The sequence below is a fragment of the Xenorhabdus budapestensis genome (genome assembly GCF_002632465.1).
Taxonomy (GTDB): domain Bacteria; phylum Pseudomonadota; class Gammaproteobacteria; order Enterobacterales; family Enterobacteriaceae; genus Xenorhabdus; species Xenorhabdus budapestensis.
Window position 1 is genome coordinate 1 of record NZ_NIBS01000005.1, and the last position, 57,671, is coordinate 57,671.

General features: G+C 46.8%; 37 protein-coding genes and 2 pseudogenes (1 of these 39 running past the window's edge). 21 read left to right on the top strand and 18 right to left on the bottom strand.

Annotated elements, in window-relative coordinates; translation table 11 throughout:
- From Xbud_RS06650 to Xbud_RS06695, 10 genes are all read right to left on the bottom strand, one after another.
- A partial coding sequence (locus Xbud_RS06650; protein WP_244589872.1) for an RHS repeat-associated core domain-containing protein occupies positions 1 to 4,286 on the bottom strand: 4,286 nt, incomplete at its 3' end.
- 10 nt (positions 4,287 to 4,296) lie between these two features.
- Positions 4,297 to 4,653, bottom strand: a complete 357-nt coding sequence (locus Xbud_RS06655; RefSeq protein WP_099135335.1) for a DUF4150 domain-containing protein — start codon at positions 4,651 to 4,653, stop codon at positions 4,297 to 4,299.
- Positions 4,646 to 5,863 (bottom strand): DUF2169 family type VI secretion system accessory protein, encoded by a 1,218-nt coding sequence (locus Xbud_RS06660; RefSeq protein WP_099135336.1) that lies wholly within the window; start codon positions 5,861 to 5,863, stop codon positions 4,646 to 4,648. The genes Xbud_RS06655 and Xbud_RS06660 overlap by 8 nt, the downstream gene beginning before the upstream one ends.
- A gap of 15 nt (positions 5,864 to 5,878) precedes the next feature.
- Positions 5,879 to 7,744 carry a type VI secretion system Vgr family protein gene (locus Xbud_RS06665; protein WP_099135337.1) on the bottom strand — a complete coding sequence of 622 codons (1,866 nt, stop codon included), beginning with the start codon at positions 7,742 to 7,744 and terminating at the stop codon, positions 5,879 to 5,881.
- Between the two features lie 12 nt (positions 7,745 to 7,756).
- Positions 7,757 to 9,493 (bottom strand): type VI secretion system baseplate subunit TssF, encoded by a 1,737-nt coding sequence (locus tag Xbud_RS06670; protein WP_169923031.1) that lies wholly within the window; start codon positions 9,491 to 9,493, stop codon positions 7,757 to 7,759.
- A gap of 276 nt (positions 9,494 to 9,769) precedes the next feature.
- Complete coding sequence (locus Xbud_RS06675; RefSeq protein ID WP_099135339.1) at positions 9,770 to 9,976, bottom strand: 2-hydroxymuconate tautomerase family protein; 207 nt, start codon at positions 9,974 to 9,976, stop codon at positions 9,770 to 9,772.
- 57 nt (positions 9,977 to 10,033) lie between these two features.
- Entirely contained in the window at positions 10,034 to 11,005 is a 972-nt protein-coding gene (gene yhjD, locus Xbud_RS06680) for an inner membrane protein YhjD (RefSeq protein WP_099135340.1), read from the bottom strand.
- A gap of 221 nt (positions 11,006 to 11,226) precedes the next feature.
- The gene (locus Xbud_RS06685) at positions 11,227 to 15,654 is read right to left on the bottom strand and encodes a hemagglutinin repeat-containing protein (RefSeq protein WP_099135341.1); all 4,428 of its coding nucleotides are present in this window, start codon (positions 15,652 to 15,654) and stop codon (positions 11,227 to 11,229) included.
- Between the two features lie 99 nt (positions 15,655 to 15,753).
- Entirely contained in the window at positions 15,754 to 17,439 is a 1,686-nt protein-coding gene (locus tag Xbud_RS06690) for a ShlB/FhaC/HecB family hemolysin secretion/activation protein (protein ID WP_099135342.1), read from the bottom strand.
- 558 nt (positions 17,440 to 17,997) lie between these two features.
- Positions 17,998 to 18,516: an Hcp family type VI secretion system effector gene (locus Xbud_RS06695; protein WP_099135343.1), complete on the bottom strand. Its 519-nt coding sequence runs from the start codon at positions 18,514 to 18,516 to the stop codon at positions 17,998 to 18,000.
- 926 nt (positions 18,517 to 19,442) lie between these two features.
- Here Xbud_RS06695 and tssB point away from each other — a divergent pair.
- The 16 genes and pseudogenes from tssB to Xbud_RS06775 all read left to right on the top strand — a co-directional run.
- Positions 19,443 to 19,940 carry a type VI secretion system contractile sheath small subunit gene (tssB, locus tag Xbud_RS06700; RefSeq protein WP_038269549.1) on the top strand — a complete coding sequence of 166 codons (498 nt, stop codon included), beginning with the start codon at positions 19,443 to 19,445 and terminating at the stop codon, positions 19,938 to 19,940.
- Between the two features lie 19 nt (positions 19,941 to 19,959).
- Positions 19,960 to 21,438, top strand: coding sequence for a type VI secretion system contractile sheath large subunit (gene tssC / locus Xbud_RS06705; RefSeq protein WP_099135344.1), 1,479 nt, complete (start codon positions 19,960 to 19,962; stop codon positions 21,436 to 21,438).
- Between the two features lie 2 nt (positions 21,439 to 21,440).
- A complete protein-coding gene (gene tssE / locus Xbud_RS06710; RefSeq protein ID WP_099135345.1) occupies positions 21,441 to 21,881 on the top strand; it encodes a type VI secretion system baseplate subunit TssE in 441 nt (146 codons plus the stop codon).
- On the top strand, positions 21,882 to 23,729 hold the full coding sequence (tssF, locus tag Xbud_RS06715; protein ID WP_099135346.1) for a type VI secretion system baseplate subunit TssF: 1,848 nt from the start codon (positions 21,882 to 21,884) through the stop codon (positions 23,727 to 23,729). It begins immediately after the preceding gene.
- Complete coding sequence (tssG, locus tag Xbud_RS06720) at positions 23,693 to 24,745, top strand: type VI secretion system baseplate subunit TssG (protein WP_099135347.1); 1,053 nt, start codon at positions 23,693 to 23,695, stop codon at positions 24,743 to 24,745. Before tssF ends, tssG begins: the two co-directional genes overlap by 37 nt.
- A gap of 5 nt (positions 24,746 to 24,750) precedes the next feature.
- A complete protein-coding gene (gene tagH, locus Xbud_RS06725; RefSeq protein ID WP_099135348.1) occupies positions 24,751 to 26,046 on the top strand; it encodes a type VI secretion system-associated FHA domain protein TagH in 1,296 nt (431 codons plus the stop codon).
- Positions 26,027 to 26,587, top strand: a complete 561-nt coding sequence (tssJ, locus tag Xbud_RS06730) for a type VI secretion system lipoprotein TssJ (RefSeq protein ID WP_416777117.1) — start codon at positions 26,027 to 26,029, stop codon at positions 26,585 to 26,587. Before tagH ends, tssJ begins: the two co-directional genes overlap by 20 nt.
- 2 nt (positions 26,588 to 26,589) lie before the next feature.
- Positions 26,590 to 27,942: a type VI secretion system baseplate subunit TssK gene (tssK, locus tag Xbud_RS06735; RefSeq protein ID WP_099135349.1), complete on the top strand. Its 1,353-nt coding sequence runs from the start codon at positions 26,590 to 26,592 to the stop codon at positions 27,940 to 27,942.
- A 2-nt stretch (positions 27,943 to 27,944) separates the two neighbouring features.
- Positions 27,945 to 28,724, top strand: coding sequence for a type IVB secretion system protein IcmH/DotU (icmH, locus tag Xbud_RS06740; protein WP_099135350.1), 780 nt, complete (start codon positions 27,945 to 27,947; stop codon positions 28,722 to 28,724).
- 9 nt (positions 28,725 to 28,733) lie between these two features.
- Positions 28,734 to 31,382, top strand: coding sequence for a type VI secretion system ATPase TssH (gene tssH / locus Xbud_RS06745; RefSeq protein ID WP_099135351.1), 2,649 nt, complete (start codon positions 28,734 to 28,736; stop codon positions 31,380 to 31,382).
- A gap of 155 nt (positions 31,383 to 31,537) precedes the next feature.
- The gene (locus Xbud_RS06750) at positions 31,538 to 32,206 is read left to right on the top strand and encodes a Fis family transcriptional regulator (RefSeq protein ID WP_422645768.1); all 669 of its coding nucleotides are present in this window, start codon (positions 31,538 to 31,540) and stop codon (positions 32,204 to 32,206) included.
- On the top strand, positions 32,203 to 32,907 hold the full coding sequence (gene vasI / locus Xbud_RS06755) for a type VI secretion system-associated protein VasI (RefSeq protein WP_099135353.1): 705 nt from the start codon (positions 32,203 to 32,205) through the stop codon (positions 32,905 to 32,907). Before Xbud_RS06750 ends, vasI begins: the two co-directional genes overlap by 4 nt.
- Positions 32,908 to 32,912: 5 nt before the next feature.
- Positions 32,913 to 34,373 carry a type VI secretion system protein TssA gene (tssA, locus tag Xbud_RS06760; protein ID WP_099135354.1) on the top strand — a complete coding sequence of 487 codons (1,461 nt, stop codon included), beginning with the start codon at positions 32,913 to 32,915 and terminating at the stop codon, positions 34,371 to 34,373.
- A complete protein-coding gene (tssM, locus tag Xbud_RS06765; protein WP_099135355.1) occupies positions 34,370 to 37,987 on the top strand; it encodes a type VI secretion system membrane subunit TssM in 3,618 nt (1,205 codons plus the stop codon). Before tssA ends, tssM begins: the two co-directional genes overlap by 4 nt.
- Positions 37,988 to 38,057: 70 nt before the next feature.
- Positions 38,058 to 39,416, top strand: a complete 1,359-nt coding sequence (locus Xbud_RS06770; RefSeq protein ID WP_099135356.1) for a VasL domain-containing protein — start codon at positions 38,058 to 38,060, stop codon at positions 39,414 to 39,416.
- 2 nt (positions 39,417 to 39,418) lie between these two features.
- A pseudogene (locus Xbud_RS06775) lies at positions 39,419 to 39,619 on the top strand (contractile injection system protein, VgrG/Pvc8 family); the annotation flags it as partial.
- Between the two features lie 267 nt (positions 39,620 to 39,886).
- Here the strand turns inward: Xbud_RS06775 and glnG are convergent.
- The 3 genes from glnG to glnA form a co-directional block, all read right to left on the bottom strand.
- On the bottom strand, positions 39,887 to 41,317 hold the full coding sequence (glnG, locus tag Xbud_RS06780; protein ID WP_099135357.1) for a nitrogen regulation protein NR(I): 1,431 nt from the start codon (positions 41,315 to 41,317) through the stop codon (positions 39,887 to 39,889).
- A gap of 8 nt (positions 41,318 to 41,325) precedes the next feature.
- The gene (gene glnL / locus Xbud_RS06785; RefSeq protein WP_099135358.1) at positions 41,326 to 42,369 is read right to left on the bottom strand and encodes a nitrogen regulation protein NR(II); all 1,044 of its coding nucleotides are present in this window, start codon (positions 42,367 to 42,369) and stop codon (positions 41,326 to 41,328) included.
- Between the two features lie 176 nt (positions 42,370 to 42,545).
- A complete protein-coding gene (glnA, locus tag Xbud_RS06790; protein ID WP_099135359.1) occupies positions 42,546 to 43,955 on the bottom strand; it encodes a glutamate--ammonia ligase in 1,410 nt (469 codons plus the stop codon).
- 504 nt (positions 43,956 to 44,459) lie between these two features.
- On the opposite strand from glnA, the gene typA reads away from it, so the two are divergent.
- From typA to fabY, 4 genes are all read left to right on the top strand, one after another.
- Entirely contained in the window at positions 44,460 to 46,283 is a 1,824-nt protein-coding gene (gene typA, locus Xbud_RS06795; protein WP_099135360.1) for a ribosome-dependent GTPase TypA, read from the top strand.
- 242 nt (positions 46,284 to 46,525) lie between these two features.
- Positions 46,526 to 47,143: a glucose-1-phosphatase gene (yihX, locus tag Xbud_RS06800; protein WP_099135361.1), complete on the top strand. Its 618-nt coding sequence runs from the start codon at positions 46,526 to 46,528 to the stop codon at positions 47,141 to 47,143.
- A gap of 133 nt (positions 47,144 to 47,276) precedes the next feature.
- Positions 47,277 to 47,714 (top strand): D-aminoacyl-tRNA deacylase, encoded by a 438-nt coding sequence (dtd, locus tag Xbud_RS06805; RefSeq protein WP_099135362.1) that lies wholly within the window; start codon positions 47,277 to 47,279, stop codon positions 47,712 to 47,714.
- Between the two features lie 171 nt (positions 47,715 to 47,885).
- A complete protein-coding gene (fabY, locus tag Xbud_RS06810; protein ID WP_099135363.1) occupies positions 47,886 to 48,803 on the top strand; it encodes a fatty acid biosynthesis protein FabY in 918 nt (305 codons plus the stop codon).
- Between the two features lie 85 nt (positions 48,804 to 48,888).
- On the opposite strand, the gene Xbud_RS06815 is transcribed toward fabY, so the two are convergent.
- Together Xbud_RS06815 and Xbud_RS06820 are read right to left on the bottom strand one after the other, a co-directional pair.
- The gene (locus Xbud_RS06815) at positions 48,889 to 50,637 is read right to left on the bottom strand and encodes an AsmA family protein (protein ID WP_099135364.1); all 1,749 of its coding nucleotides are present in this window, start codon (positions 50,635 to 50,637) and stop codon (positions 48,889 to 48,891) included.
- A 205-nt stretch (positions 50,638 to 50,842) separates the two neighbouring features.
- Positions 50,843 to 52,228, bottom strand: a complete 1,386-nt coding sequence (locus Xbud_RS06820; protein ID WP_099135365.1) for a nucleobase:cation symporter-2 family protein — start codon at positions 52,226 to 52,228, stop codon at positions 50,843 to 50,845.
- A 241-nt stretch (positions 52,229 to 52,469) separates the two neighbouring features.
- On the opposite strand from Xbud_RS06820, the gene gltS reads away from it, so the two are divergent.
- Positions 52,470 to 53,681, top strand: coding sequence for a sodium/glutamate symporter (gene gltS / locus Xbud_RS06825; RefSeq protein ID WP_099135366.1), 1,212 nt, complete (start codon positions 52,470 to 52,472; stop codon positions 53,679 to 53,681).
- 102 nt (positions 53,682 to 53,783) lie between these two features.
- Here the strand turns inward: gltS and recG are convergent, their stop codons facing one another.
- From recG to spoT, 3 genes and pseudogenes are all read right to left on the bottom strand, one after another.
- Positions 53,784 to 55,865 (bottom strand): ATP-dependent DNA helicase RecG, encoded by a 2,082-nt coding sequence (gene recG, locus Xbud_RS06830; RefSeq protein ID WP_099135367.1) that lies wholly within the window; start codon positions 55,863 to 55,865, stop codon positions 53,784 to 53,786.
- 141 nt (positions 55,866 to 56,006) lie between these two features.
- Positions 56,007 to 56,189, bottom strand: a pseudogene (locus Xbud_RS06835) (tRNA (guanosine(18)-2'-O)-methyltransferase TrmH); the annotation flags it as partial.
- Between the two features lie 5 nt (positions 56,190 to 56,194).
- Positions 56,195 to 57,671, bottom strand: partial view of a bifunctional GTP diphosphokinase/guanosine-3',5'-bis pyrophosphate 3'-pyrophosphohydrolase gene (gene spoT / locus Xbud_RS06840; RefSeq protein WP_099135368.1) — the 3' portion only. 635 nt of this gene lie beyond the right edge of the window; only the last 1,477 of its 2,112 coding nucleotides appear in the window; the start codon falls outside the window, past its right edge — the gene reads right to left on this strand; its stop codon occupies positions 56,195 to 56,197.

A 57,671-nucleotide genomic window follows, 5' to 3' on the forward strand; every position in this document is an offset into this window, starting at 1 on the left:
GTTGCATCAGTACCATTTAACCCCCAAGGGTCAACCCAACCTACGGGATTATGTACATAGCCATACGGATTCAGCCCGCCTGCCAGCCCTAGCGGGTCTGGTGATATATACTGCCCCGTCTCCGGCGAATAATACCGAAACCTATTATAGAATAAACCCGACTCTTCGTCTTCAAATTGCCCCATAAACCGCAGGTTGCAGCTAACATGATAATCCGGGTTATTGGAGGCAATCACCTGAAAACGTTCCGCTTTGCCCCACGTGGTCAGCCGCTGTGCCCAGACCAGTACCCCTTGCTCGTCTAACATCTCGCGCGGGGTGCCCTGATGGTCACTGACAACATAGTGCAGCTTGCCTTGCTCAAAGCGGGCCGACGGCGTGAGTGAACCGGGTTCGTAGAGCCAGCGGATACGCTGCTCTGCCGCAGGCCGGCCATCTGCATACAGTGGCGTTTCTTCGATAAGCTGGTCACCGCTCCACAGGTAATCCTGCCCGGCGATGGCATCCGCTCTTGGTGTCAAATCCGGTTTGCCATCCAGCCAGCGCCGGAGGTTGGTGGCGGCCAGTTTACCATCGTGCACTTTGAGCTTGCGGATACGCCGCCCGAACGCATCGTAGCGATAGTGCCAGCGCGAACCGTCCGGCGTTTCGCAGTGGGTGAGCTGGTTTTGCGTATCCCAGCGATAGCGCCAGATTTGCGGACGGAAGCCATCACGTTGTTCGGTTTTTTCTACCAAACGACCATTGTCATCATAGCGATAACGGATATTCCCTTGCTGTACGACGCGCCCAGCTTGCTGGCGTTGGCTGATTTGTGCCATTGCCCCCCGTGAATCGGTCGGCAGATGTTGGTTCAAGTTGCCATTAGCATCATAACTGAATTGCTCTTCATGCGGACGCGCACCCTCAAACAAGGTATGCAAGATTTGGTCGTTCGTATTATAACGATAACGGGTCTGTCCCCAGCGGCTGTCATCAATGACTCGGACATTATGGGCTCGATCATACTGCCAGCTGCGATTGACGGCAGTCGCTTGTGGTGGGAAGTGCGGATCATTTTGTGCCAGCGTTTCCCGAAACCATTTAGTTGCCTGTCCCGCAGACTGATGCGCCAGCAAGCCAGTTGCGGTATAGCGACTGGCAAGGATAAAGCCGTTAGCACTTTCGCGTACTGTTTCTCGTCCCAATGCATCATGCTGGAAGGCCAGCGGCGTATGCTGGTTAAACTGAAAGTGATTCAGAGCACCCGGCAGGTTATAGCCAAAGTGAAGGGTATTGCCATCGACATTTTCGCTGAGTGGGCGTCCTGTCAGGCTATCCCATTCACGGGTAATTTCTCGTCCGTTGATACGTTCGCAGGTGGGCAGACCAGTGGTTTTGTCATACTCATATTCTACTACCGCATCGTCATTGATAGCCTTAATTAGCTGGTGACGGGTGTTGTATTCGTAAGTGGTGGTTGTCTTAAGAACCAGCAAGTTATCTTCTGGCTGCCAGCTTTCTTGTTTGACCAGTAATCCCGCGGCGGAGTAGTGCCAGCGTAACTGCTGATCATCCGGATATTGCGCCTGAATACGTCGCCCCAGTTTATCGTACTGATAATTGATGGTACGACCGGTAAAGTCAGTTTCCCGGATAATCTGACCAGCCGCATCCCGCTCATAGCGGTAGGTTTCACCGGTAGAAGCAGTAACAGTATTCAACCGGGTCAAACGGTCATAACCAAATTGCAGGATGGTGCCATCGGGCCGGGTGACTTGATTAAGCAGGTCAAAAGCCCCGTACTGATAACGGGTAGTGCGGCCTTCGCCATCGGTGACCGCGACCACACGCCGCTCGCTGTCATAGGTTAACTGTTGGGTGGCACCATCTGGCAGTTCGACTTCGGTCAGGCTGCCATTGAGGCTGGCATGAGCGTCACTGTAGCGGTAACGGGTTTGTTGTTTGAGGGCATCGGTGATTTGGCGCAAACGGCCCAGCTCATCCAGTTGCAGACCGGTGGTCTGACCGTCTGGAGTCATAATGGCAGCCAGCCGTTGTTGTTCGTCATAGGCATAGTGCCACTGACGACCATCCGGTAACAGGCGCTGGCGTAATTCGCCATGGGTGCCGTATTGGTACTCTTCTTTGTGTCCCAGCGGGTTAGTCAGGGCAGTCAGGTTGCCTTGATCATCATAGTGAAATTGCCATCGTTCTCCGGTAGGGAGCACACTTTCTGTTAGCTGCCCGTGTTCATCATAGCCGTAAGAGAAGGTTTCTCCGGTCGGCAGTACCATTTCAGTCAGGGCACCATCAGGGTTGTAATCGAATGAGGTTATTCCCCCCTCTGCATCAGCTTCCCAGACAATTTGGCTATGGTGCCATTGGCGGCGGGTAATACGTCCTAATGGATCGACTTCACGCAGAACCAGCCCGTTGTTATCGTAATGGTATTGGGTTTCACCGCCTTCACCGTCTTGATAGGTGGTGATACGGGCGTTATCGTCATAGTGGAAGCGATCACACCAGTAACCACTGGAAGAGGTTGTGCTGAGTACTCGTCCTTGTTCATCATAAGTCAGGGTTAAATCGGTTTGGTCGGTATCGTGCCAGCGGATCATCCGCCCCTGAGCATCATATTCATGCCACAGGTGATTGTGCTGGAACTCTGCGCATTCATGCAGGTAGCCCTGTGGATCATAGTGACAGGTGACCAGCCGCTGTTGCTTTTTCTTTTCCAGATAATCCAGTGTCTGGAGCTGTTGCCCCTGATAACTTAAGATCAACCGGAAGCCATCTGTGCGCGTGACTTCAATCAGTTGCGATTGTTTATCGTAGACAAACTGGATCGTGTTTTGACGGCGATCGGTGATCGCGGATAATTTACGGATAGATCCGATGGCATGATTGAAGTGGTAGGTAAGCTGGGACTGGCGATCGGTCAGTTGTAGTTCACCCGTTAATTCCCCGGTTAATATGTAATGAGGAATATGCTGATTACGGGCGAGTACTTGATTATCAGGCGTGGTGAAATCGTAGATGACTCCGTCTGCGTCGGTAAAATTGACTGTTCCGTCAGTCAGTACCAACTGGCGTGACCAGTCATCTGCCCATTTAGGGCCAAATAGGCCGTTTAAGTTAGCAGTGGAGCGATAGGTACGGGTCAGGGTAATCGGCAATAATCCGGGAATAGCAATAACTGGCCAGACTTGCAGGAAGTCACCGGTGGCCATATCGACAGGTTCACCGTTTACGCTACAGGTGCCGTTACAACTGCCTTCTTTGTTAGTGGACTTGTTGTCAACGGGATCTTGTTCGGTATTTTTGGGTTTCACTTCCGGGGCATTTTGGGATTGGGCTTTTATTTTACCGCCAGCGGGAGGTTTGGCATTTTTAACCACTGCTTTCGCACCTTGTTTGGCTATCCCTCCCAACCCTGTTGCCCAACTGGCACCTTCAACGAACAATGCCCCACCTTGTTCTGCCTTATCCGTGATGTCGAACCGGATGGCATCCACATGGCTCAATTCGACAGCCTTATCAGCAGCTTTGTTTAATGTATCGGCAGCGGCAAGGACGGTATCACCTATGGTATCAGCACCTACGAATTTCAATACGGTGCCGGTACTAGACATTAGTGAAGAAGGCATAATCGTCCCCGCTCTGATGGCTAATTCAGCTATATCAGGTACGGTATTCCAAGCCCCTTTTGCTGCACCTATGGCGGCCTTTCCCGGATTATCCCAGGCGGCATTCAACTTTTCTTTGGCTTCCTCTCCCCACTTTTGCACATCTTCCTTGGTCTCATCCCACCATTCTCCCGCCTTGTCCAAAAATCCTTTTTCTTGTTCAGTTTCCGGTGTGACGGCCGCATTTGCTTCATATGGCGGATTTGCCCCCTGTGGTGCCTGTCCGACGATTTGACCTATCGTATTGCCCTCACCGGTTGGACTGTCATCTCGTGGTTTTTGAGGCAACGCTGTATTGGGCTTGGGATGACCGTCTTCTTCTTTCTCCTCTTCCCATTCTTTCTTTGGAAATTCACCACTTTTGAATTTTTCAACGGTATCTTGAGCCGTTTTCTTAAAAGCCTTAGCTTCGAAGTCAGCGTCTAACTGATTATAGCTAACGTCTAATTCCGGGTCGTCTCCGTAATCGCCGTAAAAGCGAGAGCTTTGCCGATATAACGTATCAGCATTGCTTAGTGCTTTCTCCGCCTCAGCCTGTGTGCGAATGTTAAATTCTTTACAATATTCTTCGGCTCTAACATCGTCGCTCTTCGGTGTGACGAGCATCTTATCTGACATGGTTCCCTCCTTATGACCCATTCATCCAAAACTTATCCCCGTGGCGCAGCACCAGCTTATTGCCGGCCCGCACGGTGCGGGTGTGATCTTTCGGGTGGCATTTGCCGCCTACCGTGCCACTTTTGACGCCATTCGCCACTCCCGGCTGGTCACCGAGGGTAGTGGGGACAAAACTGCGGGCAAACACCACTACGGGTTTGCCATTGGCGCGCACGGATTTCACTGGCGAGGAGCTGTCCGCCAGTTTTGCTACCACCGGATAGGGGATGGGCGGTGTAGAAGGACCCATCGGGGTTTTGCACACGTCCGGCAGCATGCCGATAATCATCCAAGTACCAGCAGTTCGGGCGATGTAGTTATCAGCCATCCGTTTTCTCCTCTTCCAGTGGAGCCAGTTTGAGCAAAGGGGCATCCGGGTTGATTTCAAACCGAGCTTCGGCTACCCGTATGGGCAGTGATGCTTTGAAGCTCAGACGGCAGGTCATATGCAGCGTCCTTGCTTCACTGTCGATAATAAAAGTGTCAGGACGCATCGGAACGGGTAGCAGCATGCCGTTGTGCATCCGCAGCAGGATAAACGGGCGGTGCCCCGGCAGGCTGATGTGCAGATTGCCGTTGGGTGTCAGGCCGCTTAGGGTGATGGAAATATCAGTTTTAGGCCAGTCAATTTGTTGGTCAGCCGGTGCTCCGTTCCAATAACCGAAGTCAAAATCTTTCGGCAGATAGGGATGGCGATGCTCCAGCCATTCAGCATCGTAAGTGCCGGCAAGCTGACGGCGGGGCAACCACGGACGACCGATAAAACCCATGCCCTGCGGCTGGCAGGCTGGAGTATCAGGCAGGAACGTTCCATCCAGTTGAGCCGTAAAATGCTGAGCGGTGAACGGGGCATCCGGCTGGGTAATGCGCGGTGCCGGGTAGTGGGTAAGTTGTTTGGCGTTGGCGTACCACGATGTGATAAACCCTGTTCCCAGCGGATTGGTTTCACAAACGGCATGAGCAACAGGCGCATTTTCCCCGTCTGGATGCTGCTGACGCAGTTCCGGTGTCAGCCGATCATTTTCCTTGAGGTGTTCGCTCGCTTTATCATCTGCCTGAATTTTGCACTCGCCACCAAAGGCGTAGAGATAATCCAACGGCAGTGTCGTAAAGGGTTTCGGTGCAGTCAGTTGCCAGTTGCCGCTGCTGTCACGGATAAACTCCCGTTCGCCAGTCACGGTCAGTGTTTTGTCGAGCAGGGTCTGACCCTGCTTGCTTTGTACACGCAACCGCACAGGAAATTCGGTACAGGGTCGGTTATCCGGCGCATAAGCCGTGCCGTTGACAATCACGTCACAGCGTGGTTTAAACGGGGCAAGATCACTCTCCTGCAACACCTGTGAGGCATTCATCTGTCCACGGTATTCATCCTGTAAACACAGGAGCGGCGCGGGCAGTAATTCAGCACTGTATTCCCCCTGTCCGACAGGCAATAGCTGGTAGCCGATTTTCATGACCGCCACGTGGTGCTCCACATCCTCAACATCCAGCATTGAATAGTTCATCACCGCAAAGGGGGTCAGGTTACGAAATTCCATCTTAGTCTGTCCTTCTTAGTTCAGGTCGATGTCTTTACCTGTGATTTGCACTGGGCCACTGGCTTCAAACTTGAGCTCACTGCCCTGAAGGGTGATACGTCCGGCACTGTCCATACGCAGAACGCTTTTACCGCATTTCAGCTCAATCACATCGCCGGCCTGGACGGACAGTGTATTGCCGACAATAACGGATTTGTGAAGCCCCACCTGTTCAGTCTGGCTGGCGGTGACTGTGGTATTCATGCTGGAGCCGACAGTCAGTGTGTAGATCATCCCGATCGTTTCGGTACTGGTGAGTTTCACCATCTCGTTTTTGTGGGCATTGACTTTGATTGTCTGATCTTTCTCCACGGTTTCCGTATGATTTGCCAACACATAGGTATCACGATTATTGAGTACTTTGGTGTTCATGTCCTTCTGGGCATGGATAAACACCTCTTCACTGCCTTTGGCATCCTCAAAACGCAATTCGTTGAATCCTTCTCCCTTATGGGTATGAGTTTTGAAGGTGGTGCGGGTTTTTTCAGCCGGTAAATCCAACGGCGGACGATTGCGGCCGTTGTAGTTACAGCCTGTCACGATGGGGCGGTCAATATCGCCGTTCAGGTAGGAAACAATTACTTCCTGTCCGATGCGGGGGATCGCCATAAAACCGAAGTTGTTGCCATTCCAGCCCTGTGCTACCCGCACCCAGCAGGAAGAGCCATCCCCCGGCTCGTCATAGCGGTTCCAGTGGAAGTGCACCTTAATTGCGCCGTGTTCATTGACAAAAATCTCTTCGCCTTCAGGGCCGACAACGGTCGCCAGTTCATCACCGTCTGCCATTGGTTTGTAGCGGTATGGTGGCCGCCAGTTATCCCGGCCAGGAATAAAGGTCATATTGCTGATGAGTGTCGTACCTTCACCGCCGGTATTGTCTGCCTGCGGCTGACTGCCATGGTGAGAGATGTTCACTACCTGCCAGCGGTCATTCATCACAGCGATGGGGTGAGCCTTTAGGGTGAAGATTTTGCCGGGGCGTAACTGGATACAGTTACTGCTGGCAGAGCCAAGTTTGCTTTCGCTGTTGAGCTGGTTCAAGCGGGTGTCTCCCAGTGGTTGGCCTTCTTTACTCCACGGAAAACGGCCATAGCTTTCAAAGACGGAATGCCCGGCACCGTTGGGCAACGTGGATTTGGGCTGCAAGGGTTGGGAAGGGCGCAGGTAGTTGTAATCTTTGTGGATATATTCATCCGGGCAGAGAAATTCGCCGTACTGCCATTGCCAGACGGAGGTATCGTTGTCATCGGTATTGGGCTGCGCATTGTAGATCAGGTTCAGGCCAGCGGTCATCCCAAGATGGGAGTCACTGTAAAACAGCTGATCTTCCTCAAACCAGAAAGTAATTCCTTCCTCCGCAGCCAGCCGGCACCAGAAATCATAGGCTGATTCACGCTTTTGGGTGGTGTATTCGCGTACCGGATGGTGGTCAGCATCGTCATATAATTTATGGCCGGATTTTACGCGATGCTCTTTCAGTAATTTCTTGAGAATGTCCGGCACAGACATCCGCTGAAACAGTCGGCTGTCCTGATTAAGCGTCATGCGCCACATTTCTGGACGGATGACAAAGTTGTAGTAAGTCCGATGTCCGTCGGTATTACCCTGTGACGCGCCGGCGATAATACCCTTCACAGTACGCTCAATTTTACCGTTGCGCAGTATGGTCAGGGCGGCATAGGCGCCAAGTAAGTTGCCGAGTATTACGTTGTTCGCTGGACTGACTACGTTCAGAGTCAGGTGATAAAGCTGCGACAGGCCTTCCTGTAAACTGAAATTCACTACCTGAAACGTGGTTTGCGGGAGTGAGCCTATCTGGCAGGTAAATACTAATCCATCCATTATTGCATTTCCTTACATGATGGGACGATAGCCCTGTAGTGGGCTGGGGGACAAACACCAGATGGTGCCGGATGGTATACCGGTGACAGTCATCCGTAGGCGCATGTCCTGTGAAAGACAAAACGGTAAAAACTGGTATAGCGCGTTGGCAAACCGGAACTGCTCACCGGCACTTTCAAAGGCGGTTTCATCCAGTGTCAGTTCGATATGCAGGCAGCGGTAGGGCTGACCACGGAATATCCGGTCACCGGGAGTAGATTGGATCGCCAGCATAGCCGCAGTCATCCGCTGAATATCACGGTGGGCGGGACGATTCAGGTCAGGGTAAAAATCGTAATCCTGTAACAGCTGTTGCAGTGCTTCCACTGAATGCAGCCAGAACGGGCTGGCGGAATAATGGGACAGCAATGCCCAGTGGCGACGGCTGTCCGTCACTGGCGGATAACCGGAGGCAATGGAAGTGAGGTTTTTGACCTGCAAGCCATCAGGAATACGCTCATCAGCATGGCAGATTGCTCCTGTAGGCTGCGTAGACAGGGCGACATCAAAGGCGACAAAATGACAGGTAAATTCCCGTTCCGGTGGTGAGGTCATCAACCGGGCGTGGCTGTCATAGAATACCAGAGCATATTCCAGCCTGCCCAACGCATCACGGGTCACATCCAGTGCATAGAACCAGTTCTCTTTCCCTGTATCACGGGCAAAGTGGTTGAGCTGGCTGATGGGTAAAAAAGAGCAATGCTGGCCCCGTTCTGTTTCCGGTTCATCTTTCAGAGCCAAATCGGTGACGTGCAATATCGCTTGTCCGACAGGCAATGGTAGCGGATAACGGGCGGTATCCGGAATAAACGGTAATGTCACCTGAGCTTTGCGTTCCAGATTCACTATTGGCACACAATGAAGCTGAAAGGCTGTCGCTAGCTGGTTTTCAGACAGTGGTAATACATCATCAAAGATCAGCGTAATACTGAATTCTTTACTCTCGGTCATGGACAAACGGCTGCACATCACCGTCGGCAAAGCTAAGGTCAGAAAATGGTGCACGTGTGGCAGGTAAAGAGATTCCATCAGCATCTGGGGTGCCCAGTTACCTGCGACGGCAATCGGCGGAGACAGTACCAGTCGTTCAGTACCGGATTGAGGTGCAAATCTCATCGGCTCTGCTGGCCAGATCTGCCCGTTATGATGTAGTTCGGCGATGCGGAAATTGTGGCACAGGGCGAGCATCAGAGTATCAGCCACTTCAGTATCGGGGCTGAGAAACAGGCTTAAGGGGCGGATAGGCCAATAGTCTTCTTTGCCTGTGTACTGGAATTTAAGGATCAGGTGGGTGGTTTCGACCTGATGGGTAAGCTGTCGGGATACCAGTACCAACGGCTCAATAGCACAGTTCCGGCTGGTGAGAAATGGCACTCCACTGTCGGTGGTCACTTCGGTGCCACGTGGCAGGGTACAGGCAAAATCAAACTCTGTACCGCCGTCGAACTGTACTACGCTGGTGGCCGGAATGCCTTTTACACTTTGCGCCTGTAACCGCTGCAACAGGGGCAAGGTAATTTCAGGGAACGCATCATCAATTTTTTGGCGCGTCCGGGCATTCAGGACAGAAAAGCCTTCATTCAGCCGTTCAATATCGGGATCATGGTTACTGAGGCTATCAGCCAGATGCGGTTTATCTCTTGCAGTGAGTTGTTCAAGCTGGTGCAGGTAATCCCGTTCCTGCTGAAAATAAGATTCAAATAAATTCAAAACCACCTCTTATAAAGATTAATTTGTTAATTAATAGAATGATATCTTGTATGTTTTATTTTCTATCATTCGAAAAAAGGCTATTTGCTAGATTAATATCCATGTTATTTCGCGATAGTATTTTATTTTAAATAATTTATTTTGTTTATTTATCATTAATGTTCTTATTATATTTTATAAAATAATAACCATTATTATTAGTTTTTTGTTAATTTTTAAAAAAATAAAAGGGCGCTATATTCGCCCTAATCGTTTATTTCATTTTTTAAATATATGTCACTTCTTCGCAGCAGCCCGTACTTCCGTCACGCTCTTGCCACCAATTCCCCAGTTATCCGTTTCCACTTCATCAATAATGACAAATGTTGTTGCCGGATTCTTGCCAAGTACATCCACCAGCAACTGGGTTGCACCTTCAATCAGTTGCTTCTTCTGTTCAGCGGTTGCCCCTTCGCGGGTGATTTTGATGTTCACAAATGGCATAAATGGTTCCTTTTTTGATTTGTTATGAAATGCTTCTGATGAAGCGGTCTCGTTTTGTTACTCTTTTTTCTCTGTTGTGGCGATCCAGGCAGCGCAAAATAGGGTCAGTCGGGCAAAGAAATAGAAAAATGCCATCAGGCCAATTACTGAGCCAAAGGCTGCGCCAGAAGGTGAACTGGCAAGGCGTGGCAGCATCATGGTCATAATCGATTTAATGATCTCAAATCCAATGGCGGCCATTAATGTTCCCTGAAACAGGGCTTTTCGCTCAGGCCGATGACGAGGTAAGATCCACAATATCCATAGAAATAACAAATAATTGGCGGAAATGGAAATCGTCATGCCAATGGATGTCCATACGGGGCGCAGCCATTCGATACCTTCTAAGCCAAGGGCATGGACGATAGTTGCCTGAGCAGAACCAGCGATGGAGTTCAGGGAAAGTGTTATCACTAATGCGAATAGCAGGCCAAATAGAGAGAAAACATCCCGGATATATTGAGAGTAGATTTTTTCTTTGTCTTCGTGAGTACGCTCCCAGACATTACGGGATTGGGCGAGGATCGCTTCCCGCAGGTTGCCGACCCAGTTCACGCCTGAGTAGAGCGCGATCGCCAAACCTGTCAATCCAACTGTTGTTCTCTGCTTTATGGCAGTATCAACACTGTTTTTCAATGTATTTGCCAGAGTTGGATCACTGATGCTATTGGCGATACCGTTGATGAGTTTTGCCAGCAAATCAGGATTGGAAGCCAGCACAAAACCTGCGATAGCAAAAGAGAGCATCAGTATTGGGATCAGTGACAGAAAGGAGAAATAGGTAATAGCTGCACCAAACTGACTGCCCATTCGATCATTGAAACGTTGAGCTGCCCGGATCAGATGGGCAATAAATGGTATATGGCGGATATAATTGCCGATGCGGATCGGCACCGAAAACGCTTTCTTGCTGCCATCTAATCCTTTCTGTAATGGTGTGTTGGTTGTTCCTTTGCTGGAATGTTTCCTTTTTTCAAAATCATTTGGCATTACGTCCCCTTGGCTTTGCCTGATATGACTATAATGTAGCCCATTATAGCCGTCGTCTTCCAAGTTGCAGCTTTGATCAGTTTACTTATCCCAATCCTACTGCCAGATAGGGTGGGAGTGAGGATAAATGGTTGGCCGAATATGGGAAAAGTACGGTAGCTATGTTACCGGCTACCGTATTATGTATTATGTGCGATGTAAGTGAATTAAAGAGAGGTCAATTAATCCAACGGGTGACCCTTGATCCAACTATGTGTAACGGGTATTTCTGTATTGTGACTCTCATTTTTCACGAAAGGAATTTTGCCGGAGAAGATATTTTTCTGAGCTTCGTTAGCAAGACCTGTGATGGAATCCGGCAGGTTAACTCCCATATTTTTACCTCTATCGTAGCCTGTTACAGATTGATGCCCGATTTGTTGGGTATTGACGGATACCGGCCCCTGTGTGCTGTCAATCCGGCTGCCGATTAAGTGGGTTTTACCAGCGACATCCAGATTAACTCCGTTAGTACCGTTGATGGTTGATTGCTCACCAATGGTTTCCTGATCGAGAGTATCGTAATTACTCTTGAGCTTCCCACTATACCCTTTGAAGGCCTCGGTCAGGCGATCAGTCAGACTTGGGGGTTCCTTATTGGCTTTTTCATCGTTGGTTACCGCTGTTTCAGGTGAGCTTTCGGGTGAGTTGCTGTCAACAACCGGTAGGGTCGTTTTATGGGAATTATCTCCTTTGACGGTTTTGCTATACCCTAATCCTGCATCCAGACCGATATTCAGGCTATCAGTTCTATTTTTTAGGCTTTCAACATTAAGGTTGCCACCGATATTTCCCGTCACTTGATCTGCGGCGATATTAGTTCCCTTGAGGGATGTATCCCGGGCACTGGTCAATACAACATTATCCCCAGAAACCTGACTGTTTTGGTGAGTGACTTTGTTCAGGTGATCGACACCGAATTTAACTTCACCACTAATATTGTATTTGTTGTCGATGATGCTGTTATTTGTTTCTCCATTATCTCCGGTATTATCACTGCCTTCATTATTACGAGCTTTACTGGATACACCACCTTTACCTTTAACGTCAAAGTTCCAGCCATTATTGTTAGTTGTATCCTGAGCAGCAGCCAGTTCAATTCCACCACGTTGTGCAGTCAAATCTACTTGTTTACCAGAGACATTCGCACCTTGTAGTGTCAGATTATTGCCCGCATTCAGATTGATACCTTGCCCACCGGTGATAGTACTAGTCTGGGCTGTGGTACTGTTCTGTTGGCTGGTGTTATAGCCTACCCCTGCACTGCCACTGAAGTTTTTACCATCTGGATTAGTGCCCCCAGTTAGGGAAAGTTCTCCACTATAGCCGTAATTGTTCTGTTCTCTGCGATTGGTAGCCTGATTGAACTGAATATTTCCGCCAGAACTAACGTTTGTCCCGCCATTGCCCGCATTCATGGATGTTCCCTGATAACGTGCATCTCTGGTCACCTGAACATGAATACCATTTTGGGCATTGATATTGCTGGTAACGGCATTGTTATTGCTGGTGGATTCTGCCTGATAGCTGCCGTTACCTTTGCCATTGACAGAAAGGTCACTGCCTGTGCTGGTGTAAATGCGCAGACGGGCATCGCCAACAGTATTAGAAGAATTGCTGTTCTGACGATTGTAGGCTGCTTCACTGGTATGGCTGCCAGCAGTCAGTGACACGCCGCCTTTGTTCGCCTGATACTGGGTGCCTTGATCGTAAACATCTCCATTGGTAGTTACTTTGATATCATCGGCTTTAACAGTAGTCACTACAGCATTTGATTGATAAGTATTGGTGTTATTACTTTTGCCGTTCATGGCAAGCTCAAGACCCGCATTTGGCAATCCGGTTTTTGAGATCGCGGTATCCAATTTCCCGTCGGTTGCGGCTTTGGCCGTTTTTTCCACCGGACGGGACGTTGCACTGTAATCGGCTGAACCACTGATTTCACCACCTACCTGTAATTGGCTTGTGGAATTTGATTCTGTATTGGCAGTCGCAACATTTTTAATACTGCCCGCATTAGCCTGATAAGTTCCTTGTACCTGATATTGAGTGCCTTGTTGTTTCAGTTCTCCCATTGCGTTCAGTTCAAGGTTGCCATTGATCTGAGTATTTGACACTACCGCAGTGGTACGGTTCTGGGAATGAACATTATTGGAATAACCACCCTCGGCTCCACCTCCGATCCTATCCATGCCACCAGTAGCGAATACACCGCCACGGACTTTGGCCTGTGAATTCTCGGTTGTTGTATGATCTTCCGCTGCCAGCAGAGCGATGTTATCACCCGTAATTTTGGCGTCACCCTGTGTTGTTACCAGTTTTGCGCCTGTAAGGGTGACATTTTTTCCTGAGTTTATGGAAAGGTGGCTACCGTGCAACTCCGCCTGATGCTGTGCGGTGGAGTGGGTTTTCTGACTATCGACGGTATGTTCAAAACCGACACCAGCACGGTATTGCTTATCTTTCGTCTCATTAGTGTAATAGTGCCAGTCAAGATTGGTTTTTTCCTGCTGATACTTATTTTGTGCATCAACGGCAAGTACATTGATTTTGCCTGATGTATTCAGATTCAGCTCTCCTGCGCTTTTCGCCAGACTGCCAATGACATTGATATCTTTGTTACTGAGTAATTTCAGGTCAGCATCAGAAATTAACTGGCTACCGGAGCTAGTTTGCTGGTTTGTTTGTTCCTGATTGGAATTTTTGGTGATATTAAAGATTGTGCCCTTTCTCTCATCAACTTTTTTATAGGCATGACTAACAGCATTATCGATGACTAACTGCCCATCATTAGCTTCAACATACGCTCCTTGTTGCGCTTTTACCTTACTGCCGGTAATGGTGACACCATTTATTCCAGTCAGCAGTAAATGCCCATCTGCCTTGATGTCAGAGGCATGGTGTGTTTCCACTTTATCCTGGTTGTCTTTATTGCTGCCACCTGCAATGCCACCCCAATAGTGTTTATTTTTCTCAATGAGGTGATCATTGACGAGGGATTGCGTAGAGACTTTTACCTGTTGCCCTGCTGAAACAATCAGGTTTTTGCCTGAATGTACCTGAGAGCCGATAATTTCAGCATTAGCTCCTGCGTTGATCCCGAGATCTCCCCCTGCGTTCAACTCACTGTTGACACTGCGCTGAGCAGTATTGGCCTTTGTCCAGTTACCAGTTTGCAGTGCCAGGGAATGATTCTTTTTATAGCCTGTTTCAATGGTCATTTCTGATTCCACTAAACCAGCCAGTTTTACATCTTGTTTAGCGGATATGGAAAGCTGGTTTCCGGCGGTAATTTTACTGCCAAGTATTTCGGCATGGCCTTCACTAGCGGTCAGATGAACATTTTCCCGCGCTTTGAGGGAATTTCCTTCATATTGGTACTTTTCACTCTCAATAGTGACATCATTCTGCCAGGATAATCGCCATTTATTGTTGATATTACGGTCAAGCTGGTGAAGTTGCTGACCATCCAGCTTCAGATTGGCGCCGGTTAGTTTGATATTATCCCCTGCAATATCGGTTGCCATCACCTGATTATTCTGGTGGGCGATTAGTGTGATGTTCTTACCGGTAAGTTGAGTGCGGGCAATGGATTCGTTAATTTGCTTTTGCGAGGTATGGACGCCGCTAAAACGGCTTTCATAATTATCATCGCCTGTTTCATGTGATGAAGTCCGGTTAAGGCGACCTTGAAACCGCAGATTTTTGCCCTGTAATGTAATATCTCCGCCTTGCAGGTTAGCGGCCTCCAATTTCACATCACCGTGGGAGGTAAGGTAAATACCATCATCGGCAGTCATCTTACCTTGCAGATTGACTCCGCTTCCTTCTGCAGTATTCAACAGACGAATACGTCCCGCTTGCATACTACCGAGGTAGTAACTATCAAGTGCGCCCATGTCTGATTGCTGTGATGCCAGGATCTGACCATCCGCTGTAATCTGATTATTTCCCATTGTGATATTGAGCGTTTTTGGGATGATGACTTTGCCGTTGATATCAACTCTGGGGGCGATAAGGTTCAGAACATCATTGTGGGACAAGCCATTGTTTCTGATATTTAAGGCATTTTGGTTATCGAAGTTCTTGAATCCTTGCAGGATACCATTTTCAACTAACGGGTTACCGACAACCAGAGATGCCTGATTCGTGTTGATAAAGCCACAGCCGTTGCAGGTGATGCCGTTGGGGTTTGCCAGCACATAATCGGCGGCCATGCCGAAGATCTCTTGTTTACCGAGTAAGAATGAAGGGTTGCGACTGACTACTTCATTCAGAATGATACTGGCTGCCTGCCCATTCAAATTACTGTTAGCTGATAACTGCCCGGCCAGTTCGGATTGATCATTAACCAATGAATTATTTAATACAGCCCCCATTTGGTTGACGTTAAAATCCTGATACTGGTTATGGGATAAACCCGAATCGGAAGGGGCTACGATATTAACGACTGTAGCACCTGTTACTGCAATGGTGACATCCGGGCGATGAGCTGCATCACCACCGGGCGTAATGCCGTTGGCAAAACTGGTTGAACAAGTTGTCAGAATAATTGCCATTGATGCAGCAAGTTTCCCCGTAGGAGATAATCTGAACTTTTTTCTCTTCATATTATTACCTCTGTTTACTTTCTTTCTTGTGAGTGTGCAGCTACCTTGGGAGAAGGTTCCCAAGTTGGCTACGGTTAAAAAATCTGATGATTTAATAAGCTAAAAAGTGTAAGAAAAACGGGTTAACAGCTGCATGGGTTCATCCTTACCCTTATTTTTATGGGCTAGCGTTTTGCCGCGGCTCATCTCAACATCGGCAAAGAAATGTTGATAGCGCAAAGCCATACCAACACTTAATCCCGCATTGCTCTTCCATGATTCCTGGTGGTTGTAACTTTTGATCTGGCCGATATCTGCGCCGATACGTAGGGTAAGTGAACTTTCAGACAGCGGTATTGAATGGGATAAGGTATTTCTCAGATACCAGCCGTTATCTGCGGAAAGTGTATGATTGCTGAACCCCCGCACAGTATTACGGTCGGTAATATTGAGCCACTCAACACTGGGTAATCCTTTTGGGCTGTACTGAGCGTAAAACTGGCTATTAAACCGGTACGGCATGGCAAATAATTTGAAGTGCTGCTGTAAATTTACTGATAGCTTCCCTTTGGTGAATTGCTTATTCAGGTTGTCTGTGGAGGTTTGAGCACTGAACCACGGCGTTCCTTGCTCAATACCGGCTTCAAAAGTGATAAGTCCACTGGGGATAATTTGTAAGTGACTGATTCCAAGTGAAAACACAGTTAATGTCTGGCTACTGTGCCTAAGTTTCTCAAGACCGAAATAGTTGTTGTAATTCTTGTAGACAAATTGGCTGTTGGCCGTCGAGAGCTGCGATTGATTACGGTGGAATATCCAATCCATACGTACGCCCGACTGTTGTGAATTACCATGCAGTTTGCTCGAATGTTTCTGTAATTTTGGATGGCTTGTGTAGCGGGAATAGCTGGTAAAGCCGCTGAAAGTCACAGCCCCGTAAGGGAGTGAATAGAACAGAGTGGCGGCCCGGTTATATTGGCTATTGGGTTTATCGAGGGTACTGACACCGCTGAGGCTGATGAAATCGGATAATCCCAAAGGGCTGTCGATACTGGTATTCAGCCGACTAATCCATTTACCAGTACTTTTTTGCCCATAGTTATCAGTTATTACGGTGATCCGCCACGGGGGGGAATGTTGGTTATGCAGCCTGATGATAGAGCCGCCATTAACTGTACCGGGCAGAATATCAAGCGTTGTTTTGTTTGATTGTAGGCGATTCGACTGATCCAGCCCTTGATCCAACTGATTGAGATTCAAAGGTTGATTGATCAATCCGGGGAATAACATCCGGCTGTTAACCCAGTGATCACCGCCTTCAATGGTTTCGACGAACCCTTCAACAACATTGAGTCCCAATTCTCCACGGTGATTGGGAGGTATAAATTGTACCCGAGCTGTAATATAGCCTTTGGCAAGATAGAGATTAGTGATTTCTGCTGTCAGTTTGTTGATGTCATTGTTAGTAATGCAATCATCGGACAATGCACTGAGTATATTCAGATCTGCCAGAGAGAGCAGAGTCATTCCTTGAAGATAAACACCATTGATATCCAGACATGGTGGTGCTTCAACCAATACAGGTGATACGGTTTGTGGCGAAGTGTTATCAGTACGATCAATAAATCCTTGATGTCGGCGTTGTTCAATTAACCGGCCTATTTCTCGTGAACTGTCCTGTAAGGTTCTTCTGGCTTCATCCATTGTGGATTCAGTCATAGATAGTGCGGAGTCGGGAGTTTCAGGCAATGAAATTACCTTAAAAGAGGTAGATAATAAGACGATGATTGCTGTATTTTTGAACATCGCAACACCCAAATGATAATGGTTAAGTTGAAAAGTAACTTGAGATCTATTGGATATAGTTATAATGGTTCACTAATTAATCATTTAAGCATAGAAATTATTTTATTTGGCTCTGATTAACGGGATCAGTCTGCCTTATATGATTATTTATAGTTATATATTTAACTTAACCATTTACTATTACCCATTTTAGTTATGTTTTGTCGTGTGATTTAAAACTAACTCAAATGAGAAGTGGATTTAACTGAAATTTCAAATAAATGGTGGAAAGACACGAGTTTTGTTTTTCAAAAATTCGTGTTTAAAAGTGTGATATTGGTTATTAATAGTGCATGTGATTATTAATTTATACATTCTTATTTATTGAGAAAATAATCACTATATAAAAATCTTACTTTCAAAAAACAAAAGAATGAAATATAAACAAGGAAAAAGTGAATTAAAGTAAATTAATAGAGGGAGGTAATGTGGGAAAGTATTATTCAGCCAATGAATAATATTCATTGGCTGAAAATTTATTGCTTAAAACTTATTATTTAAAATCTGATGAATAAGATATTAAGCAACAATTGGCGCACGCCAGTCGTCAGCACCAGAAGTACCGGCAGTAGTGTGTTCCCACTCGATCTTACGGTAAGACAGAGAAACACGAATCAACTGAGTGAATTCAGATTTTGCTGGATCTTGGCAGTGTGGCATTTTGCAGTCGATATCAACGATAGTTGCATCTATCAGTTTAGTAGTAAAGAAGTGCTCTTGTTTACCTTCGATAGAAGTACGATACCACTTCAGTTCTACAGTTGTTAACATTTCGCCTGAAGCCAGTGCGTTGTAAAGCAGAGGAACTGCTTTATTCAGTGCAACGGTGAAGCGGAATGGTTTATGTGCACGCTGACCAGAAGGCTGACCAGACTGTGGATCAGTTGGAACAGTAACAATGTGGTCAAATTCTTGAACCAGCATTTCGTCTTCGTGACCCTGAACAAAGATATTACCTACTGATTCAGCAGTGAATGCGCCAGCAGTGATATTACCCTGAGTTTTTCCGTTGATGGAAATATAACATGGAGTTGGCATATGAATATCCTATAAAAATTTACCAATATAAATATAAGTGTAAGTGCTCATTCCTTGCGTGATGATTCCATTCATTGATGAAATGAAATTAGCGATGCCGAACACTTGGGGCGAATAATAAAGCTGAAATTGTCTGATGCAATGTTATTTGTAAATTGCAAGACGAGTTTAAATTCAATGACAAATAAAAATTTTATAATCATTGCCGTCGTAATATTTATGGCTAAATTTTTATAAAAATCAAGGCTGTTTCTCTGTATAAAAATCAATCTTCATATTTTTGATTTATGTAACATGTTGATAATAAGTGTGTTTTTATTTTTGAATAATATAATTTTTATGATCATTTATAAAGTGTGATGTGCGTCAAAAAAATGAGTTGGATAAGGTTTTTAATGGAGAATAATTAATCTAAATAAAATAAAAAATATACTTTATGATAATCATAGGTCACAAATTTGCAGACTATATTTTATTCACAAGATATGAAAAATATTCCTTTATATACAATTGACAGGTAATCGGTCTATATACTCTTATAGAGAGTAAAACCAAAGTTTTATCTATTTTGTAAGGAAAAAATATTTATAAGTTTCCAGAAAACACCATAAAGGTACTAAAAGCCAGAATAGAGGGGGTTATCAATAAGTGTTTTGGCTTTACATCAAAAAAATAAAGTGTCAAACTCGCTATTGACGATTTTTTATATCGATGTTAATTCCACTATTGGATAGAATATTTCTGTATCTTTATCTATATGCTGATATATAAAAATCTATTTGTTCCTGCAAATACAGTTGTCTTGCGCAGCCTATTTCTTTAGGAAGGCCTGCTGCGTTTGTTATACGGTTAAACATTGTAATTATTCTCTTACCAATAATGGGTTGTTAGACAGTTCATGGTTGTATTAGCCAAAGGGTTGAAATATGAGTAAGAATAGTCCTGGTAGCGTAGCTCCGAAAGAAAGAATTAATATTAAATATGTTCCTAATACCGGCGACCAGACCGCAGAAGTTGAATTACCTCTGAATCTTCTGGTTATTGGTGACTTGAAAGGAAAGAAAGAAGATACGCCAATTGAAGAACGACAGACCGTTTCCGTGAATAAAAATAATTTTAATGCGGTAATGAATGAGGCGAACATCAACCTGACTTTTAACGTCCCTAATCGCCTTGAAGAAAATAGTGAAGAAGATCTACCAGTTAATCTGGAAATTAAATCACTGAGTGATTTCTCACCGGATAATATCGCCAAGAAAGTACCAGAGCTGAATAAACTGCTGGAACTGCGTGAAGCATTAGTTGCATTAAAAGGCCCTCTGGGAAATATCCCCGCATTTCGCGCTCGCTTGCAGTCACTGCTGGATGATGAATCCGTTCGTGAGCAACTCCTGAAAGAACTTGAAATCATCAATAAAAAATAACTCGTTAAAGGAATTTTAAATGGCTCAGCACGAAGAAAACAGCACAGCACTTGCTTCTGGCGCAACGACTTCTCTGCTTGATGAAATCATGTCTCAAGCGAGGATGACTCCTGAAAATGATGGCTATTATATTGCAAAACAGGGTGTAGCAGCCTTTATTGGCAGCATTCTGGATACAGGCTCTAACGAAGAACCTATCAACAAACTTCTCGTTGATAAAATGATCGTTGAGCTTGATAAAAAGCTGAGTGAGCAGATGGATGAAATCATGCACGCTAAGCCGTTCCAGGAGCTGGAATCTTCCTGGCGTTCACTGAAAATGCTGGTGGATCGCACTGATTTCCGTGAAAACATCAAAATCAACGTTATTCATGCGACTAAAGATGAATTGTTGGAAGACTTTGAATTCTCTCCTGAGATCATTCAGTCTGGTTTCTACAAACATGTTTACTCCACGGGTTACGGCCAGTTCGGTGGTGAACCTGTTGCTGCCGTTGTTGGTAACTATGCTTTTAGCAACACCACTCCTGACATCAAATTGATGCAGTATGTCAGTTCGGTAGGAGCAATGGCTCACGCGCCATTCCTCTCTTCTGTTTCACCTGAATTCTTCGGTGTTAACAGCTTTACTGATCTGCCAGCTATCAAGGATCTGAAATCCGCATTTGAAGGCCCGTCACACACCAAATGGCGTTCATTGCGTGAGTCTGAAGACTCTCGCTACCTGGGCTTAACCGCGCCACGTTTCCTACTGCGTCTGCCATATTCTACCGTTGAAAATCCAATTAAAAACTTCAACTATCAGGAAAATGTCAGCCGTGACCACGAACACTATCTGTGGGGTAACACTGCTTATCTGCTGGCAAGCTGTCTGACTGACAGCTTCGCTAAATACCGCTGGTGTCCGAACATCATCGGTCCACAAAGTGGCGGTGCAGTAAATGATCTGCCAGTCCATCTGTATGAAGCAATGGGTCAGGTTCAGGCGAAGATCCCAACTGAAGTACTGATTACTGACCGTCGTGAATTTGAACTGGCGGAAGAAGGCTTTATTACTCTGACCATGCGTAAAGGCAGTGATAACGCTGCATTCTTCTCCGCAAACTCGGTTCAGAAACCAAAAATTTTCCCAAATACCCGTGAAGGGAAAAGTGCGGAAACCAACTACAAGTTGGGTACTCAGTTGCCATACATGTTCATCATCAACCGTCTGGCGCACTACATCAAAGTATTGCAACGTGAGCAGATCGGTTCCTGGAAAGAGCGTCAGGATCTGGAGCGCGAACTGAACATGTGGCTGAAACAGTACATCGCTGATCAGGAAAACCCACCAACTGACGTTCGTAGCCGCCGCCCACTGCGCGCCGCTGAAATCAAGGTATTGGACGTTGAAGGCGATCCAGGCTGGTATCAGGTGGCAATGCAGGTTCGCCCACACTTCAAATACATGGGTGCAAGTTTCGAACTGTCTCTGGTCGGACGTTTGGATAAGGAATAATCATGGCTGCGCTGTACAGTTGGAACAGAGGCAGCTCTGCCAGTCTGTTCGAGCGCATTCAAGGGAAGAGCTCCGGCTCTTCCCGTCAGTCAAGGATGCGTGCACTGCTTGATTCTATAAAGAAGCATTTGAACGAAGTGCTGAATACGCGCCCTGGTGCCTGCCAGAGTGCCATTGAGCTGGGTGTCATTGACCTCAATGATGCAACTGCAACGTCAGTGGATTTCAAACAAAGTATCGAGTGGGCGATAGAAGAGTGCATCAGAAATTATGAGCCCAGAATATCAGCGGTTTCTGTCAGTGCCATCAATGATGATTCAGATCCGTTGTTATTGAGCTTTCATATCAGTGCTGAGATTTCCCTGGATGATATCAACGATGTTGTGGAATTCAGCATCCAGTTGGATAACAACCGGCGCTATTGCCTGGAGCGAACTCAATAAATGTCATTTGAAAAATATTTCAGAGATGAGCTGAACTATTTGCGACAACTGGGGAAAGAAGCCGCAGTTGAGCGTCCTCATCTTGCCGCATTTCTGTCTGAACAAGGCTCTGATCCCGATGTTGAACGTTTGCTTGAAGGTTTTGCATTTCTGACAGGCAATCTGCGGGCAAAGATTGATGATCAGTTCCCGGAACTGACTCACGGCTTGCTCAATATGCTCTGGCCTAATTACCTGCGTCCGACACCTAGCATGACCATCATCGAATATACCCCTGATGAGAGTGTTGTGACGAAAGCAACACAGGTTAAGCGCGGCACACAAATTATGAGTAATCCGCTGTCAACTCATGATGATATTTACTCGAACGACCATTCTTTGAACGGACAATCGAGTGGCAAAAGAGACGATCATAGCCGCTGTACTTTCACATTGTGCCGTGATGTCTGGCTTTTTCCGCTCTCCATTCAGGACATTTCCGTTAATAATAGTAATGAGCAAGGGATTATTGGTCTGAATTTTGCTTCGAAAACGGAACTGAACCTGCATGAACTGGAGCTGGGTAAATTGCGGTTCTATCTGAGTGGTGATGACTATACCACTTCTCAACTCTATTTCTGGCTCTGCTATTACTTCAGAAAAGCAGAATTGGTGATTGGTGATACGGTGATTCCTCTGCCGGATTTTGACTTCGTACCGGTTGGATTTGAACGGGAAGATGCGCTGTTGCCTTATCCCAAAAATGCTTATATGGGGTATCGCATTTTGCAGGAATATTTCTGTTTTGCGGAAAGTTTCCTGTTTTTTGACGTTAAGGGATTCCCTGAATTTCCTGAAGATCTCAAAACCAAAGATTTCAAACTGAATTTACATTTTTCTCAGGCGTTACCACCAGAAGCTAAGATTCGCCACGATACTTTCCGTCTGCACTGTACGCCGGCTATTAATCTGTTTCCAATGGACAGTGAAGCCATTGAACTGAATGGCAGTCAGACTGAATACCCATTGAAGGCCAGTTATAGCTTTCCTGATAACTACGACATCTTTTCTGTAGATGGTGTTGAAAGTTGGCTGACGGGAGAAAATGGCGAACGCAGTCGGGCACGTATCGGTGAACGAGTTTATACCCCGTTTGAAAGTTTCAATCATCAGATTAATAACGAAGATGAACACTCAATGCGCTATTACCGTCTGCGAGTGAAAGAGTCATCTTTCCGCAGAGGGCTGGAACATTTCATCTCATTTGTACGTGGGGATGAATCAGATCTACTCAGGCTCAAACTAAAAGAGAACGTCTCTATCGGCCTGACATGTACCAACCGTGAATTGCCGTTGCAGCTTCGTGTCGGCGACATTAATTACCCCTCCATCGGCAGCCCGTCATTTGCAACATTCCGCAATATTACGCGTCCGTCAGTACCGCTTTATCCGTTGTTGGATGGTGGTTTGCACTGGTCGTTGCTGTCAAATATGTCGCTGAACTATATGTCATTGCTGGATAAGGATGCGCTGAAACAGGTGCTGCGTACTTACGATTTTCCAAGTATTCACAATCGACAGTCCAAACGATCATCACAGAAACGGCTTGATGCCATTGAAAAGATTGAGACAGAGCCGACAGATCGCCTGTTCCGCGGACATCCTGTACGTGGTTTGCGTTCCACTTTGTATATCCGGCAACAGGCATTCAGTTCGGAAGGCGAGCTGTATCTATTCAGTACGATTCTGTCACGGTTTTTCTCACTGTATGCCAGCGTCAACGCTTTTCATATGTTGAAGGTAATCAATTTAGATAATCAGGAATGTTATGAATGGCCGGTACAGATAGGTCAACACTCGTTGATGTAATCACTGAGCAGGATCCTGCCACACCATTGGCATTGGATATCTCACGATACAACTTTTACCAGCTGGTCGAATTGCTCAATCAGCTGGCGGTAGCGTGGGAAAAAACCGGCGAGACGGATCGGCCTGATCGTGAATCTGTCCGTTTCAAATCCAATGCCAGTCTGGCATTTCCTACTCGTGATGTGATTGCACTGAAGCAGTCTAAGCAAGGGTATTTTGAGCTGGAAGTCTCTTTTATGGGGCTACATGGCAGCCAATCCCCGATGCCGGGTTATTACCTGGATGCACTAGCGTGGGAAGACGCACAAGGCGAAAACCGACTGACGGATTTCCTCAACCTGTTTAACCACCGCTTAATCACGCTCTTGCACCAGATTTGGCGGAAATACCGCTATTACATCTGCTTTAAGCAAGGTGGGGAAGATAGCTTTTCTCAGCGCATGTTCTCGCTGGTGGGATTGGGAAGTGATGTCAACCGCCGGATGCTGAACATCAATCACAGCAAAATGCTGGCGTATGCCGGGTTGCTGGCAAGCCCCGGTCGTTCACCGGAGGTGATATGCAGCCTGGTTTCCCACTGTTTTGATTTGCAGGATGTCACTCTGCACGGCTGGCAATTCAGAAAAGTCATCATCCCCGTTGATCAACAGAATCGACTGGGTGGCACGAATAAAGGGCAAAAAATTGGTGATACCGAACTGTCCGTATTGGGGCAGAACTTCACCATCGGCTCATGGATCGGGGATTACAGCGGAAAGTTTCTGCTCAGTATCAACAATCTGCCCCGTGATCGGTTTCTATCATTCCTGCCGGATGGAAAGAACTATCTCCCGTTGGTGATGTTTATCTCTTTCGTCATGCGCAGCCAGTTTGCCTGGGAATTGCGTCTTGGCCTGGCGGAAAACCAGGTCAGTGGCATGGTGTTGGGGGCGAAGCAGAATAACCATCTGGGATGGACCAGCTTTCTCGGCGAACCAGAAAAGAAACCCTCTGTCACAATTTCAGTTATGGAATAACGACTATGGAAAAACATCAACCAACGCTTTCATTGCGGGTGCTCAACAGTGAGCAACTAGAGAGTGGTCGAGCCGCCAGCTACCAGTTTTCGACACAGGGTGGTACGGTCGGTAGCAGTGAAAGTCACTTGTGGTCTGTTCAGGACAGCCAGGGCAATATCCAGCCATCACAATTCTCTATTCAATGGCGTGATGGTTCATTCTGCCTGCAAGTGCTTGCTGATCCGGTACAGATAAATAATGCCCCACTAACACCGCAATCCGGTCTGATCCGTTTACAACAGGGAGATCAGATTAAGGCGGGTAACTTGTCGATCAAGATCCACGTCAGCTTTTCTGAGGCGGATCGGGTTGACCCTTCGACGGTATCACCGGAGGCGCTGGTTTCCAGTTACAGAAATCCGTTGGATGCCATGATGGAAGGTGTATCGCTACAAAAATCCGTGTTTGCCAAAGATGACAGTATTGCGCCAACCGTAATGCACCGTTTCAGCGATGATCCTCTCAGAGTACTTGATAGTGAGAGTCTGACTACATTGCAACCACAGGTTGAAGCCGATGATACGGAGCAGCTTTTGCCGCCTGATCATTATCAATCCCCCCCATTTGCTAACCCTATTTCTGATAACCGAGGCAGTGTTATGGATCAGGAGTTTCTTGATTTACCGGATATCGCTTCCGATCGGCATTACGAAGATATGGATGTTGATCATGTCGCCATTACCCCTTTGATGCGCGGGCTGGATACACAGTTACCTCTGCATGACACCCAGCAGGCCAACGATTTTCTGCAAGAGATGGGTAAAACCATGAAAGCGGCGATCGAAGGGCTATTGGCGCTCCAGCGTGAACAGCACGGATTACGTGATAAACAGCTTCGTCCTATTGAGGATAACCCACTACGTCTGAATATGGATTATGACACCACCATGCAGGTGATGTTTTCCGATCAGAAAAGTCCTGTACACCTGTCAGCACCCGCCGCCGTAGCGGAAAGCCTGCATAACCTGCAACTGCATTATCAGGCCAACCGGACAGCGATCTCCGCGGCGTTGGATACCATGCTGGAAGCCTTTTCCCCTGAACAATTACTCCGCAGATTCTCACACTATCGCCGTAGTAATGAGGTCAGGAACAAAGATGCGTCCTGGGCGTGGGAAATGTACACCAACTATTACCGCGAATTGGCTTCCAGCCGCCAGCAGGGGTTTGAAAAGTTATTCCGCGAGGTGTACGAGCAGGCTTATGACCGCGCACTGCGTCAGGGCTTAGAGGACGCCAATGATGAAACGTTCCGGTAGTCAGCGCATATGGGCCACAGGGATCTTATTGCTGTCAGTGATATTACTGAACGGCTGTAGCAGCGCATGGAACGCCACTAAAAAAGTTGGGCAGGTCATTTGGGATCCTTCCACTCCTGTGGGAAAACCGAGTGAACAAGCCTCAATTGCCAACATCACATTGCTGGCTGAACCCGATATCAATCCAAATGAAAGTGGTGAACCCGCGCCTGTTGAGATGAATCTGGTTTATCTCAGTGAAGATTCGCGTTTTCTGGCTGCCGACTATGACCAGCTTGAAAGTGACAAGCTCGAAAAAGCATTGGGAAAAAATTACATCGATCATCAGGATTACACCCTGTTGCCGGGGCAATATAAGCCTCTGGAAACGATCACATTGGAAAAGAAGAACCGTTACATCGGTGTCATTGTTCATTATGCAGGCGTCAATCAGTCTGAATGGAAAAAGATCATCCGGGTAAAAGACATGGGTCGCCATTACAACATTTTGGTGCATGTCAGAAATAACGACGTCGAACTTAGAAAAGAGGAGGAGGAGTAATCATGCCAGGAAAAAATCGGGTGATTTGGCACGAAGGATTATTCATCAAGCCACAACATTTCCAACAACAACAAAAACACAATGATTATCTGGCTCATAGTCTTGTCTCCGTGTTGACAGCATACGGTCATGGTTTCAGCTCCCTGAGCATCAATGATGATTTGCTTAAGCTAGGACGTATCGGTATCACCGAAGCCAGCGGCATCATGCCGGACGGTACAGTGTTTTCAGCACCGAGTCAGGATCTGCTGCCAAAACCACTGGATATTGAAAACATCAATGATCTGAAAAGCAAAGACGTCTATCTGGCATTACCGATGTCCAGCGATACCATTCGTGAAGTAGCTGATCGGGATGCTGAAATTCAGAGTGCAGTACGTTACCGCGAATTGCCGAGCGATATTCGTGACCTGCATACTAAAGGTGGTGACTCCTCCATTCTTAATCTTGCTCAATTGACTCCGGTACTGATGCAGGGTTCTGAGGATATGAGTGCCTACACTGCCATTCCGCTGTGCCGCATCAAAGAAAAGCAGAAAGATGGCACAATCGTTCTGGATAACGAATTTATCCCGACCTGCCTGTCCATTTTTATTGCTGACAAACTAAAACGCTTCATGGTGGAAATTGATGGATTACTGACAGAACGTTCAAGAACATTGGCGAAACGCATTGGTTCTCCGGGTCAGCAGGGCGTTGCAGATGTGGCAGAATTCATGATGCTCCAACTGTTGAACCGCGTTCAACCTTTGTTCAATCATTATGCTAAACAAACCGTCCTGCATCCGCTGCATTTGTATACCCAATTGATCCAAACCTGTGGCGAATTGAGAACCTTCACGGACGCAAGCCGTCTGCCGGGAAATATTCTGGCCTATGATCACAATAATCTGACAGATACTTTCCAGGACGCCATGCACGCTATCCGTGATGCGCTGAACGTTGTTCTGACACCACGTGCAACATCAATTGCCCTGAAACAGAACGAAGGTGGTATTCGTGTCGCAACACTCCACGACAACGACTTGCTGCGTAAAGCCGAATTTGTTCTGGCTATCAGCGCTAGCACACCACAGGAACAGTTACGTCGTCAGTTCGTACAGCAAACCAAAGTCACTTCTATGGAACGTATCCGTGATCTGGTCAGCGTTCAGTTGCCGGGTGTACCACTGATTGCGTTGTCCGCAGCACCTCGCCAGTTGCCATATCACTCTGGATATACCTACTTCCGTCTGGATCAGAAGAGTCCGGCATGGAAAGAGATCCAGCAGGGCAATTCCATCGCGTTCCACGTATCAGGGGATTTTCCTGACTTAGATATGCAGCTCTGGGCTATCAGGGGCGGTAAGGAATAATCATGAGTGATATCAATGTTGACAGTCCGTCACTGGAAAAATTTGAAAAACAGGCTGAAACGCTGAAAACGTTTCAGCGCCAGTACCAGCTACCGTTACGTGGTGAAAGCCTTAACCCGATGATCGACGCCGCCACTCCTTTACTGGGGATGGTACTGCGTTTGCAGGACATGAGTGATCAGGCACTGCCAGATAAGCTTTACCAACAGGTTGTTACTGACATTCGCGCTATTGAGCAGCTTCTGCAAACCAAAGGTTATGAACCCGGTGCGATTGTTTCATTCCGTTACGTATTGTGTACCTTCATTGATGAAACCGCATTGGGGCACGGTTGGAACAGCCAGAATGGGTGGTTGAAGCAATCACTATTGGTGCACTTCCACAATGAAACCTGGGGCGGTGAGAAAGTCTTTGTATTGCTCGAACGCCTGATGGGAGAGGCTCAGCGCTACCAGCACCTGCTGGAGTTCATTTACCTCTGTCTCTGTCTTGGTTATCGCGGACGTTACAAAGTCAGTACCCAGAAAAATGACGACTTTGACCGCCTGTTCCGCCGCTTGCAGCAGCAACTTCACTCACTGCGTGGAGAAGCACCACCGACCACGCTGTATGTCAATATCAACGAACGAGATGCGCGTTATCGCCTGAGCAGGCGTTTGAAAATCAAACATCTGTTTGTGATAAGCGTCGGTCTGCTGATTGCGATTTATAGCTTTTATGCCATCCGCCTCGGTGATCAGACTCAAGACATATTAAAGCAGCTAAATAACTTATTAAGATAGGAAGTCGTCATGATTCAGATTGATCTGCCCACTCTTGTAAACCGTTTAAACCCGATGGCCCGTCATGCACTGGAAGCGGCGGCGGCATCCTGCGTCAGTCAACAGCAACCTGAGATCACGGTTGCTCAACTGCTGCTGCAAATGATCGATACACCACTCAGTGATGTGCGTTTGATCCTTAATAAAGCAGACGTCGATAAAGATTTGCTGAAAGAGCAACTCGATCAGGTGGTCGCACATCATCAGGCGATTGTACAAACTTATCCGAACTTTTCTCCAATGCTGGTGGAATGGTTACAGGATAGCTGGCTGCTGGCTTCCACCGAAATGCAACATCCCGAACTGCGCAGTGGCGTAATGTTGATTGCCTTGTTATTCAGCCCACTGCGCTATCTGGCTCCGCAGTCTGCGCGTTTGCTGGCAAGCATTAACCGTGAACTGCTGCGCCAGAACTTTGCTGAATGGACAAATGGCTCTGCCGAACAGCCTTTCAGTGCCAGTGATAAAGAGGGGCAAGGTGTACATCCGGCAAACAGTGACAGCTTGCTGGCGCGCTTTACCCAGAACATGACTGAGCAGGCTCGTCAGGGCAAACTCGATCCGGTACTGTGCCGTGATAATGAAATCGACCTGATGATCGACATTCTTTGCCGCCGTCGTAAAAACAACCCCATCGTTGTGGGTGAAGCAGGTGTAGGTAAAAGTGCTCTGATTGAAGGTCTGGCGCTGCGTATCATCAATGATCGTGTACCAGATAAACTGCGTAACAGTGAATTGCTGACTCTGGATCTCGGTGCGTTGCAGGCAGGAGCCGCAGTCAAAGGTGAATTTGAAAAACGTTTCAAAGGCATTATGACTGAAATCAATCAGTCATCTGTGCCGATCATTCTGTTTATTGATGAAGCCCATACCCTGATTGGGGCAGGTAATCAGGCCGGCGGACTGGATATCTCCAACCTGATGAAACCTGCACTGGCGCGTGGTGAATTGAAAACCATCGCTGCAACGACATGGAGCGAGTACAAAAAATACTTCGAGAAAGACGCGGCATTGTCCCGTCGTTTCCAGTTAGTAAAAGTCTCTGAACCCAGCGCAGCAGAAGCAACCATCATTATGCGTGGCCTGCGAGCCATCTACGAGCAGGCACATGGGGTCCTGATCGACGATGAAGCACTGAAATCCTCAGCCATATTGAGTGACCGTTATCTCTCTGGTCGTCAGTTGCCGGATAAAGCGATTGATGTTTTGGATACCGCTTGTGCCCGCGTAGCTATTAACCTGACATCGCCACCGCGTCAGATTTCCTCCCTGACGACCGAACTTCATCAAATGCAGATGGAAATCGATGTGCTGGAAAGAGAACAGCGGATGGGGCTGAACGAACATGCAGAAAGACTGGAAGAGCTGCAAAACCAGCAACAAGAGATCCAGGAGCAACTGACCACTCTGGAAAACAGTTGGCAGCAACAGCAGGAACTGGTGAAGCAGATCATCGAATTGCGCAGTCAGCTGTTGTCTGGTGATCAAGCAGAAAATAACACGAGCGAACAAGAAGAAACTGCCGCAGAACCAGCCGATGAACAATCTCTGATCGAAAAACTGGCACAACTCAACGCACAATTGGCTGAACTTCAGCAGAAACAAACACTGGTTTCTCCGCATGTGGACAAAACCCAGATTGCCGCTGTTATCGCTGAATGGACGGGTGTTCCGTTGAACCGCTTGTCACAGAGCGAACTGTCAATCGTGACTGAATTGCCTATCCATCTGGGACAGAGCATCAAAGGGCAGGAAATTGCTATTCAATACCTGCATAAGCACCTGTTGACCGCACGTGCTGACCTGCGTCGTCCGGGACGTCCTCTGGGAGCATTCCTGTTGGTAGGGCCAAGTGGCGTTGGTAAAACCGAAACCGTATTGCAACTTGCTGAACTGATGTTTGGTGGTCGTCAGTACCTCACCACTATCAACATGTCTGAGTTTCAGGAGAAACACACCGTTTCACGTCTGATCGGTTCTCCTCCGGGTTATGTGGGATACGGAGAAGGCGGCGTGCTGACCGAAGCTATCCGTCAGAAACCTTATTCCGTTGTCTTGTTGGATGAAGTGGAAAAAGCTCACCCGGATGTGTTGAACCTGTTCTATCAGGCATTCGACAAAGGTGAATTAGCAGATGGTGAAGGCCGTATCATCGACTGTAAAAACGTCGTGTTCTTCCTGACCTCCAATCTGGGCTACCAAACCATTGTTGATTACGCCGAGCAACCAGAGCAGATCAATGATCAGCTTTACCCGGAACTGGCGGCATTCTTCAAACCTGCCCTGCTGGCTCGTATGGAAGTGATCCCTTACCTGCCGCTGGGCCATGAAACGCTGAAAACTATCATTCGGGCCAAATTGGACAGACTGGACAAACTATTGTCCCAACGCTTCAACGCAGAAGTCACTATCAGCGATGATGTGGCCGAAGAGATCCTGCAACGTGCTACCCGTACGGAAAATGGTGCCCGTATGCTGGAATCCATCATTGACGGTGCACTGTTGCCGCCAGTTTCACTGTTGCTATTGCAGAAAATGGCAGCAGGCACCCCAATCCGTGCCATTCGTTTAACCGTGGCAGAACATGAGTTCCACGCAGAGGTTGAGGAGGCAGAATAATGAAACAGCGGCTGAAAAGCGCGTTAGCGTTATTGGAAGATAACACCATTGAACAACTGGTTGACCACTTTTTGCTGGTGAGCCAAAGCTCGCGTTTTGATGCCCTTTTAGTTTTCCTGCTTAACAGTCATGAGAACAGGCTAGAATGCTGTAATTTGCCAAACATCAATCTGCCAGATCTTAACTTACCAGAACATCAGCAAACCAGCTCACGCAGGCTGCATGTGGATATTGATGATGTCAATAACCCATTGATACAAGTGCTGCGTAAGGGAACCTCAACGTTATGGGATTCCCTTAACCACGGAGCACGTATTGACGATATTCACTTCCGCACATTTATTGCAGAGCTGCCGCATAACTGCGGGTTGTATGCCATTCCTCTGTTTGACTACAACGGACAGGCTTGCGGTGTTATTGCCATTTTTGCCGAAAATGTCAGCCATTTTATCAACAATGAAAACATGTTCGGCATCTATTGCCATGTCATGCAGCACCGTCTGAAAAAGTTGCAGGAACTTGAACAACTGCGTGGGCAGTTACGCCAGATCCGTCAGGTATTTCAGGTCCAGCGCCAAAAAGAAAAACAATTGGATGAACTGCTTGCCTCCCTGAGTGAATCGAAAAACTCAAGGGCAGGCAGTATCTCCGTGGATTACAGCCACATCGATAATCTGCCAAAAGCCATAGAAGAATTTGAAAGTGCCGTGTTGGTTCAACGTCAGCGTCAATATGGCAATGACACCAGACTGATTGCTCAAAGTCTGGGCATTGCTCAGCGCACGTTGGTTTACAAACTGGCAAAATACGGGTGTAGATTATGAATATTGTGTTAATTATCAGCTCATTACTTGCGTCATTGGCAGGCGATCCCAAACTTGCGGAGATGGCAGGGGCAAAAGAAATCGCAGAGTCCAAACCACAGGAAGTGGCTGTACAAGAAGTGATTGTACAACAGGAAAAACAATTGAGTGCACTGCAACAATGCCGCTTTGAGCCATCTCCTCTTATCCGACTGGCATGTTATGACAGGGAGTTGGATAACCTTAAGGTCAATGCTTTGCCTGTGACGCTGGAAGACATGGGGCCTTTATGGCGGAAAGCGATGGAGCAGGAAATGCAACGTACCGATTATTCCACCGGTTTCATCGTCACACAGGGAGAAAACGGTACAACCCGGATAGTCCTGACCACCCCTGCAATCGGGGTTCCGCCACCGCGGCCTGTCTTGATGCTGAGCTGCATTGATCGCATCACCCGTTTGCAGGTAGCTTTGCCTAAACCGGCGGAGTCGGGGGAGGTCACTATCACGACAAACAAAACCCAGTTCAAAACCGAATGGTTCTTGCGGGAACGCGGTTACTTATGGGAATCCAGCCGTGGCTTGCCGGGGATTGATGAAATCAAACGCTTAATGGGCAGCGACCAGATGACCATCACGCCAGGTCAAGGTAGCCAGATAACCTTTAACATTTCTCAGTTGGAGCAGGCCGCGAAACCATTGCGCGAAGCCTGTCGTTGGTAATCGACATGGATATCAGAACACAATTCGACTGGTTCGGCTCCCTGCTGACCCCACTGTCCGACGAACAGATTGGCAAAGCTCTGGATGACAATGAACCGGCATGGGAATTTATTGATGGCGAAATGATTAAATTTGGCTCGCTGTCACATAGCTCGCTGGATATCGGAGAAATCCAGCGACAGGCTCTGCAACTTTTCAGCGAAACCAGCAAAGATTTCCGGTTGATGGTGCACTTGCTGCGAACCCTGCAACACGCAGGCCATCCTGCTGAATTGCTCTTAGCGATAGAGCTGTTGACTGAGTACGTGAAAAACTACTGGGAAAAAGCATGGCCGAACAAACCATTGTTGAAGCGCCGTCTTGCACAGCAGGTGATCAAACGTTTTGATTCTGCTCAGGCAGGCTTTACAGAGCAATCCAGCAAAAATCAACGGGATGATGCACAAGGGGTATTAGCTCATCTTGCACAATGCTGGCACGCGAGTGAACCTGATCTGGCAAAAGAAATTGATCAACTGCGTACCCGTTATAACCGTCAGCCAGGAGCAAGCCCGGCACCATCACAGCCTACTCCTGCGATATCAATGGCACCCAAAGCAGAGACTGAAGCACATTCACATCAGACAGATTCACATCAGGTCAATGAAGTTGCACCAATGCCGGAAGTGGACGTCAATAGCTCCAGCGAAAAAGCGTGGAAACAAACCCTGATGACGGTTTCAGATCTGCTTTGTGAACGATATCCGGAATCACCTATCGGTTATTGCCTGCGCCGTCATGCCGTCTGGCATACCATCACGACGGCACCAATGGCGAATGCCACGGGTAAAACACCGTTGGCACCGACTTCTGCGGATCGTACTGCTGATTATTTGGCAAGGCTGCCAACAGCGGATAACAAGCTGCTGGCGCAGATCGAGCAGAGTCTGACACTTGCGCCTTACTGGCTGGATGGACACGCCATTGCTGCTCAGGCCGCGTTACAACTGGGCTATAAAAATGTTGCACAGGCCATTCGTAACGAACTGAATGCGTTTTTAGAACGGTTACCCATATTAAAAACCTTAAGTTTTTCCGATATGAGTTCGTTTATTTCTACAGAGACTCTGAATTGGCTGGCACCTGAACCGACTGCATCAACCGGAGGCGGTTCGGTGTCTGCTGATCAGGAAGCTATCTGGCAATGTTTCCAGCAGCAAGGGCTGGAAGCAGCCCTGAAAATGTTGGAAGAGCACCAGCAGCAACTCACGGAGCCCCGTGATCAATTCTATGGTCAGTTGCTCAATGCTAAACTTCTTGAAGAAGCTGGCATGACAGCACTGGCACAGCAGCATTACCGGAATTTGTTACACACTGGACAACACATGTTATTGACTCAATGGGAACCCAGCCTACTGACTTTACTGGCTGAAAAAATCCCTTCGCTTGATAAGGATACTGCTTCCAACAGGAGCGTTAACCCATGAAATGGCCCTCTTTGTCATCAATCTCTCAATTGAAATCGGTCTTGCCGGCGCTGGGGAAATTTAAATCCATGCCGCGTCTTAAAGCAACGACGGCACTTATTCTGGCGCTTATCCCCTGTCTGCTCCTGATAGCAGTCTGGTGGTGGGGATCGGAATGGAAAATACGTGAAGATTACCCGCTGGAAAGCCTTGCTGCCCGTTGGTTGGCGACGGCCATTATCATTATGGCTGTGCTAGGTTGGATCGGCATGAAAGCATGGCGTCGCTTGCGTCAGCTTGAAAAACTGAACCTTGACGTTGAACTGAAAGTGGTTGATCCGGTACGCGTAGATATTGAATACCAAGACCGTTACCTCGATCACTGGAAATCTCAGTTACAGCGCCATCTGGACTCCTACAACTACCTGTACGAACGTCCGTGGTACATGGTGATCGGTAGCCAGCAGAGCGGTAAAACTTCTTTGATTAAGGAAGGTTACAAACTGTCTGAAATTGCCGCACCGGAATACCTGCGTCAGGACGGCGAAATTCCTCTGTTGCTGCGTTGTTGGTTGGGGGAAAAAGCAGTCATCATTGACCCCAGAGGCCATCTGATTGACCAGCCCGTTCCGCTGAACAGTGACAAACCGCAGATCAACAGTCGCCTGTGGGAAGCTCTGCTGAACTGGTTGTCGGAAAATCGCCAGCGTCAGCCGCTTAACGGCATTATTCTGACCGTAGACACTTTGCGTTTGCTGACAGATAACCGTGAACAACGGGATCGTTACGTGCGGGAAATCCACCAGCGTTTGCAAGAAATCCGTCTGACCTTCCACAGTCAGTTGCCGCTCTATCTGGTAATGACCAAGATTGACTTGTTGCACGGCTTTGAGGCGATGTACCAGTCACTGGATCGCAAACAGCGTGATCAGATCCTCGGTGTTACTTTCAGTCTCAACAATCACCTTAGCAGCCGTGATGAAAAAGCATGGCGCAGTGAGCTGGAACAATTCTGGCAGAAGTGGATGAACAACCTGAACGGTGCAATGCCGGATATGATGCTGAACAATGTTGATGCCAACCAGCGCAGCGCATTGTTCAGTTTCACCCGTCAGATTCAGGGTCTGCACAGTTATATCGTGCAGATGCTGGAAGACATTTTGTACAATGACGAAAACCATCGTCCGAGGCTGCGCGGAGTTTACCTGACTTCCGCCCATCAGATGGGACAGATGGACGACATATTTACCCAGTCGGCTTCGGCGCAGTATCACCTCGGTACGCAGGCGTTTCCGACATGGCCGACGGGTGACACTTTGCCATACTTCACTCAATCCCTGTTTGAAGACGTATTACTGGCAGAGCCGAATCTGGCGGCAGAAAACCGGATCTGGCTGAGCCGCAATCGCCGCCAGTTGTACACCTTCTCCACCGTTAGTGCGCTGGTCATACTGACAATGTGGGGTGGCTGGCATTACTTCTACCAGAAAAACTATCGGGCAGGGGAAGAAGTGCTGGCAGAGGCGAAAAAATTCCTCTCTGTACCCGCTCCGAAAGGTGATGACAACTACGGTAGTCTCCAGTTGCCGTTGCTGAACCCGATCCGTGACGCAACACTGGCTTACGGCAACTACTACGAGAACAAATCTTTCCTGACGGACATGGGGTTGTATCAGGGCAGCCGGGTAGGGAAGAAAGTGGAAAACACGTATCTGAATCTGCTGGAGCAGCATTTCCTGCCATCCCTGATGCGTGTTCTGTTGGATGACCTGAATAAGGCACCAGCAGGCAGTGAGGAAAAACTCGAAATTCTGCGTGTCATGCGCATGATGGAAGATGAGAGTAAACGTAATAAAGGGTTGGTGGCACAGTATATGCGTGAGCGCTGGAGTAAGGCGTTTTATGGTCAGCGTGATGTGCAGGAGGCATTGCTGACCCACCTGAATTACGCATTGGATCTTTCTAAGTGGAAAGAGAAACGCGATGCAGGCGATCGGGAGGCCATTGATAGCTTCGCTCCGTTTGCGAAACCAATCCGACAGGCTCAGCAGGAGCTGAGCACACTCTCCGTTAAACAACGGGTTTATCAAAACCTGCGTATCAAGGCTCAGGATACTCTGTCAGCGCCTATCAACCTGCGTGATCAGATTGGCCCGAGTTTTGACAGCGTATTTGTCGCCAGTAACGAAAAACGGCTGGTGATACCTCAGTTCCTGACCCGTCATGGCCTTATGGATTACTTCGTCCAGCAGAGTGATAAGTTGGTAGAGCTGACCGAGATGGATAGCTGGGTGCTGAACTTATCGAAGAATAAAGATCAATACAAAGAGTCGGAGCCGTCACAACGTAAAGACAATTACAGTAAAGCAGATCGGGATAGGATTGAGAATGAAATCACTGAACTGTACCTGGCAGATTACACCGCAACATGGCGGGCAGCGATGAACAACCTCGAAGTACGTGATTTTGAGGATTTGCCACAGGCTATCAGTGCCATTGAACAGGTAATTAGTGGTGAACAGCCTATCAAACGGGCGTTACAAATCCTGAGCGATAACACCAACCCGCCGATGCTCGACAGCTCATTGAGCAATACGGAAAGAAATGCGTTATTGGAGAAAAAAGATTACAGCTTATTGACGGATATCAGCCGTGGTTTTGCACAGGAAGCCGGCGTATTGATTGAGCATGGTGATAAGGGCAGTACATTGCAAAGCGTCTACCAGAAATTGATGGCATTGCATCGTTATCTGCTGGCTATCCAGAATTCACCAACACCCGGTAAGGCGGCACTGCAAGCAGTTCAGATGCGTCTGGATAAGAACAACAGTGATGCAATTTTTGAAGTACAGCAGATGGCGAAAAACCTGCCGGAGCCGTTAGATCGCTGGGTTGGAGAACTGGCTAATCAGGCGTGGCGTGTGGTGATGATGGAGGCGGTACGCTCACTGGAAGTGGAATGGCAAGATACTGTCGTCAAACAGTACAACACCTATCTGGCTGGCCGTTATCCGTTCAATCCGAATGCTAAAGAAGAAGTACCGTTAAGCGAATTTGAGCGCTTCTTCCGTCCGGACGGCACACTGGATGCTTTCTACAAGCAGAGCCTGAAACCATTTGTGGCAAACAACCTCACCACGGGTACGGATGGTCGTGAACTGATCCGTCCTGACGTGTTGAAACAGTTGGAGAATGCAAACCGCATTCGCGCCACCTTCTTCTCACCACAAAATGGGTTGGGAACTCAATTTGCCATTGAACCAGTGAATCTGACTGGTAACAAACGCCGTGCTCTGCTGAACCTTGATGGTCAGTTGGTGGATTATACCCACGGCCGCAGTAATGTTGCACGTCTGATATGGCCGAACACCATGCGTGCGGGTACAGAAAGTAAATTGACTCTGATGCCGGACAGAAGCAATCATGCACCGCGCTCTGTCAGCTATGTGGGGCCGTGGGCGCAGTTGCGGCTGATTAACAGCGGCAAACTGACTAACGTTCAACCGGGTTCCTTCGACGTACGCTTTAGCGTAGAGGGAGGTGAGGTGACCTACCGCATCTACGTGGATGAATCGGACAACCCGTTTGCCGGTGGGCTGTTCAGCCAGTTCAAACTGCCGGACACCCTCTATTGAGGTGAAGAGTATTGAAAGTAAAAACTTCTCCTGCCTCCGGGCAGGTTTTTTTTAAGGAGAAAAAACAGACATGAGCGGGCACCCTGAAAATCTCATTATCCGGGCAGGCGGCAGTCCACTGAACCTGCCGGAATTCGCGGTTATCCGCGATGAAATCAACAAAACCAGCCATCCGGCGCAACCGGAAGTGAACTGGATGCTGGTGGAATCGCTGTCACTGACCTTGTTCAAAACCAATGGCGTTGATTTGCAGACGGCAATTTATTACACATTAGCCAGAATGCAGCTAAACGGGCTGGCGGGATTCACTGAAGGTTGTGAACTGTTGGCAGGTGTTATCGTCAGTGAGTGGGATGCCTTGTGGCCGCCACAGCCGCAGGTACGTACTGATTTGCTGGAATGGTTCCACACCCGTACTGGTAGCATACTGCGTCAACTGGACTTTGCCGCCAGTGACCTGCGGATGATTTATCGTGCCGAGCGGGCACTTCAGCTGATTATCGACCGGCTACAGCAATCCGACCTGAAACGTTTACCGAGAGTGGAGAATTTACTGTGGTTCTTCCAGAACGCGGCGAAAAAACTGGAGAAACCGCGGCAAACCGCGAAACCGGTACATCAGCCGGTACAGATGCCACCACTGGTCTATCTGTCCAAATCCGAATCAGAGCCGGAAACATCACCATCTTCTCTACCGCCATATCCTGAAAGTATTACGACGGATAACCAGCAGAGGGTCAAAGTACAGTTTCCTGAACAACCGCCGCGCGGCCTGACAGCATGGCAGGGCTTTGGTCTTGGGGCATTGTTGGGGGTATTGGTATTGATAGGAAGCTGGTTGCTGCTCTACAAACCGCTGCAACAGCAATTGAATGCCATGACAGAACAACCAGCAGGTTCACGGTTGGCGTGGCTGTACCAGCCGGCCTTAGCAAACTATTCATTCCAGCTTGACCGTTTGGCAGAGACATCTCCGCTCGCCACATGGGAATCAGCCCGGACAGTGACAACAACCGCTGAGAAACAGTGGCCACAATCGGCAGAGCAGGTTAACGCCACCCGTAACTGGCAACAACAGATGACTGCCCGTATCGACAGCGTACCGTTGAAAGGCAGTTGGTACACCACTCGTGATCAGCTCCAGCAACTGGCAGACAAAATCTTGTTACAGGAGCGCACCCGTGGCAGTTTTACCCTCTCTTATCTTAAGACTGCCATTTACGACATCCAGCGCAGCCACGGCAGCGAAGTACCACTGGAAGAGCTGCTGCGCCAGTTGAGTGCTCATGTGGAAAAAGGAGAAGCTGTTCCGCCTGTACTGATGAAAGGAATCAATGAGCGTTTTAACGCGCTGCTCGGCCGTTATGACCGCTTGCGTTATGTGTCTGAACAGCGTGACCGTGCCGCCAAACACGTCGGTGACGAGTAAACTTTGTTGTTATGGACTTCACTTTGAATGAAAGTTTTCCCCAACCGTTCAACTTGAATGTAGGACTGGCGAGTGCTGATCCGGCTATTGATTTTCCAACCGTACTGGATCGCACAGCCACACTGACCATTTTGCAGGATGGTGTTGAACAACGTAGCATCACGGGGGTTGTATCCTACTTTGAGCAGGGTAACACTGTATTCGGTATTACAAGCGGGATACGGAATTGTAACAAATACAAAATTGGGAGTTTTATATTTTAAAAAAGCGCCTCAAACCAATACGAAACTTGATAAATATGGTATTGATTATAACTCCTGAAAGTATTCCATACAGCCTAACAGCATTGAAGCCGGGTAATAATGATAAATCTCTTATGCTGTTCTGGTTCAAAAAGCCGATAACCGCTGATACAGGAGAAATAACTTGCGGGTGCACCATACAAAGATAGTGACGCGTTAAAAGTATACCTACCCCAATCCCAATTCCTTCAATTTCCGCGTTATTGTATTCCTTCCCCAACCGAGTAAACGGGCAGCTTCCTGTTTATGTCCATTAGTGTGTGTCAGGGCACAATTAAGCAATGTACGTTCTAATCGCGGTAATACATCGGAAAGGAGATCAACCTGGCCTTCCTGTAAGGCTTTTTCTGCCCATGATGCCAATTGCTGTGACCAATCTCCTGATGATGAAAGGAGGGAAACAGGAGGATTATCTGTTTGTTTAGAGGACTGACTTTCAATTAAATCAGTCGGTAAATCTTGCACCAGGATTTCCTTACTGGCTGCCATCACGGTCAACCAGCGACAAACATTCTCTAGCTGACGGACATTTCCAGACCATGACAGGCTCATCAGCGCTGTTTCGGTATCAGGATGTAGTGTTTTCGCTTCAACGCCCAGCTCTTTGGCTGTCTGTTGCAGAAAATGTTGTGCCAGACGGAAAATATCTTCTGCACGATCCCGCAAAGGTGGCAATTGTACGCGGATCACGTTCAGACGATGATAGAGATCTTCACGGAATTTACCCTCCTTAACCCGTTGCTCAAGGTGCTGGTGGGTCGCTGCAATAATTCGTACATCAACTTTTACGGGCGCATAGCCACCTACGCGATAGAATTGCCCTTCTGCCAGAACCCGCAATAAGCGTGTTTGGATATCCAGTGGCATATCGCCAATTTCATCCAGAAACAGTGAACCTCCATTAGCTTGCTCAAAACGCCCGTGGCGAATCTGATTGGCACCAGTGAAAGCCCCTTTTTCGTGACCAAATAATTCTGACTCAATTAAATCTTTTGGGATTGCTGCCATATTCAAGGCAATAAAAGGGGCTGCGGCTCTTGGACTATGGCGGTGCAGAGCATGGGCAACCAATTCTTTCCCTGTGCCTGATTCACCATTGATTAAGACGCTGATGGAGGAGCGGGAAAGCCGTCCGATAATCCGGTATACCTCCTGCATGGCAGGAGCTTCTCCAATCATTTCAGAGACTGATGACGATATTTTAGAATTACGGGATGAGTGTTGTTGTTCCCGGGAATGACTTAATGCACGTTCAACCAACGCGACAGTTTCATCAATATCGAATGGCTTCGGTAGATAATCGAATGCACCGTGTTGATAGGCGCTGACGGCTGCATCCAAATCGGAATGAGCAGTCATAATGATGACCGGAAGTTGTGGATAGTTCTGTTTGATTTGATTGAGCAAGCTCAGCCCATCCAGACCCGGCATGCGGATGTCTGACAGCAAAACGTCGGGACAACCTTGTGATAGTGCTGCCAATACGGAATCTGCGTTTTCAAAACTGATACACTCCATACCTGCGCCACTCAGCGCTCGTTCAAGTACCCAACGGATAGAGCTGTCGTCATCAACGATCCAGATTTTTCCTCGTTGCATGGTATCCCCTATTTCTTGATAGGCAGGTAAATGGAAAACTCCGTATGTCCCGGCCAACTGGTAAATTCGATCTTTCCAAGATGTTGATCAATAAGACTGCGGGCAATAGATAAACCTAGCCCGGTTCCTCCCTCATGCCCACTTACCATCGGGTAGAATAGCGTATCCTGAATACCGGAAGGAATGCCTGGCCCATTATCTTCAATATCAATTCTGGCAGCTAAGCGATAACGCTCACCATGTAAGGTGATTTGGAATGCTGTTCGGGTTCGTAAGGTGATTATGCCACCTTTACTGTCCAATGCTTGTAGGGCATTGCGGGTAATATTCAATAAAACCTGTTCAATCTGATCAGGGTAATGGGACAGCTCCGGCAGGCTGGGATCATAGTCCTTGATTAATGTGACATTGTCGGGCATTTCCAGTGATACCAATTGATAGACCCGTTCTACCACATGGTGAATGCTCTGGCGGATCTGAACTCCGGGACGTTGTGGCCCCAATAATCGATCCACAAGGGTGCGAAGCCTGTCTGCCTGTTCGATAATGACTTGAGTATATTCTTGCAGGGAGGGATCTGGCAGTGTTTTTGCCAACAATTGTGCGGCTCCCCGTAAACCCCCCAGTGGGTTTTTGATTTCATGTGCCAGCCCCCGAACCAATTCCCGCGCAGCGGCCTGTTGTGCCTGTTGTATCTGCTCTTGGCTTAAACGGCGCTGGCTATCCATAGGAGCGAGTTCCAGCAGAATAAACTGTTCGGAAATTGGTTGGGCACTGAGCGACATAACATGTGAGTGATTGTTGATCACTAATATGACTTCGTTATCCGTAAAACCATGCCCGCGTATCAGACTGGAACGCATAAATTCCGTATCCAATGAGATATAGCTGAACAATACCGGAAGAGGAGTGCCAAATAATTTACGTGTACTTTGTGCCAGAAGTTGCATGGCGGAATGATTGGCATAGTGGATAATTAAATCGTTATCCAGTACCAACACACTGTTTATCAGTGAATCAAGAATCTGTTCTGTTTTGGGAAAATCAGCCATTTCTATCCAACCTTTCAGCCTTTGCACTTTTTTGGTGCGTTGTATCTTATTTGATCATGAATTGGTCACCCACTCTATCGAGAAGGAAAGTTCAGAGGGAAAAGAGCCCATCCGAAGATGGGCCAAAAGTTTCACGGCAACAAAATAAAAAGGAGCAATTGTAGTGCTTTCAAGCATTACACGCTGTAATACAGTTCAAACTCCAGAGGATGTGGAGTCATACGAACGCGTTCGATTTCACTGTTCAAGACACCAATATAAGCATCAATTGCATCATCAGTGAAAACACCACCTCGGGTCAGGAATTCGCGATCTGTATCCAGTGCAGCCAGTGCTTCTTCCAGAGAAGAGGCTACGGTTGGGATCTCTTGGGCTTCTTCGGCTGGCAAGTCATACAGGTTTTTATCCATCGCATCGCCCGGATGTATTTTGTTGATGATACCATCAAGGCCAGCCATAAGCAGAGCAGAGAAGGCCAGATAAGGATTTGCGGCCGGATCTGGGAAACGTACTTCAATACGACGAGCTTTACTGCTGGCTACAACCGGGATACGGATAGATGCAGAGCGGTTGCGGGCAGAATAGGCCAGCATCACGGGAGCCTCAAAACCAGGTACCAGACGTTTATACGAGTTAGTGGTTGGGTTAGTAAAGGCATTCAGGGCACGGGCATGTTTGATGATGCCGCCGATATAGTAAAGAGCCAATTCAGATAACCCACCATATTTGTCTCCGGCGAACAGGTTGACACCGCCTTTAGCCAGTGACATGTGACAATGCATTCCAGAGCCGTTATCTCCGACCAGCGGTTTTGGCATAAATGTCGCTGTCTTGCCGAAAGCATGGGCGATATTATGTACCACATATTTATAAATCTGGGTTTCATCCGCTTTTTTGGTCATGGTGTTGAAACGAGTTGCGACTTCGTTCTGACCTGCTGTTGCCACTTCGTGGTGGTGGGCTTCCACAACCAAACCCATTTCCTCCATGGTCAGGCACATTGCTGAACGCAGATCCTGAGAAGAGTCCACCGGAGGGACAGGGAAATAGCCACCTTTAACTCCTGGGCGATGGCCTTTGTTACCGCCTTCATAGCGAGTGCCGCTATTCCAGGCCGCTTCGGTATCATCAATATGATAATAAGAACCTGAAATAGAATTGCCGAAACGGACATCATCAAACAGGAAGAATTCCGGTTCTGGCCCGAACAAAACAGTATCTGCAATATCACTTGCGCGCAGGAAATCTTCCGCACGTTTTGCAATAGAGCGAGGATCACGACCATAACCTTGCATTGTGCCAGGTTCCAGGATATCGCAACGTATAATGAGCGTGGCATCGTCAAAGAAAGGGTCAAGCATTGCGGTAGATGGATCTGGCATTAGTACCATGTCGGATTCATTGATACCTTTCCAACCTTTGATAGATGAACCGTCGAACATTTTGCCATCTTCGAAGAAATCTTCATCAATCTGGTGGGCAGGAATGGTGATGTGCTGTTCTTTACCTTTAGTGTCAGTAAAACGTAAGTCAATAAACTTCACCTGATGTTCTTCAATCATGGACAAAACATGTTCAACGGACATATGAGTTCTCCTGGTTTACGTAGGCTGGATAAGGCGCTGGCTACCCTATCTTAAGTGGCTGATAGTGTCTTTGTATACAGCCAATTTTATTGCGATTTTCAATGCCAGAACACATTGCGAAAAACGTGCCAACTTTTAAAAGCCATTGAATCTGATTGTGTATATTTATAAATAGGTATAAAACTCAGCAAATAGACAAAAGCACAGAGGGATCCTTAAGTATTCTTGCACTAAATTAGTGAATAAAAATGACAATAATGCACCATTTTAGTGAAAATAAATAAGGTTAATCCATTACAGTTACTGTTATTATCACTTTAAGTTATGACACGTTTATATTCAGAAAATAGATAAACTTCAAAAGTGATGCACTTCACATTTATTTCACTCTGTAGCTATAACGTGTAAAATAGCACCATATTTGTGTTAAATGAGAGTAGCGTTGCAATCTGTCACGCTGTCTGTATTTAATATTTCTTCAAATAGCTAAAACGGTAAAAATACTTGTCAATTAATAACTTAAGAAATATTGCCATTATCGCTCACGTTGACCATGGCAAAACTACGCTGGTTGATAAACTTCTACAGCAATCTGGTACATTTGGTGAGCGTGCAGCCGCGACCGAGCGCGTGATGGATTCCAATGATCTGGAAAAAGAACGTGGTATCACCATTCTTGCAAAAAACACCGCTATTAAATGGAATGACTACCGCATCAATATCGTAGATACCCCGGGCCACGCCGATTTCGGTGGTGAAGTAGAGCGCGTGATGTCAATGGTCGACAGTGTTTTGTTACTGGTGGATGCGATGGATGGCCCGATGCCGCAGACTCGCTTTGTAACTCAGAAAGCCTTCGCCCACGGTTTGAAGCCAATCGTTGTTATCAACAAAGTTGACCGTCCTGGCGCTCGCCCTGACTGGGTAGTCGATCAGGTATTCGACCTGTTCGTAAACCTTGGTGCAACCGACGAACAGTTGGATTTCCCTATTGTTTACGCATCTGCACTGATGGGGATTGCCGGTAACGACCACACAGATATGGCCGAGGATATGACTCCGCTGTATCAGGCAATCGTTGAGCATGTTGAGCCGCCTAAAGTTGATCTTGATGGCCCATTCCAGATGCAGATTTCTCAGCTGGATTACAACAACTACGTTGGGGTTATTGGTATCGGTCGTATCAAGCGTGGAACGGTAAGACCAAACCAGAACATCACGATTATTGATAGTGAAGGTAAGGCGCGTAATGGTAAAGTTGGTAAGGTTTTCAGCCATCTGGGATTAGATCGCATCGAATCTGACAAAGCGGAAGCCGGTGATATCATTGCGATTACCGGTCTGGGTGAACTGAACATCTCTGATACTCTGTGTGAGGTTAATGCAGTTGAAGCTCTGCCAGCGTTAGCAGTTGATGAGCCTACCGTTAGCATGTTTTTCTGTGTTAACACCTCACCTTTCTGTGGCCGTGAAGGTAAGTATGTGACCTCCCGCCAGATCCTGGATCGTTTGAAAAAAGAGCTGGTTCATAACGTCGCACTGCGTGTTGAAGAAACTGAAGATCCAGACGCTTTCCGTGTATCTGGTCGTGGTGAGCTGCACCTCTCCGTCCTGATTGAGAATATGCGTCGTGAAGGTTTCGAATTAGCGGTTTCTCGTCCAAAAGTTATTTTCCGTGAAATTGATGGCCGTAAGCAGGAACCTTTCGAACAGGTAACACTGGATATCGAAGAGCAGCACCAGGGTGATGTGATGCAGGCGCTTGGTGAACGTAAAGGTGAACTGCGTGATATGTTGCCGGATGGTAAAGGTCGCGTGCGTCTGGACTACGTTATCCCAAGCCGTGGTTTGATCGGTTTCCGTACTGAATTTATGACCATGACTTCCGGTACTGGTCTGCTGTACGCAACCTTCAGCCACTATGATGACATCCGTCCGGGTGAAATTGGTCGTCGCCAGAATGGTGTACTGATTTCCAATGGTCAGGGCAAAGCCGTTGCTTATGCTCTGTATGGTTTGCAGGAGCGTGGTAAGTTGTTCCTTGGTCACGGTACAGAAGTTTATGAAGGCCAAATCATTGGTATCCATTCTCGCTCCAATGACCTGACCGTAAACTGTCTGACAGGTAAAAAACTGACTAACGTTCGTGCTTCTGGTACAGATGAAGCGACAACGCTGACTCCACATATCAAGAAAACATTGGAGCAAGCGCTGGAGTTCATTGATGATGACGAACTGGTTGAGGTTACACCACAATCAATTCGTCTGCGTAAACGCCATTTGACTGAAAATGATCGTCGTCGCGCAAGCCGTAGTAAAGAAGGTTAATTTCTTTTGAATAGCTTAGGGTGCTTCGGCACCCTGAGTTTTATCAGCGCTCTTCTGACCAAACTCTTCTCCCTGTCGCTTACCTGCCTCAGCCTGCTAGTATTACGATTTAGTTAAATTGTTAACTGTTTCAATGACGATTGCTCAATAGCGTAATTTGTCTGTTCTTTGTCGTCTTACCCTTTTTTCTTGATTAAATTATGATAAAAGTACAAAACCATAAGCACCAGTCAGGAGGGATTATGCTGTACATTTTCGATATGGGTAATGTGATTATTGATATTGATTTTAAAAGAGTACTGGCTGTCTGGAGTAACTTAAGTGGTACACCACTGGCAACGTTGACGACCAAATTTACAATGGGAGAGGCGTTTGAAAAGCATGAATGTGGGCAAATCACGGATACAGAATTTGTTGAAGTGCTGTGTGATGAAATGGAGATCTCACTCAGCTTTGAACAATTCTCTGAAGGTTGGAATGCGATTTTCATTGGTGTCAGGCAGGAAGTCATTGAGTTAATGAATAAACTGCGGGGGCAAGGGCATAGGGTTGTTGTATTATCCAACACAAACCACTTGCATCTCCAGTACTGGTCACAGCACTATCCTGAAATTACTGCTTCGGCAGATTTTCTTTATCTGTCCCAAGACTTGGGAATGCGTAAACCAAATCAGGATATCTTTAAATATTTGCTTGAAAAAGAAGGTGTAACTACTGAACAGGCAGTTTTTTTTGATGATGTTTTGGAACATATTGATGCAGCACAGAAATTAGGTATCAATGCCATTCATGTGACTGACAGGAAAATCATTCCTGATTATTTTAAAACACATGACTTCTCACTTCCCGAAGCAACATAGTATTTTTCACATAACCGTTTTCATGTAACTGTTTCACGTAACAGTTAACAGGTTCTAAATGGGATAGCATCTTGGCAAGCAAGATACTATCCCTACAAGTTACTCTATCTTTTATGGATCACTCACAAGAAAAATGATTGCATTAATTCAACGTGTAACACAGGCAAAAGTTGTTGTTGATAGTAAAACTATTGGAGAAATTGAGCAGGGACTGCTGGTTTTTCTGGGGGTTGAAAAAGAAGATGATCAACAAAAAGCCCAGCGTCTGTGTGACAAAGTAATGGGATATCGCGTGTTCAGCGATGAGCATGGAAAAATGAACCTGAATGTTCAGCAAGCTAATGGGAGCTTATTAGTTATTTCCCAATTTACCCTGGCTGCTAATACTCAAAAAGGTTTAAGACCGAGTTTTTCTGGTGGCGCTACCCCCCAAAAAGCTGATCAACTTTATCGCTATTTTGTTGAACAGTGCCGTGCAACTGGTATAAAAACAGAAATGGGGCAATTTGCTGCGGACATGAAAGTAAGTCTGACAAATGATGGGCCTGTGACTTTCTGGTTGCAAGTATGATGTGTACCCAATGGATTTCAGGATGCAGCCAACAAAGTTGCAATTTGAAAGACAACGGGTATAAGTGCGTACTTTCGGGAGCGATGAACATAACAAAAATAAGATAACTATCGTTTGCTATATATATTTCCTTGACTACACATGACAACACGCAAAGAAGGGGCTGTTTCTATGTATCACCTCAGAGTACCTCAAACCGAACAAGAGCTAGAAACCTATTACCAATTTCGTTGGGAGATGCTGCGTAAGCCACTTCACCAGCCGATTGGCTCAGAAAGAGATGCTTATGATTCGATGGCTCATCATCAAATGGTGGTGGATGAAACGGGTAAACCGATTGCTGTTGGGCGTTTATATATCAATGCAGATAGTGAAGGTGCTATCCGTTTTCTGGCCGTTGACCCTAATGAACAACAGAAAGGGTTAGGCACACTGATTGCAATGGCATTGGAATCCGTTGCCAGACAAGAAGGTGTAAAGCGGATTGTTTGTAGTGCGCGTGAGGATGCTGTTGATTTCTTTAGTAAGTTGGGATTTCAAAACCGGGGACTTATTAATGGTGCCCAGTCGTCTCCTATTAATCACTTCTTGATGATTAAGCCTATTATAAGTCTTGATGATATTTTGCACCGTCCGGACTGGTGTGCGGAATTGCAACAGGCGTGGTACAAGCACATTCCCTTGAGTGAAAAAATGGGGCTGCGTATTACTCAGTACACAGGGCAGCGTTTTATTACCACAATGCCGGAAGCAGGTAACCAGAACCCTCACCATACTATTTTTGCCGGTAGTTTGTTTTCTCAATCGACATTAACAGCGTGGGGATTGATCTGGCTGTTATTGCAGGAGCGTCAACTGGGGGGAGATATCATTCTGGTTGATGCGAATATTCGTTACCATAAACCAATCACTGGCCGCCCCAGTGCTGTTGCTGACCTCAATAATATAAGCGGTGATTTAGCCCGACTTGCACGTGGCAATAAAGCGCGTGTTAAGCTGGAAGTACAAGTAAGCGGTGAACTGGGAGTGGGTAGTGTGTTCACCGGTACTTATATCGTATTGCCTGCTGAACGGCCTGTGAAAATCTGAACTGCTATAACTGGATAGCGATTCAGGTTCTACCCTTTTCTGTGGCAGAACTGTTTTCGCTATCTTTTTGCAATTGTTCTATTTTTTATGATTGCTCTGTGTGAGATTGTCCTGCTTCGTCAGATTGGGTTGCATCAGATTGACCGACAGGGCTGCTATCGGTCGTCATTACCCCTTGTTTAATGGACTGTGACTCTTTATTGGATGACCTGTCTTCAGCCGCCAGTGTGCCACTGATGGTCTCCTTAATATTGTCAGCAGAGAGATCACCGGTGATAGCTAGTGAAAAATTGCCATCGCCATGTGCATTGAGCGGTCTCCAACCCCACTGTGGCAGAATACCCAAATCCACATTCATTCCCTTGAAGTTGAGCTGAAAAGGTTTTTGAGAAGCTGACTGTTCAACCATACCGTTAAATTGTAGTAATCCATCACCCGTGAAGGCATTCATTTTATCAACCACGACTCTGTCATCTGTAGCATGTAATTGCAGATAAGGACGAGCGATTTCTACTTTATTGAATGTTCCGCTGGCGGCTTGTAACGATGCTTGTCCATTCCATAATCCCCAATGACCATTTTTCAGGATATCCATAGTATCGACATAGCCTGATAGTGTGGTGAGCTGAAATGGAAAATCAGGATTCGCATCAATCAGGAGTGTATTGTTAATACTGACATTGTTTAATTTCAGTGCTGAAATCCATTCTGATGCGGGATTTTTGATATAGTCACGCCATTTTGCTGGCAGGAAGTAAATCAAGCCTGTCACTGAACTGTCGTTGAGGGTTAACTGGCGGCTCTGGCGATCCCACTGAGCTTTAATATTGAATAAACCTTTCTGGTAATGAGCTGTCAGATTGGCGATGGTAAAAATATCACCGGAAAAGCGGAATTTACCCAATATATCCCGGAATTGAGCGTCATTGAAGGTCATATTCATGGCATTAAAATCAATCAAGCCATCTTCGGCCTGCCAACGACCATTAACTAACCCCAGTCCTTTGATGGTTGTATCAAGATAATCGACAGACCAATCTTTCCCTTGTAGTTTGGCGTTAGTGAGATTGAGATCTTTAATGTGGATGGTCGGGAGTTGATGAGTTTTTTCTACCAGAGCAGCCAGTGCCATTGGGGACTGCCAGCGTATATCATTGATCAGGATATTATCCCAGCTCCAACTGCCATCAGGTAATTGTTGTCCATTTCCAGAGATGAAACCTTTCAGAAACTCTGCACCAAAGGCGCTGATGGTCAGACTGTTATTCTGGTGGCTTCCCTGCATGACGACCTTATCAAACGGAAGTCCATTTATACTGATTGTACTGGCACTGAACTGGTACTGCCCCGAACCAAAAGGAGAGTTGGTATCAGGTATCCAGGGGGTGATACCGCCGATAATATTTTTTCCCTGAATTTGCGAATGAGGGGTTGTTAACTGAATATCCATCTGATTCAGTTGTAAAATATCGGCTTTCAAAGCAGGGGGAAACTGATTGCCTGACAGCGCTAACTTACCTTGTTGTAATGTCAGCTTATGGAGATCTGTGAATTTGGGCAGGAATTGCCATTTGAGATCCAGATCCACCGTATTGGTATTGAGTGAGAAAGAACTCTGTTTATCGCTGACACTCACATTATTGAGCATTAGGGTCATAGGTCGGAGCCAACTGTGGTCGATACTTTCAATATTGACCTGATAATAACCTTGCTTGTTGATCCACTGGCTTATTTGTTTAGCTCCCCAATGTGTCTGGGCAACAAAATAAACAATGATCATTGCCAGAATCAGTAACAACAGCAGAGTAGCAAAGCATTTCCCTAACCATTTCATAATCTCACCTCAATACGCTCGTCCTGAAAAGAATCCCTTTTATGCCGTAAAACGGATCGCTACTCAATAGGCAACACTGAAAAAGCACTCATTCCGGCATACTGGCAGGAAAATTGCGAAGAATATTGCAAAAGAATATGCGAAGAGTTACACAAAAAATTCCCGCTATATAAGCGGGAGAAGAAGAGCCAGGCGAAAATTATGGCTATTTTTCTTGAGGAAAAATCAGATTTAGGAGAATGGCTGTGAGCCCGCCAGCGGCAACGCCAGAAGAAAGCAGGTTTCTTACCCATTCAGGTGCATATTGTAAGATCAGTGGTTGTTGAGAAATGCCCAATCCCACAGCCAGTGACAAGGCGATGATCATAATGGCACGTCGATTTAACGGTTCACGGGAAACAATTCTGACACCAGATGCGGCAATCGTACCGAACATCACAATAGTAGCGCCACCTAATACCGGTTCAGGAATATGCTGTACAAAACTTGCTACTGCCGGAAATAGCCCTAATAGAATCAGCATGGAAGCAATAATGTAACCGACATAGCGGCTGGCAATACCAGTCAGTTGGATTACTCCATTATTCTGACCAAAGCAGGAATTCGGGAATGTATTAAATAGAGCAGAAACCATCGAATTGAGACCATTTGCCAGTACACCGCCCTTAATACGCTTCATGTATAACGGGCCGCTGACAGGTTGCTCAGAAACATCTGAAGTTGCTGTAATATCACCGATTGTCTCCAGTGACGTCACCATAAAAATCAGGACAAGTGGGATCAACAAATTCCAGTCCAAAGAAAGCCCGTAATACAGTGGAGAGGGAACAATGATAATTGGTTTGTCTTCTGTTGTAGTTGAATGGGGTAGCATCTCCATATACCAAGCGACTAAATATCCTACTGCCATGGCAATAACCAGAGACGCAACCCGTAAATAGGAATTATGTTGGCGATTCAGCAACACAATAATGGCAAGAACAACTCCCGCCAGCAAAAGGTTTTCGAGGGCACCAAATGTGCCTTGCTGAATAGCGGTATAACCGCCGCCGATAGAAGTTAACCCAACCTGAATCAGTGACAGACCAATAATCATCACAACAATGCCGGAAACTAGAGGTGTGATGATTTTTCTGGCCAGATGCAGTATGCGGGAAAGAAATATCTCAGTGGTTGCTGCAAGCATCAATGTACCAAACAGGGCAGCCATCATTGTTGGAATATCGGCTCCTCCATTTTTCATGACCAGGCCACCCATGATAAGAGGAGCTACAAAATTAAAACTGGTTCCTTGAATGGAAAGCAAACCTGAGCCAATTGGCCCCCAGGAACGGATTTGAATAAGTGAGGCTAACCCTGAAGCAAACAAGGACATACTGATAATGCGTTGTGTATCTTGTTCGGGAAGCCCAAGAGCCTGACAGATCAATATCGCTGGTGTGATGACAGCAACAAACATTGCCAGCAGATGCTGACAGGCGGCAAACAGGGCATGTGGAAGAGGTGGTTTATCTTCCAGACGGTAAATTAATTCGCTACCCGATTTTTCGGGGATTTCTGATTCTGAGTGTTTGTGGGTTGAGGTAGCCATGGTGTGGAGTTTCGAGTCAACAAAAGACACATTTTATTGCTCTGGCTTATAAAAGCAATCGATTGCGTGAAATTTTACCTATGAGGTATAACTTTATTTCGTCACATTTTTAAATGTTTTATCTTGTATTTATCGGTAATTTTTTTTCTAATCCAACCCTTACCTGCTCTTGGCGTTTTTATAGGATGATTATAACGTCGCATTAAATTCACATAATTTTAACAATGGATGGGGTACATAAATGTATCATTTGGATATTTATGGCACGCTCGTGGCTGCCACACTTGTTTTGCTAGTGGGAAGAAAACTCGTACAGTCAATTTCATTTCTTGAAAAATATACGATTCCAGAGCCGGTCGCAGGTGGCTTGCTGGTTGCTTTTGTTCTTCTGATAGTTAAACAGTCCACGGGCTGGGAAGTTAGCTTTGATTTATCTCTCAAAGATCCTCTTATGTTAGCGTTCTTTGCTACTGTAGGCTTAAACGCTAACCTTGCCAGCCTGAAAGCAGGTGGAAAATCCTTGGTAATCTTTATTGTTGTCGTTGTGGGCTTATTGTTGGTGCAAAACACAGTGGGGATTGCATTGGCGAAAATGCTTGGGCTTGATCCATTGATGGGGCTGTTGGCTGGCTCAATCACCCTTTCAGGAGGACACGGAACTGGTGCTGCTTGGGGTAAGGTATTTACTGAACGTTATGGTTTTGAGAATGCCACTGAAGTTGCAATGGCATGTGCAACATTTGGTTTAATACTAGGAGGCCTGATTGGTGGCCCTGTTGCTCGTCTGCTGGTAAGGAATAACAAAACACCTGGCCTGAAAGCTGAAGATACTGAAGTTCCGACTGCGTTTGAAAAACCCTATACCGGCCGTTTGATTACACCATTAGTAATGCTCGAAACCATCGCTTTAATATCTATCTGTTTGTTAGCGGGTAGCTATCTTGAGAAGGTTCTGGAAGGTACGCTCTTTTTGCCAACTTTTGTGTGTGTCCTGTTTACCGGAGTGATACTCAGTAATGGCTTGTCCCTGCTTGGTTTTTATCGGGTATTTGACCGGGCAGTGTCAGTGCTAGGTAACGTCAGTTTGTCTCTCTTCCTGGCAATGGCATTGATGAGTCTTAAATTATGGCAACTGGCATCCCTTGCGCTGCCGATGCTGGTGATCCTTGCTATACAAACAGTGGTTATGGCTCTGTACGCTATTTTCGTCACTTACAGAGTGATGGGTAAAAATTATGATGCGGCAATATTGTCAGCTGGTCACTGTGGTTTTGGTTTGGGTGCAACACCAACGGCGATTGCAAATATGCAGGCGATTACTGACCGCTTCGGGCCATCACATGTGGCGTTTTTGCTCGTACCGATGGTAGGTGCGTTCTTTATTGATATCGTTAACTCAGCCGTTATCAAGATTTATCTGTTATTACCAGTATTCCCATCTGTAGTAGGCTAACTTAACTCACCTTTGCTTTTGCCTGATATCTTGGCTAAATATGCCGCTGCAATTATCAGCGGCATTTTTTTAATTATCTTATAAGCAATGATAGCTCGTTGATTAGGCATGGCTGTATTGCGAGCGGTCGGACAACCAGCGTTCAATCAATGCTTTGGCATGTTCAGGATAGTGTTGATGGATATAGTGGGCAATACGTTGTACTTCGGGGAGCATTGCCTGATCCCTTAATAAATCAGCAATCTTGAATTCGACGTTACCGGTCTGACGCGTACCAAGCAGTTCACCTGGCCCCCGAATTTCCAGATCTCTTTGGGCGATGACGAAACCATCATTACTATCCCGTAAGACTTGCAGACGTATTTTAGCTGTGTTGGTCAGCGGTGTTTTATAGAGCAGGACACAGTGAGAAGCTACAGCTCCACGCCCAACGCGGCCACGGAGCTGATGTAACTGAGCCAGCCCTAACCGTTCAGGATTGTCGATGATCATCAGGCTAGCATTAGGGACATCCACACCGACTTCAATCACCGTGGTGGCAACCAATAACTGTAATTCACCTTGCTTGAAAGCCTCCATAATGGATTGCTTTTCCACCGGTTTCATCCGCCCATGCACGAGGCCAATTTTCAGCTCAGGTAGCGCCAGGGCCAATTCTTCACTGGTAACCTGAGCAGCTTGTGCTTCCAGAACTTCGGAGTCTTCAATCAAGGTACATACCCAATAAGCCTGACGCCCTTCGTCTAAGCAAGCATTTTTGATACGTTGAACAATTTCATTCCGGCGAGTATCAGGGATAGCGACCGTTGTTACAGGTTTCCGTCCAGGGGGAAGTTCATCAATAATGGAAGTATCTAAATCGGCATAAGCGGTCATTGCCAATGTTCGTGGAATCGGTGTTGCAGTCATGATCAATTGATGAGGATGAACCCCCTGTTCACGCCCTTTTTCCCAAAGTGCCAGACGTTGATGAACACCGAATCGGTGTTGTTCATCAATAATGACCAATGCCAGCCCGGCAAATTTAACTTGCTCCTGAAACATTGCGTGAGTACCAACGACCATACTTACCTGACCACAGGCAATGGCTTCTTGTTGCGCTTGGCGCGCCTTGCCTTTTTGCTTACCCGCAAGCCATCCTACCTGAATACCAAGTGGTTCAAACCACTGGCGAAAAGTGTTGGCATGTTGCTCCGCAAGAAGTTCGGTCGGTGCCATTAAGGCAACCTGCTTACCGTGAACAATAGCCCGTATTGCTGCGAGTGCTGCCACCAGCGTTTTACCGGAACCGACATCACCTTGTATCAGCCGCATCATCGGGACATTTTTTTCTAGGTCATGCTCTATTTCCATTACTACACGCTCCTGCGCACGTGTTGGCGAAAAAGGGAGCTGATCCAGTAATTGCTGTTTTAATGAATTATCTGCTGTGAGCGGCTGGGCATGGAAACGCTGAGCACCAGCTCTGACAGCCAGCATACTTAAATGATGTGCCAGCAGTTCTTCCAGAATTAATCGGTGTTGTGCTGGATGTTTACCATTTTCCAAATCCGCCAGAGAAATATCTGGTGGTGGACGGTGCAGAGTACGCAGGGCATTGGGAAGGCTGATGATCTGCTGACTAAACTGATCTGGTAATAATTCATTAATTGGACAAGTATCAAGCAGTTCCAGAGCCTGTTCGATCAACTTGCGCAGTGTGGTTTGACGCACTCCCTCTGTCGTGGGATAGACAGGAGTTAATGTATCCTGCAATTGAATGCGCTCAGCGTGTTGCTGGATCTTGTATTCTGGATGAATAATTTCTGCTCCTTGGGAGCCGCGGCGGATTTCACCATAAGCAATGATATGCTTGCCTTCTGCCAGACTATTCTTCATGGCAGTAGTGAAATTAAAAAAACGCAGAGTTAATATGCCAGTTCCGTCGCTGATTTGACAGGTCATTATACGCCGGCGCCCAAAAACCACATTGGTACGCAATATTTCACCCATCACCGTAGCATAAATACCGGGTAATACATCGTTAATAGCATACAGGCGGGTTTGATCCTCATAACGGAGAGGTAAATGCAGCAACAAATCCTGTAGATTGACCAATCCTAATCTGGCAAGTTTAGTCACCTGATTGGCTCCAACACCATGTAAAGTGGTTAATGGGATGGCATCAAGTAATCGGCCTTTCATACCTTTTCTCCGTCAGTGTGATTTATTTCCCTGTTGATGGTGCGGTCGTTGCCTGCATTGTTACCCACCAAGATTCACTTGCGATAATTTGCCCTTGTTTATCAATGAATGGTCGTTCCAGCCCTTTACGATGCGCGACCACAGTTGAGTCCGTAACTGATGAGTAGGCCAAATGGCATGGATCTGATGAATACCAACTGCATCCGCAGAGCGAATAACTGCGGATATATTATGGAGTTTGTGTACTTCTTCTAAACAAATTGTCAGGTCAGGTTGACGCATTGCCATCATCTGACAAATACATGCATAACGTTTAGGATTCATAACCTCTAGTTTCGGTTACGGCTGACTCGCAGTACATCTGGCATAACACGTATCTTACGCATGATATTTGCCAACTGGATACGGTCTTTGGTTGTCAGCCTGATGAAAGCACAATAAACGCGGCCATCTTTTTCCTCAGTATTCATGCTTTGGATGCTGGAATTTGCATCATTAATAGCTGCTGTCAGATTTGCCAGTGCTCCCTGATGGTTAAACATATCAACTTTAATTTCAGCGATAAAATCGCTATTGATATCTTTATCCCACTCAACAGGCATAAATTTTTCCGGTTCTTTCTGATAACCGCGGATATTACGGCAAGATTCGTGATGGATAACTAAACCTTTCCCCGGACTGATGTGGGAAATAATCGGGTCACCCGGAATCGGTCGACAACACTTAGCAAAGGTAATTAGGATGCCATCAGCACCTTTGATTGGCAGCTTACGAGATTGACTGTTACTGCCATTCGGAATTTTTTCTGTAGCACCCAATAGATTATGGGCAACGACGACACTCATCGCATTACCTAATCCGATCTCTGCCAGCAGGTCATTGAGTGAAGCAAGTTTCATTCTTGCCAATTCTCTGTCGATATTTTCCTGTGAAATATCGTTAATTTTCAGTCCATTGCCAAGTGCATGATTGAGCAGACGCCTTCCCAGACTGACGGAATCATCCCGCTTAAGGTTTTTCAGTAACTGACGTATTTTAGCACGTGCTTTAGAGCTGACGACAAAGTTCAGCCATGCCGCATTAGGGCGTGCGCTTGGGGCGGTAATGATTTCGACAGTTTGCCCACTGCTTAAGGTCTGAGATAGCGGGTAAGGCAGACGATCAACTCGAGCTCCGACACAAGCGTGACCAATATCCGTATGGACGGCATAAGCAAAATCGACAGGTGTTGCACCTGCCGGTAATTCGACAATACGCCCTTCAGGAGTAAAAACGTAAATCTCATCAGGGAATAGATCAGATTTGACGCTTTCAATGAATTCGAAAGAGCTACCAGCACTCTGCTGAAGCTCCAACAGGCTTTGCATCCAGCGCTGGGCACGGACTTGCGCTGTGGTACCTGATTCCCCTTGTTCTTTATAAGCCCAGTGTGCCGCAACCCCCATCTCTGCCATTTGATCCATGTCTTCTGTCCGGATCTGGACTTCAACAGGTACTCCATGTGGACCGATTAGAGAGGTATGCAAGGATTGATAGCCGTTGGCCTTAGGAATGGCAATATAATCTTTCACTCTACCGGGACGGGGTTTATACAGGCTGTGCATTTGCCCTAAAACACGGTAACAGGTATCAAGATTACCGACGATGACACGAAAAGCGTAAATATCCATAATGGAATGAAAACGCTGTTCTTTCAGGTGCATCTTACGATAAATAGAATAGAGGTGTTTTTCCCGTCCATTAACGATACATTGGATACCCGCATCCGTTAATCTACCTTCAATTTCTGCCAGAATTTTCTGGATC

Coding starts and splice junctions, on each gene's coding strand:
- tssF (WP_099135346.1), top strand. CDS start 21,882: ATGTCATTTGAAAAATATTTCAGAGATGAGCTGAACTATTTGCGACAA.
- Xbud_RS06820 (WP_099135365.1), bottom strand. CDS start 52,228: ATGGCTACCTCAACCCACAAACACTCAGAATCAGAAATCCCCGAAAAA.
- tssJ (WP_416777117.1), top strand. CDS start 26,027: ATGATGAAACGTTCCGGTAGTCAGCGCATATGGGCCACAGGGATCTTA.
- yhjD (WP_099135340.1), bottom strand. CDS start 11,005: ATGCCAAATGATTTTGAAAAAAGGAAACATTCCAGCAAAGGAACAACC.
- Xbud_RS06655 (WP_099135335.1), bottom strand. CDS start 4,653: ATGGCTGATAACTACATCGCCCGAACTGCTGGTACTTGGATGATTATC.
- tssC (WP_099135344.1), top strand. CDS start 19,960: ATGGCTCAGCACGAAGAAAACAGCACAGCACTTGCTTCTGGCGCAACG.
- Xbud_RS06665 (WP_099135337.1), bottom strand. CDS start 7,744: ATGGATGGATTAGTATTTACCTGCCAGATAGGCTCACTCCCGCAAACC.
- Xbud_RS06815 (WP_099135364.1), bottom strand. CDS start 50,637: ATGAAATGGTTAGGGAAATGCTTTGCTACTCTGCTGTTGTTACTGATT.
- Xbud_RS06690 (WP_099135342.1), bottom strand. CDS start 17,439: ATGTTCAAAAATACAGCAATCATCGTCTTATTATCTACCTCTTTTAAG.
- tssH (WP_099135351.1), top strand. CDS start 28,734: ATGATTCAGATTGATCTGCCCACTCTTGTAAACCGTTTAAACCCGATG.
- Xbud_RS06660 (WP_099135336.1), bottom strand. CDS start 5,863: ATGGAATTTCGTAACCTGACCCCCTTTGCGGTGATGAACTATTCAATG.
- fabY (WP_099135363.1), top strand. CDS start 47,886: ATGTATCACCTCAGAGTACCTCAAACCGAACAAGAGCTAGAAACCTAT.
- tssA (WP_099135354.1), top strand. CDS start 32,913: ATGGATATCAGAACACAATTCGACTGGTTCGGCTCCCTGCTGACCCCA.
- tssE (WP_099135345.1), top strand. CDS start 21,441: ATGGCTGCGCTGTACAGTTGGAACAGAGGCAGCTCTGCCAGTCTGTTC.
- dtd (WP_099135362.1), top strand. CDS start 47,277: ATGATTGCATTAATTCAACGTGTAACACAGGCAAAAGTTGTTGTTGAT.
- Xbud_RS06770 (WP_099135356.1), top strand. CDS start 38,058: ATGAGCGGGCACCCTGAAAATCTCATTATCCGGGCAGGCGGCAGTCCA.
- glnL (WP_099135358.1), bottom strand. CDS start 42,369: ATGGCTGATTTTCCCAAAACAGAACAGATTCTTGATTCACTGATAAAC.
- tssG (WP_099135347.1), top strand. CDS start 23,693: ATGGCCGGTACAGATAGGTCAACACTCGTTGATGTAATCACTGAGCAG.
- vasI (WP_099135353.1), top strand. CDS start 32,203: ATGAATATTGTGTTAATTATCAGCTCATTACTTGCGTCATTGGCAGGC.
- icmH (WP_099135350.1), top strand. CDS start 27,945: ATGAGTGATATCAATGTTGACAGTCCGTCACTGGAAAAATTTGAAAAA.
- recG (WP_099135367.1), bottom strand. CDS start 55,865: ATGAAAGGCCGATTACTTGATGCCATCCCATTAACCACTTTACATGGT.
- Xbud_RS06695 (WP_099135343.1), bottom strand. CDS start 18,516: ATGCCAACTCCATGTTATATTTCCATCAACGGAAAAACTCAGGGTAAT.
- tssM (WP_099135355.1), top strand. CDS start 34,370: ATGAAATGGCCCTCTTTGTCATCAATCTCTCAATTGAAATCGGTCTTG.
- Xbud_RS06675 (WP_099135339.1), bottom strand. CDS start 9,976: ATGCCATTTGTGAACATCAAAATCACCCGCGAAGGGGCAACCGCTGAA.
- glnA (WP_099135359.1), bottom strand. CDS start 43,955: ATGTCCGTTGAACATGTTTTGTCCATGATTGAAGAACATCAGGTGAAG.
- tssB (WP_038269549.1), top strand. CDS start 19,443: ATGAGTAAGAATAGTCCTGGTAGCGTAGCTCCGAAAGAAAGAATTAAT.
- yihX (WP_099135361.1), top strand. CDS start 46,526: ATGCTGTACATTTTCGATATGGGTAATGTGATTATTGATATTGATTTT.
- tagH (WP_099135348.1), top strand. CDS start 24,751: ATGGAAAAACATCAACCAACGCTTTCATTGCGGGTGCTCAACAGTGAG.
- gltS (WP_099135366.1), top strand. CDS start 52,470: ATGTATCATTTGGATATTTATGGCACGCTCGTGGCTGCCACACTTGTT.
- glnG (WP_099135357.1), bottom strand. CDS start 41,317: ATGCAACGAGGAAAAATCTGGATCGTTGATGACGACAGCTCTATCCGT.
- tssK (WP_099135349.1), top strand. CDS start 26,590: ATGCCAGGAAAAAATCGGGTGATTTGGCACGAAGGATTATTCATCAAG.
- Xbud_RS06685 (WP_099135341.1), bottom strand. CDS start 15,654: ATGAAGAGAAAAAAGTTCAGATTATCTCCTACGGGGAAACTTGCTGCA.